The organism is Streptomyces sp. NPDC107581, assembly GCF_055657175.1.
Window position 1 is genome coordinate 498,727 of the sequence record NZ_JBVKBH010000003.1, and the last position, 57,253, is coordinate 555,979.

The 57,253-nt window shown below is 71.7% G+C and carries 46 protein-coding genes and 2 tRNA genes (1 of these 48 cut by a window edge); 24 read left to right on the forward strand and 24 right to left on the reverse strand.

Features of this window, described 5'->3' with window-relative positions; all coding sequences use genetic code 11:
- Positions 1-607: the beginning of a valine--tRNA ligase gene (locus ACZ7P3_RS08970; RefSeq protein ID WP_472080021.1), read on the reverse strand. 2,018 nt of this gene lie to the left of the window's left edge; only the first 607 of its 2,625 coding nucleotides appear in the window; it begins with the start codon at positions 605-607; its stop codon lies beyond the left edge, outside the window.
- Positions 608-744: 137 nt separating this feature from the next.
- On the opposite strand from ACZ7P3_RS08970, the gene ACZ7P3_RS08975 reads away from it, so the two are divergent.
- A complete protein-coding gene (locus tag ACZ7P3_RS08975) occupies positions 745-1,731 on the forward strand; it encodes a hypothetical protein (protein ID WP_472080022.1) in 987 nt (328 codons plus the stop codon).
- Positions 1,732-1,872: 141 nt separating this feature from the next.
- Here the strand turns inward: ACZ7P3_RS08975 and clpX are convergent, their stop codons facing one another.
- The 5 genes from clpX to ACZ7P3_RS09000 all read right to left on the reverse strand — a co-directional run bounded on the left by clpX (position 1,873) and on the right by ACZ7P3_RS09000 (position 6,797).
- Positions 1,873-3,159: an ATP-dependent Clp protease ATP-binding subunit ClpX gene (gene clpX, locus ACZ7P3_RS08980; RefSeq protein ID WP_472080023.1), complete on the reverse strand. Its 1,287-nt coding sequence runs from the start codon at positions 3,157-3,159 to the stop codon at positions 1,873-1,875.
- A gap of 170 nt (positions 3,160-3,329) precedes the next feature.
- A complete protein-coding gene (locus tag ACZ7P3_RS08985) occupies positions 3,330-3,995 on the reverse strand; it encodes an ATP-dependent Clp protease proteolytic subunit (protein ID WP_472080024.1) in 666 nt (221 codons plus the stop codon).
- A 70-nt stretch (positions 3,996-4,065) separates the two neighbouring features.
- Positions 4,066-4,671 carry an ATP-dependent Clp protease proteolytic subunit gene (locus tag ACZ7P3_RS08990; RefSeq protein WP_472080318.1) on the reverse strand — a complete coding sequence of 202 codons (606 nt, stop codon included), beginning with the start codon at positions 4,669-4,671 and terminating at the stop codon, positions 4,066-4,068.
- A gap of 475 nt (positions 4,672-5,146) precedes the next feature.
- Positions 5,147-6,541, reverse strand: coding sequence for a trigger factor (gene tig, locus ACZ7P3_RS08995; RefSeq protein ID WP_472080025.1), 1,395 nt, complete (start codon positions 6,539-6,541; stop codon positions 5,147-5,149).
- Positions 6,542-6,720: 179 nt separating this feature from the next.
- A tRNA-Pro gene (locus tag ACZ7P3_RS09000) sits at positions 6,721-6,797 on the reverse strand.
- A gap of 162 nt (positions 6,798-6,959) precedes the next feature.
- Here ACZ7P3_RS09000 and ACZ7P3_RS09005 point away from each other — a divergent pair.
- Positions 6,960-7,030: transfer RNA gene (locus ACZ7P3_RS09005), tRNA-Gly, on the forward strand.
- Between the two features lie 272 nt (positions 7,031-7,302).
- On the opposite strand, the gene ACZ7P3_RS09010 is transcribed toward ACZ7P3_RS09005, so the two are convergent.
- A complete protein-coding gene (locus ACZ7P3_RS09010; protein ID WP_472080026.1) occupies positions 7,303-9,459 on the reverse strand; it encodes a protein kinase domain-containing protein in 2,157 nt (718 codons plus the stop codon).
- 57 nt (positions 9,460-9,516) lie between these two features.
- Positions 9,517-9,711: a hypothetical protein gene (locus ACZ7P3_RS09015; RefSeq protein WP_472080027.1), complete on the reverse strand. Its 195-nt coding sequence runs from the start codon at positions 9,709-9,711 to the stop codon at positions 9,517-9,519.
- A gap of 439 nt (positions 9,712-10,150) precedes the next feature.
- Between ACZ7P3_RS09015 and ACZ7P3_RS09020 the strand changes: the two genes are divergently transcribed.
- Positions 10,151-11,344: an acyltransferase family protein gene (locus ACZ7P3_RS09020; RefSeq protein ID WP_472080028.1), complete on the forward strand. Its 1,194-nt coding sequence runs from the start codon at positions 10,151-10,153 to the stop codon at positions 11,342-11,344.
- A gap of 1 nt (position 11,345) precedes the next feature.
- On the opposite strand, the gene ACZ7P3_RS09025 is transcribed toward ACZ7P3_RS09020, so the two are convergent.
- Together ACZ7P3_RS09025 and ACZ7P3_RS09030 are read right to left on the reverse strand one after the other, a co-directional pair.
- Complete coding sequence (locus tag ACZ7P3_RS09025; RefSeq protein WP_472080029.1) at positions 11,346-11,801, reverse strand: HD domain-containing protein; 456 nt, start codon at positions 11,799-11,801, stop codon at positions 11,346-11,348.
- A 195-nt stretch (positions 11,802-11,996) separates the two neighbouring features.
- On the reverse strand, positions 11,997-13,169 hold the full coding sequence (locus ACZ7P3_RS09030; protein ID WP_472080030.1) for a SpoIIE family protein phosphatase: 1,173 nt from the start codon (positions 13,167-13,169) through the stop codon (positions 11,997-11,999).
- A 175-nt stretch (positions 13,170-13,344) separates the two neighbouring features.
- On the opposite strand from ACZ7P3_RS09030, the gene ACZ7P3_RS09035 reads away from it, so the two are divergent.
- A complete protein-coding gene (locus ACZ7P3_RS09035) occupies positions 13,345-14,586 on the forward strand; it encodes a GNAT family N-acetyltransferase (RefSeq protein ID WP_472080031.1) in 1,242 nt (413 codons plus the stop codon).
- A gap of 16 nt (positions 14,587-14,602) precedes the next feature.
- On the opposite strand, the gene ACZ7P3_RS09040 is transcribed toward ACZ7P3_RS09035, so the two are convergent.
- Together ACZ7P3_RS09040 and ACZ7P3_RS09045 are read right to left on the reverse strand one after the other, a co-directional pair.
- A complete protein-coding gene (locus ACZ7P3_RS09040) occupies positions 14,603-15,412 on the reverse strand; it encodes an Fpg/Nei family DNA glycosylase (RefSeq protein ID WP_472080032.1) in 810 nt (269 codons plus the stop codon).
- A 425-nt stretch (positions 15,413-15,837) separates the two neighbouring features.
- Positions 15,838-16,323 carry a ribose-5-phosphate isomerase gene (locus ACZ7P3_RS09045; RefSeq protein WP_472080033.1) on the reverse strand — a complete coding sequence of 162 codons (486 nt, stop codon included), beginning with the start codon at positions 16,321-16,323 and terminating at the stop codon, positions 15,838-15,840.
- Positions 16,324-16,570: 247 nt separating this feature from the next.
- Here ACZ7P3_RS09045 and ACZ7P3_RS09050 point away from each other — a divergent pair, with 247 nt between their 5' ends.
- Positions 16,571-17,998, forward strand: a complete 1,428-nt coding sequence (locus ACZ7P3_RS09050) for an amino acid permease (RefSeq protein ID WP_472080034.1) — start codon at positions 16,571-16,573, stop codon at positions 17,996-17,998.
- Between the two features lie 28 nt (positions 17,999-18,026).
- On the opposite strand, the gene ACZ7P3_RS09055 is transcribed toward ACZ7P3_RS09050, so the two are convergent.
- A complete protein-coding gene (locus ACZ7P3_RS09055) occupies positions 18,027-19,922 on the reverse strand; it encodes a serine/threonine-protein kinase (RefSeq protein ID WP_472080035.1) in 1,896 nt (631 codons plus the stop codon).
- Positions 19,923-20,080: 158 nt separating this feature from the next.
- Between ACZ7P3_RS09055 and ACZ7P3_RS09060 the strand changes: the two genes are divergently transcribed.
- Positions 20,081-20,803: an LPXTG cell wall anchor domain-containing protein gene (locus ACZ7P3_RS09060; protein WP_472080036.1), complete on the forward strand. Its 723-nt coding sequence runs from the start codon at positions 20,081-20,083 to the stop codon at positions 20,801-20,803.
- A 238-nt stretch (positions 20,804-21,041) separates the two neighbouring features.
- Here ACZ7P3_RS09060 and ACZ7P3_RS09065 read toward each other — a convergent pair whose 3' ends face one another.
- The gene (locus ACZ7P3_RS09065) at positions 21,042-21,623 is read right to left on the reverse strand and encodes a biotin transporter BioY (RefSeq protein ID WP_472080037.1); all 582 of its coding nucleotides are present in this window, start codon (positions 21,621-21,623) and stop codon (positions 21,042-21,044) included.
- Between the two features lie 442 nt (positions 21,624-22,065).
- On the opposite strand from ACZ7P3_RS09065, the gene ACZ7P3_RS09070 reads away from it, so the two are divergent.
- From ACZ7P3_RS09070 to ACZ7P3_RS09115, 10 genes are all read left to right on the forward strand, one after another.
- Positions 22,066-23,337: an ROK family protein gene (locus tag ACZ7P3_RS09070; protein ID WP_472080038.1), complete on the forward strand. Its 1,272-nt coding sequence runs from the start codon at positions 22,066-22,068 to the stop codon at positions 23,335-23,337.
- A 219-nt stretch (positions 23,338-23,556) separates the two neighbouring features.
- On the forward strand, positions 23,557-24,600 hold the full coding sequence (locus ACZ7P3_RS09075; RefSeq protein WP_472080039.1) for an ABC transporter substrate-binding protein: 1,044 nt from the start codon (positions 23,557-23,559) through the stop codon (positions 24,598-24,600).
- Entirely contained in the window at positions 24,597-25,445 is an 849-nt protein-coding gene (locus ACZ7P3_RS09080) for an ABC transporter permease (RefSeq protein ID WP_472080040.1), read from the forward strand. Before ACZ7P3_RS09075 ends, ACZ7P3_RS09080 begins: the two co-directional genes overlap by 4 nt.
- Positions 25,421-26,155 carry an ABC transporter ATP-binding protein gene (locus ACZ7P3_RS09085; protein WP_472080041.1) on the forward strand — a complete coding sequence of 245 codons (735 nt, stop codon included), beginning with the start codon at positions 25,421-25,423 and terminating at the stop codon, positions 26,153-26,155. The genes ACZ7P3_RS09080 and ACZ7P3_RS09085 overlap by 25 nt, the downstream gene beginning before the upstream one ends.
- Complete coding sequence (locus tag ACZ7P3_RS09090; RefSeq protein WP_472080042.1) at positions 26,152-27,483, forward strand: LLM class flavin-dependent oxidoreductase; 1,332 nt, start codon at positions 26,152-26,154, stop codon at positions 27,481-27,483. Before ACZ7P3_RS09085 ends, ACZ7P3_RS09090 begins: the two co-directional genes overlap by 4 nt.
- A gap of 14 nt (positions 27,484-27,497) precedes the next feature.
- Positions 27,498-28,397, forward strand: a complete 900-nt coding sequence (locus tag ACZ7P3_RS09095; RefSeq protein WP_472080043.1) for a TauD/TfdA dioxygenase family protein — start codon at positions 27,498-27,500, stop codon at positions 28,395-28,397.
- A 121-nt stretch (positions 28,398-28,518) separates the two neighbouring features.
- Positions 28,519-29,907: an amino acid permease gene (locus ACZ7P3_RS09100; protein WP_472080044.1), complete on the forward strand. Its 1,389-nt coding sequence runs from the start codon at positions 28,519-28,521 to the stop codon at positions 29,905-29,907.
- Positions 29,908-30,216: 309 nt separating this feature from the next.
- Positions 30,217-32,400 carry an MMPL family transporter gene (locus ACZ7P3_RS09105; RefSeq protein ID WP_472080045.1) on the forward strand — a complete coding sequence of 728 codons (2,184 nt, stop codon included), beginning with the start codon at positions 30,217-30,219 and terminating at the stop codon, positions 32,398-32,400.
- A 5-nt stretch (positions 32,401-32,405) separates the two neighbouring features.
- Positions 32,406-33,590 carry a sensor histidine kinase gene (locus ACZ7P3_RS09110; protein ID WP_472080046.1) on the forward strand — a complete coding sequence of 395 codons (1,185 nt, stop codon included), beginning with the start codon at positions 32,406-32,408 and terminating at the stop codon, positions 33,588-33,590.
- A complete protein-coding gene (locus ACZ7P3_RS09115; protein WP_472080047.1) occupies positions 33,587-34,225 on the forward strand; it encodes a response regulator in 639 nt (212 codons plus the stop codon). The genes ACZ7P3_RS09110 and ACZ7P3_RS09115 overlap by 4 nt, the downstream gene beginning before the upstream one ends.
- Before the next feature lie 4 nt (positions 34,226-34,229).
- Here ACZ7P3_RS09115 and ACZ7P3_RS09120 read toward each other — a convergent pair whose 3' ends face one another.
- Both ACZ7P3_RS09120 and ACZ7P3_RS09125 read right to left on the reverse strand, forming a co-directional pair.
- Complete coding sequence (locus ACZ7P3_RS09120; protein WP_472080048.1) at positions 34,230-34,838, reverse strand: histidine phosphatase family protein; 609 nt, start codon at positions 34,836-34,838, stop codon at positions 34,230-34,232.
- Entirely contained in the window at positions 34,835-36,277 is a 1,443-nt protein-coding gene (locus tag ACZ7P3_RS09125) for an FGGY-family carbohydrate kinase (RefSeq protein ID WP_472080049.1), read from the reverse strand. The genes ACZ7P3_RS09120 and ACZ7P3_RS09125 overlap by 4 nt, the downstream gene beginning before the upstream one ends.
- A 316-nt stretch (positions 36,278-36,593) precedes the next feature.
- On the opposite strand from ACZ7P3_RS09125, the gene ACZ7P3_RS09130 reads away from it, so the two are divergent.
- From ACZ7P3_RS09130 to ACZ7P3_RS09140, 3 genes are all read left to right on the forward strand, one after another.
- Positions 36,594-37,352, forward strand: coding sequence for a DeoR/GlpR family DNA-binding transcription regulator (locus ACZ7P3_RS09130; RefSeq protein ID WP_472080319.1), 759 nt, complete (start codon positions 36,594-36,596; stop codon positions 37,350-37,352).
- A gap of 126 nt (positions 37,353-37,478) precedes the next feature.
- Positions 37,479-38,513, forward strand: coding sequence for a 2-hydroxyacid dehydrogenase (locus tag ACZ7P3_RS09135; RefSeq protein WP_472080050.1), 1,035 nt, complete (start codon positions 37,479-37,481; stop codon positions 38,511-38,513).
- A gap of 22 nt (positions 38,514-38,535) precedes the next feature.
- Positions 38,536-39,963 (forward strand): FGGY family carbohydrate kinase, encoded by a 1,428-nt coding sequence (locus ACZ7P3_RS09140; RefSeq protein ID WP_472080051.1) that lies wholly within the window; start codon positions 38,536-38,538, stop codon positions 39,961-39,963.
- A 19-nt stretch (positions 39,964-39,982) separates the two neighbouring features.
- Here the strand turns inward: ACZ7P3_RS09140 and ACZ7P3_RS09145 are convergent, their stop codons facing one another.
- The gene (locus ACZ7P3_RS09145) at positions 39,983-40,648 is read right to left on the reverse strand and encodes a mycothiol-dependent nitroreductase Rv2466c family protein (RefSeq protein ID WP_472080052.1); all 666 of its coding nucleotides are present in this window, start codon (positions 40,646-40,648) and stop codon (positions 39,983-39,985) included.
- Between the two features lie 139 nt (positions 40,649-40,787).
- On the opposite strand from ACZ7P3_RS09145, the gene pepN reads away from it, so the two are divergent.
- The 3 genes from pepN (at position 40,788) to ACZ7P3_RS09160 (ending at position 45,601) form a co-directional block, all read left to right on the forward strand.
- Positions 40,788-43,367, forward strand: a complete 2,580-nt coding sequence (gene pepN, locus ACZ7P3_RS09150) for an aminopeptidase N (protein WP_472080053.1) — start codon at positions 40,788-40,790, stop codon at positions 43,365-43,367.
- A 207-nt stretch (positions 43,368-43,574) separates the two neighbouring features.
- The gene (locus tag ACZ7P3_RS09155) at positions 43,575-44,612 is read left to right on the forward strand and encodes a hypothetical protein (RefSeq protein WP_472080054.1); all 1,038 of its coding nucleotides are present in this window, start codon (positions 43,575-43,577) and stop codon (positions 44,610-44,612) included.
- 176 nt (positions 44,613-44,788) lie between these two features.
- On the forward strand, positions 44,789-45,601 hold the full coding sequence (locus tag ACZ7P3_RS09160; protein ID WP_472080055.1) for an SGNH/GDSL hydrolase family protein: 813 nt from the start codon (positions 44,789-44,791) through the stop codon (positions 45,599-45,601).
- 47 nt (positions 45,602-45,648) lie between these two features.
- Here the strand turns inward: ACZ7P3_RS09160 and ACZ7P3_RS09165 are convergent, their stop codons facing one another.
- From ACZ7P3_RS09165 to ACZ7P3_RS09195, 7 genes are all read right to left on the reverse strand, one after another.
- Positions 45,649-46,476, reverse strand: a complete 828-nt coding sequence (locus ACZ7P3_RS09165; protein ID WP_472080056.1) for a hypothetical protein — start codon at positions 46,474-46,476, stop codon at positions 45,649-45,651.
- 138 nt (positions 46,477-46,614) lie between these two features.
- On the reverse strand, positions 46,615-47,808 hold the full coding sequence (locus tag ACZ7P3_RS09170) for a glycosyltransferase (protein WP_472080320.1): 1,194 nt from the start codon (positions 47,806-47,808) through the stop codon (positions 46,615-46,617).
- 141 nt (positions 47,809-47,949) lie between these two features.
- Entirely contained in the window at positions 47,950-49,098 is a 1,149-nt protein-coding gene (locus ACZ7P3_RS09175) for a serine hydrolase domain-containing protein (RefSeq protein WP_472080057.1), read from the reverse strand.
- A gap of 94 nt (positions 49,099-49,192) precedes the next feature.
- Positions 49,193-50,944, reverse strand: coding sequence for a TIGR03767 family metallophosphoesterase (locus ACZ7P3_RS09180; RefSeq protein WP_472080058.1), 1,752 nt, complete (start codon positions 50,942-50,944; stop codon positions 49,193-49,195).
- Positions 50,945-51,144: 200 nt separating this feature from the next.
- The gene (locus ACZ7P3_RS09185; protein WP_472080322.1) at positions 51,145-51,615 is read right to left on the reverse strand and encodes an NUDIX hydrolase; all 471 of its coding nucleotides are present in this window, start codon (positions 51,613-51,615) and stop codon (positions 51,145-51,147) included.
- Positions 51,616-51,642: 27 nt separating this feature from the next.
- Positions 51,643-52,560, reverse strand: a complete 918-nt coding sequence (locus ACZ7P3_RS09190) for a pyridoxamine 5'-phosphate oxidase family protein (protein ID WP_472080059.1) — start codon at positions 52,558-52,560, stop codon at positions 51,643-51,645.
- A 2-nt stretch (positions 52,561-52,562) separates the two neighbouring features.
- The gene (locus ACZ7P3_RS09195) at positions 52,563-53,024 is read right to left on the reverse strand and encodes a VOC family protein (protein ID WP_472080060.1); all 462 of its coding nucleotides are present in this window, start codon (positions 53,022-53,024) and stop codon (positions 52,563-52,565) included.
- Positions 53,025-53,157: 133 nt separating this feature from the next.
- Between ACZ7P3_RS09195 and ACZ7P3_RS09200 the strand changes: the two genes are divergently transcribed.
- Both ACZ7P3_RS09200 and ACZ7P3_RS09205 read left to right on the forward strand, forming a co-directional pair.
- Positions 53,158-53,700: a CGNR zinc finger domain-containing protein gene (locus ACZ7P3_RS09200; protein ID WP_472080061.1), complete on the forward strand. Its 543-nt coding sequence runs from the start codon at positions 53,158-53,160 to the stop codon at positions 53,698-53,700.
- 157 nt (positions 53,701-53,857) lie between these two features.
- Positions 53,858-57,163, forward strand: a complete 3,306-nt coding sequence (locus ACZ7P3_RS09205; protein WP_472080062.1) for a S8 family serine peptidase — start codon at positions 53,858-53,860, stop codon at positions 57,161-57,163.
- The last annotated feature ends 90 nt before the right edge of the window (positions 57,164-57,253 follow it).

Below are 57,253 nucleotides of genomic sequence, written 5' to 3' on the forward strand. Positions count from 1 at the left end.
CGACCTCGATGTCCGAGATCGCCGTCAGGCAGCGGGGGCACCAGTTGATGATGCGCTCGGCGCGGTAGATCAGCTCGTCGTCGTAGAGCCGCTTGAAGATGGTCTGGACGGCCTGCGACAGGCCCTCGTCCATGGTGAAGCGCTCACGCGACCAGGCGACGCCGTCGCCCAGGCGCCGCATCTGCCCGCTGATCTGGCCGCCGGACTCGGCCTTCCACTGCCAGACGCGCTCGACGAAGGCCTCGCGGCCCAGGTCGTGCCGGGACTTGCCCTCCTTGCCCAGCTCGCGCTCGACGACGTTCTGCGTGGCGATGCCGGCGTGGTCCATGCCCGGCTGCCACAGCGTCTCGTAGCCCTGCATGCGCTTACGGCGGGTCAGGGCGTCGATGAGGGTGTGCTCGAAGGCATGGCCCAGGTGCAGGCTGCCGGTGACGTTCGGCGGCGGGATGACGACGGTGAACGGAGGCTTGTCGCTCTTCTCGTCCGCCTCGAAGTAACCCCGCTCCACCCAGCGCTCGTACAGCGGCCCCTCTACATCGGCCGGCGCGTACTGGGTCGGCAGTTCGGAGTCGGGCGCGGGTGGCTGCTGATGAGCGTTCTCGGTCACGAGGGTCAGTTTAGAGGTGTCACGGGGTGGTCCCGAAACGCGTTTGTTCTGTAACGGTGAGACCCCCGGTGCCTTGTGGTTCCGGGGCCTGGGCCAGGATGTCAGGAACACATAAGCGTCCAAGGGGGATCCCAGAAATGAGCAACAACCAGCCGGGCCCATACGGCCAGCCGGGCCCCTACGGCCAGCCGGGGCAGCCTGGTCCCTACGGCCAGCAGGGCCCCTACGGCCAGCAGCCGCAGGCTCCCCAGCCCGGCTACGGCTACCCCCAGCAGGCCCCTGCGGCCCCGCCGCAGCCCGGGTACGGCTACCCGCAGCAGGGCGCGCCGCAGCAGCCGGGCCCGTACGGGCAGCAGCCGAACCCCTACGGCCAGCAGCAGCCTTACGGCCAGCAGCCCTACGGCGTGCCGCAGCCGCCGGCTCCGGGCGGCGGCAAGAAGAAGACCGGGCTGATCATCGGCGCGGTGGCGGTCGTGGCGGCGATCGCGGTCGGCGCGGCTTTCCTGCTCAAGGGCAACAGCGGCGGTGACGTCGCGGACGACGGCCCGCACAAGCTGATCACCCCGGCCGCCGTGATCAACGACGAGTACAAGAAGAACGGCAGCTCCGACGACGACGCCATGACGGACAGCGATGTGTCGGCCGCCCGGAAGGCCGGCGTCAAGAACGCCAAGTCGGTGGGCGCGGAATACCAGTCCGGCGACAAGAGCAGCCCGCTCACCATGAAGATGCTGAAGTTCGGCGGCGTCTACGGCCAGATCGACGACCCGACGGCCGTCGTCGACGCGATGTTCGCCCACATGAAGGAGGAGTCCCAGAAGGACCAGAGCAGCGACGACACCAAGGGCACGCTGGTCGGCAGCCCCGAGAAGCAGGAGCCGGCCGACCTCGACGGCGCCGTCATGAAGTGCCAGTCCGTGAAGCTGGACATGAGTGGATCGGACGCCAGTTCCGCGGGCCCGAAGCAGATGATCATGCCGGTGTGCATCTGGGGCGACCACAGCACCATCGGCGTGACCATCAACGCCGACCTGGCCAGCGCCATGGCGGGCAAGGGCATGTCCCTCGGCGACGCCGCGGAGATCACCGCCAAGCTCCGCAAGGACGTGCGCGTCAAGGCGTAGCACCTCCCGCACCCGGACGGAGCCCTGGCCGGTCGACGGCCGGGGCCCTTCTGTTGCGGCCCCAGGACAGACGAAGGGGCGCCCGGACTCACCGGGCGCCCCTCTGTCGTGTCGGAACGCTTCTGCGTCGGTTCGGACCGCCTACGCGGTCTTCTGCTCCCCCGAACCCCGCCCCCGCGCGTCACGCGGGATCAGGGTCGGGTTGACGTTGGAGTGGACCACGTCGGCCGTGATGACGACGCGGGCGACATCCTTGCGGGACGGGACCTCGTACATCACGGACATGAGGACTTCCTCCATGATGGCGCGCAGGCCGCGGGCGCCGGTCTGGCGGAGGATGGCCTGGTCGGCGATGGCCTCCAGGGCCTCGCGCTCGAAGTCCAGTTCCACGCCGTCGAGTTCGAAGAGGCGCTGGTACTGCTTGACGAGCGCGTTGCGGGGTTCCACCAGGATCTGGAGCAGGGCCTCCCGGTCCAGGTTGTGGACCGACGTGATCACCGGGAGGCGGCCGATGAACTCCGGGATCATGCCGAACTTGACCAGGTCCTCCGGCATGACGTCCTCGAAGACGTCCTTGGACTCCAGCTCGCGCTTGGAGCGGATCGTGGCGCCGAAGCCGATGCCCTTCGCGCCCGCCCGGGACTCGATGATCTTCTCCAGGCCCGCGAAGGCACCGCCCACGATGAACAGGACGTTCGTCGTGTCGATCTGGATGAACTCCTGGTGGGGGTGCTTGCGGCCGCCCTGGGGCGGGACCGAGGCCGTGGTGCCCTCCAGGATCTTCAGCAGGGCCTGCTGCACGCCCTCGCCCGAGACGTCCCGGGTGATGGAAGGGTTTTCACTCTTCCGCGCGACCTTGTCGATCTCGTCGATGTAGATGATCCCGGTCTCGGCCTTCTTGACGTCGTAGTCGGCCGCCTGGATCAGCTTCAGGAGGATGTTCTCGACGTCCTCGCCGACATAGCCCGCCTCCGTGAGCGCCGTCGCGTCGGCGATCGCGAACGGCACGTTCAGCATGCGGGCCAGGGTCTGTGCGAGCAGGGTCTTGCCGGAGCCCGTGGGGCCGAGGAGCAGGATGTTGGACTTCGCCAACTCGATGGCGTCGTCGCGGCCTTGGGCGCCGCCGTTCTCACCCGCCTGGACCCGCTTGTAGTGGTTGTACACCGCGACGGAGAGGGCCTTCTTGGCGGGCTCCTGGCCCACCACGTAGCCCTCCAGGAACTCGTAGATCTCGCGGGGCTTCGGGAGCTCCTCCCAGCGCACCTCGCTCGTCTCGGCGAGCTCCTCCTCGATGATCTCGTTGCAGAGATCGATGCACTCGTCGCAGATGTACACACCGGGCCCTGCGATGAGCTTCTTGACCTGCTTCTGGCTCTTGCCGCAGAACGAGCACTTGAGCAGATCGCCGCCGTCACCGATGCGTGCCACGGTGTGCTTCCCCTTCGCCTGGGAGACGCCCGGACGCTTTCGAGTCCAGCGGCTCCTGGTGCTGCCTTATGTCCGACGGTACCTTGCCGGGCCCTGTGTTCGGGTCCCCCTTGGCAGGGTTCACTTTGACGTGCACCCTGCCAAGGGGGCCCGAGAGATGCCGCTCAGGGTCAGCGGACCGATTCGTTGTTCATCTTCCGGGTGGAGATGATCTGGTCGACGATGCCGTACTCGAGCGCTTCCTCGGCCGTGAGGATCTTGTCGCGCTCGATGTCCTCGCGGACCTTCTCGATCGGCCGGTTGGAGTGCTTGGCCAGCATGGACTCCAGCTGGTCCCGCATCCGGGTGAACTCGTTGGCGATGATCTCCAGGTCGGAGAGCTGGCCGCGGCCGGTGGAGCCGGCCGGCTGGTGGATCAGCACGCGCGAGTTCGGCAGCGCCATGCGCTTACCGGGCGTACCGGCGGCGAGCAGGATGGCCGCGGCGGAGGCCGCCTGGCCCATGCACACCGTCTGGATGTCGGGCTTCACGAACTGCATCGTGTCGTAGATCGCCGTGAGGGCGGTCATGTCGCCGCCGGGGCTGTTGATGTAGATCGAGATGTCCCGGTCGGGGTCCATCGACTCCAGGCACAGCAGCTGTGCCATGACGTCGTTGGCGGAGGCGTCGTCGATCTGGACGCCCAGGAAGATCACGCGCTCCTCGAAGAGCTTCGCGTACGGGTCGTACTCGCGGATGCCCTGGGAGGTGCGCTCGACGAAGCGCGGGATGACGTAGCGGCTGTCGGGCCGGGGCCCTTCGTACAGGCCGCTGGCGGCGCCGGGGAAGTTGCTCATGAGGGTGTTCACCGTCCTGGTGGCGTTCTGGGAGCTGGGGTCGTGGCGGTGCCTGGCGTGGCCGGGCCGGTCAGGCACCGGTGCCGCCGCCTCCCGGAACACCCGAGGCGTGCGTGATGATCTCGTCAATGAGACCGTACTCCTTGGCCTCTTCCGGGGTGAACCAGCGGTCGCGGTCGCCGTCACGCACGATCGTCTCGACGGTCTGGCCGGAGTGCAGCGCGGTCAGCTCGGACATGGTCTTCTTCGTACGCAGCAGGTACTGGGCCTGGATCTTGATGTCCGAGACCGTACCGCCCAGACCCGCGGAGCCCTGGTGCATCATGATGTCGGTGTGCGGCAGGGCGAAGCGCTTGCCGGCGGTGCCGCCGGTGAGCAGGAACTGCCCCATCGAGGCCGCCATGCCCATACCGATCGTGACCACGTCGTTCGGGATGTACTGCATGGTGTCGTAGATCGCCATGCCGGCCGTCACCGAGCCACCTGGGCTGTTGATGTAGAGGAAGATGTCCTTGTCCGGGTCGGCGGCAAGGAGCAGCAGCTGAGCGGTGATCTTGTTGGCGATGTCGTCGTCGACCTGCTGGCCGAGGAAGATGATCCGCTCGCCGAGCAGCCGGTTGTAGACCTGGTCACCGAGGCCACCACCGATGGAAGGCTCGCCGGCGGCGGAGGGCATCAGATTCGTCACGTATCCACCTGCTCGTCTTACGACGGCGCCGGGCCGTCTCACGTGTTCCCTGCGGGGTCCTGCCGGGGGGCTTCAGGAGACTCCCCTGCCCCCGTATTCATGGACCCTAACGCGCGGGTCCCTTCGGGGAATCCCGGAGAAGCGGGTGTTCGCCGGGGGCGTAGAGGCTCCGCCCGGCGACCGGATCGCTTCGCGGGGGTGGTGCGGCCGCAGTCGGGGCACGGGCGCGCGGGGGCCTGTCACGGCCCGCGGCGGAGCCGCATGCCGACAGGGCCCGGCGCCCCTGGGGCCGGGACCCGCCCCCGGTGCCCCCCGTACGGCACTCGGTGCCACCGGTACGACACTCAGTGGCCGGGTACGACACCCGACAGCCCCGAGACGACACCCGACGGTCCCCGGTACGACGAACGGGCCCCGGGGCAGTCCCCAGGGCCCGTCTACGTCGTCAGAGACGCCGTGGGACTCAGCCCTCGGCCTTCTCCTCGTCCGCGGTCTCGACGGCGCCCTCGACGGCCTCCACGGTCTCCGTGGCGGCCTCGGCCTCGTCCTCGTCGTCCAGGTCGACGACCTCGCCGTTGGTGTCCTTCACCGTGGCGGCCTCGACCACGACGGCCAGGGCCTTGCCGCGGGCGACCTCGCCGACGAGCAGCGGCACCTGGCCACCCTCGACGACGGCCTGGGCGAACTGGTCGGGGGACATGCCGGAGGAGGCCGCACGCCGCATGAGGTGCTCGGTGAGCTCCTCCTGGTTGACGTTGAGGTTCTCCTTCTTGACCAGCTCGTCGAGGACGAACTGGGTCTTGATGCCCTTGACCGCGGCCTCGCGGGTCTCGGTCTCGAACTCCTCGGCGGTCTTGCCCTGGATCTCCAGGTACTTCGCGAGGTCGAGGCCCATCTGGCCGAGCTGGTGGTGCTCCAGGTTGTGCTTGCGGGTGTTGATCTCGTCCTCGAGCAGCTTCTCGGGGACCGGGACCTCGACCAGCTCGAGGAGCTTCTCCAGGACACGCTCCTGGGCCTGGGTGGCCTGGTCGTACTGCTTCATGTTGGCCAGGCGCTTGCGGCTGTCGGCCTTCAGCTCGTCCAGGGTGTCGAACTCGGAGGCGAGCTGCGCGAACTCGTCGTCCAGCTCGGGCAGTTCACGGGCGGCGACCTGGGTGACCTTGACGGTGACCTCGGCCTCCTTGCCCGCGGCGGAGCCGCCCTTCAGCTCGGAGGCGAAGGTGGCCTCGCCACCGGCCTCCAGGCCCTTGACGGCGTCGTCGATGCCGTCGAGCAGCTCGCCGGAGCCGATCGTGTAGGAGACACCGCTGGCGACGCCGTCCTCGAGGACCTCGCCGTCGACCTTGGCCTCCAGGTCGAGGGTGACCACGTCACCGTCCTCGGCGGCGCGCTCGACCGGGGAGGTGGAGGCGAAGCGCTCGCGCAGCTGCTCGACCGACTTCTCGATGTCCTCGTCGGTGACGTCGACGGCGTCGACCTCGACCTCGATGCCGGAGTAGTCCGGGATCTCCAGGGCCGGGCGGACGTCGACCTCGGCGGTGAAGTTCAGCGTCTCGCCGTCCTTCAGCTCCGTGATGTCGACGTCGGGCTGGCCCAGCGGGCTCAGCTCGGCCTCGTTGACCGCCTCGGTGTAGAACTTCGGGAGCGCGTCGTTGACGGCCTCCTCCAGCACCGCACCGCGGCCGAACCGCTGGTCGATGACGCGGGCCGGGATCTTGCCCTTGCGGAAGCCCTTCACCGTGACCTGCTGGTTGATCTTCTTGTACGCCGCGTCGAGGCTGTCCTTGAGCTCCTCGAAGGGCACCTCGACAGTGAGCCGAACCCGGGTCGGGTTCAGGGTCTCCACGGCGCTCTTCACGGTTCGGTCTCCTTGTGGCTGACTTCTTGGTTTCTGCCGGAGCCAGACTGGTCCGGCGGATTTCGCCGCCCGGGAGAGTTCGTAGGCCTAGTGGGCCGGGACACACGGGCGCGCAGCTTGCATAGTAACCGCAGCCGCTCAGCGCCCCAAAAGGCGATCATCACGGTGACGTGAGCCGGTGGTCGGGGTGGCGGGATTTGAACCCACGGCCTTCCGCTCCCAAAGCGGACGCGCTACCAAGCTGCGCCACACCCCGTCTGGTGCGACACGTAGGGTACATGCCCGGGCCGGATCCGTCGGCCGCTTTCCCCGGCGCCGCGCGCGTGACATCTCCGCAGCCCAACACGTTGGCTTCCGTGGCGGGCGACCCGCTACGATGCTCTGCAGTGCCGCGGTCACCGACCTGTGGCGCGTTGTTGCGGGCGTAGCTCAATGGTAGAGCCCTAGTCTTCCAAACTAGCTACGCGGGTTCGATTCCCGTCGCCCGCTCTGTACGACTCAGGGCCAGGTCAGAGGAGCAATCCTCTGACCTGGCCCTGATTGTTTCCGCGGGCTGCCGAGGGGCCGTACGGGTCCATGGGATCGATGCGTTGCCGAGCGAACCCGGGTGCCGGTGCACAGCATGATGCGCGTCCCCGGGTGGGGTGAGCCGTAGATCACGCGGCAGCGGGCGGCGGGCGTGCACCGTGTCTCCCCTGTACCCGATCGGGTGGCGAGCGGCGGGGAACGTCGCAGAGCGGCCCCGGGCCGCTCGGGTCGGCTCACAGGTTTCGGATGTTCACCGTGTAGACGGAGCGGAGGCCGTAGGGCACGTAGAGGGCGTCGCCGACGCGGACCAGGGGGGCGCCGGCCGGGCCGGTGGAGTCGGCGGTGCCTCCGTCGTCGCGGCCCGGGAGGGTGGCCATGACCTTGCCGGTGTGCGGGTCGAGGGCGGCCAGGCGGCCGGTCGGGGAGGCCAGGTAGAGGCGCCCGGCCGCGGCGGTCGGCGGGCCGGGCTGCTCGACGGTGGAGTTGGTCCGCCACAGCAGCCGGCCGGTGCGCGGCGAGAAGGCGTGGACACTGCCGCTGGTGAAGGTGAAGTAGACGGTCCCGCCCTCCAGGTGGATGCCGTTCATGGCGGACTCGGCGTGGGACAGCTTCACGGCCGTCACGACGTGCGAGGAGATGTCGAGCAGGGTCAGGGTGTGCAGCGTGCGGGTGCCGTCGGACAGCACGAGGTGGCCGTCGCTCTCGCCGAGGACGCTGAGCGCGCCCTTGGCCGACACCGTCCAGCGGGGCCGGCCGGTGGCCGCGTCGAGCAGGGAGATGCTGGTGCGGGTGACGTCGTAGCCCTTGCCGAAGGATCCGCACAGGAGATACGCGCGCCCCGCGGCGCCGCTCAGCAGGCAGGCGCCCTTCTGGTTCACGTTCGAGTACCGCAGGGGGTGCTTCCAGCGGACCTTGCCGTCGGAGGCGCCGAGCAGGGCGTACGACTCGCCCCTGTCGCCGTAGACGCTGATGACCCCCTGCGCGGTGGCGACGGCGTTGTCCCCGTCGCCACCGGCGGCCGTGTCGCCGTCGCCGGTGACCGTCTTCCACAGCACCTTGCCGGTGTCGGACCGGACCGCCTGGACCGAGTAGCGGGTCAGGGACGTCCGTGTGTCGCCGTCGGGCGTGTGGTCGTCGGCACCCCAGACGTAGACGCCTCCGGCGCGGGTGCCGATGACCGTGCCGCCGGTGCCGCCGCCGTTGTCGCTGGGCGTGGGGTCGAGCGGGTAGGCCCAGGTGTTGCGGCCGTCGGCCAGAGCGAAGCGGGTGGCCATGAGGCTGTCGCCGGCGCAGACCAGGGAGGTGCCGGCGGCGGCACAGCGGCTGAAGGCGCCGGTGGGGGCCACGGAGTCCGCGTCGCCGGCGGTGGGGTTCTTCGACTGCCGGTGCCAGGCGTGCCAGCCGGCCGGAAGGTCGCCGGGGGCACCGCCGCCGCCGGAGACGGCGACCGCGGTGCCGACGAGTGCGGCCAGGACGGCGGCGACGGCCCCGGCGACCATCCACCCTCTGCGGCGGCGCCCGCGCGGCCGGACCGGCTCGGCGGCATCCGGCGACTCGGGGCGCTGCCTCGGCGCGGGCAGCCGGCCCTCGCGGAGCAGGGTCAGGAGTTCGCCGGGGGCAGGGCGGGACTTGGGGTGCTTTTCCAGGCAGAGGCGGACGAAGGGGAGCAGATCATCGGGAAGCCCGTCGAGTTCGGGTTCGCCCTCGACGACCTTCGTCGCCGTCTCCCAGGGGTTCGCGCTGTCGAAGGGGCCGTGCCGGGTGGCCGCGTACACCAGGACCGCGCCGAGGGAGAAGACATCGGCGGCGGGGCCGACGTCGTGCGGAGAGGTGAACTGCTCGGGGGACATGAAGGGCGGGGTGCCCATCACGCGGCCCGTCTGCGTGAGGGCGTCGGCCGGGGCGGAGTCGGCGGCCCGGGAGATGCCGAAGTCGATGACCCGGGGGCCGTCCTCGGCCAGCATCACATTGGCCGGTTTCAGGTCCCGGTGAACCACGCCCGCGCGGTGGATGTCGCGCAGGGCCTCGGCGAGGCCGGCGGCGAGTTCACGCAGTCGGCGGGGCGGCAGCGGGCCGTGCCGGCGGACATGGGTGCCGAGGTCCTCGCCGGGTATGTAGAGCGTGGCCATCCAGGGGTGCGGCGCGTCGGCGTCAGCGTCCACCATGGGTGCCGTGAAGGCGCCGCTGACCCGACGGGCGGCTGCCACCTCGCGGCTGAAGCGGGTGCGGAACTCGTCGTCGTCGGCGTACTGGCCGTGCACGACCTTCAGAGCGAGCCGACGGCCGGAGTCCGAGCGGGCGAGATAGACCACACCCATACCACCGCTGCCGAGGCGGTCCTCGATCCGGTATCCGCCCACTTCGGCCGGGTCCGAGTCGCGCAACGCCATCCCCGTACGTCTCCCCGCTGTTTCAGTTGTCCAACTCCGCCGGCCCGCCCCGCCGGGTCAGAAGTTGATCTGGTTGATGGTCTCGGCTATCGAGTTCAGGAACCGGTTGATGGACGGCGCCATACCGGTCGAGGCAAGGAAGAAACCGAAGAGCACGGCGACGATGGCCGGGCCGGTCTTGATGTTGCCCCCTCTGATCAGCACGACAAGGATGATCGCCAACATCAGCACCACGGACAGTGAAATGGCCACAACTGATCACACCCTCGGTCGGTCCGCTCTCCCGGCCCGGAGGTACCCCGCGCACCCCCGCCCGGAACCATCGTGCCACCAACCCGCCCGCAGCATGCGGCTCGTGACGCAACGTTGAACAAGCGCCCGAAGCGGGCGACGGGCCGCACAGTAATTCGACAGGGCACCCGCGCACTCCGCCACAGGGAATTGAGCGACTTGGTTTCCATGCCCACACATCTTGTGCGCAGGTAATTCGAATTGATGACACAGAGGTGACGTATGCCCCAATTAGTCGGGATGAATGGGGACATCAAGGGTGAACGGCGGGCTTTGATGTGCCCACGGTCACGTGGACAGGGGTGGCAAGTCAGGTAAATCAGCGGGTATCCGAAGGTGATAACCAGGAATGACCACGGGGGTTTTACGAAATCCCGCAGTCGACGCTAGGGTGCCTGAGATGTTTGACGCCGCCTCGTCCTCCGGCCAGAACCGCAGCCCGCTCCCCCCGGCACAGTCGCCGGCGGACGGAGTGCCCGGCCCGCGTACCCCGACGAGTGCGCAGGGGCGGCAGCCGGCGCAGGACAGACCGGGCAAACAGCGCGACTCCTTCTTCGACAACGCCAAGTACCTGGCGATCGTGCTGGTCGCGATGGGGCACTCCTGGGAGCCGTTGAAGGGCGACAGCCGGATCCTGGAGGGCTTGTACACGGTCGTGTACACCTTCCACATGCCGGCGTTCATCATCATCTCCGGCTTCTTCTCGCGCAGTTTCGACATGCGCCCGGACCGGCTCAAGCGGCTGATCACCGGTGTCGCCGTGCCGTACGTCGTCTTCGAGACCGCGTACCCGCTCTTCAAGAACGCCGTCGTGGGCTCCCACGAGGAGATCAGCCTCCTCGATCCCTGGTATCTGACCTGGTTCCTGGTGGCCCTCTTCGTCTGGCGGCTCACCACCCCCGTCTGGAAACTGGTGCGCCGGCCGCTCCCGGTCGCCATCGGCATCGCCATGCTGGCCTCCGTCACCCCGAGCATCGGTGACGATCTCGACCTCCAGCGCGTCCTGCAGTTCCTCCCCTACTTCGTGCTCGGCCTGTGCATGAAGCCCGAGCACTTCCGGCTGGTGCGGCGCCGCTCGGTGCGGATCGCCTCGGTGCCGGTGTTCGCCGCCGCCCTCGCGATCGGCTGGTGGGCCGTGCCGCGCATGAACACCGCGTGGTTCTACCACCGCGACTCCGCGCAGGAGCTGGGCGCCCCGTGGTGGTGCGGCCCGGTGATGGTCCTCGCGATGCTGGGCTGCTCGCTGCTGCTGACCGCCTGTTTCTTCGCCTGGGTGCCGAGCCGCCGGATGTGGTTCACGGCCCTGGGCGCGGGCACGCTGTACGGCTATCTGCTGCACGGCTTCCTGGTGAAGTTCGCCGACTACCGGGGCTGGTTCGACCACGCCTGGCTGCACCGTCCGCTCGGCGAGATCGTGGTGACCCTCCTCGCGGCCGCCGCCGTCACACTGCTGTGCACCCCGCCGGTGCAGCGGGTGTTCCGCTTCGCCATGGAGCCGAAGATGGAATGGGCCTTCAGGCAGGACGCGGGCGAACTGGCCCGCGAGCGCCAGAAGAAGGAACGGGAGCGGGAGCGCGAGAAGGTCGGCGCCTGACTCACTCCTGTTCAAGACCGAGAAGTGCGCGCATCCGCGTGTACTTCTCGGTCAGCCGCTTCCGGGTCGGCCCGTCGAGGACGGCGAGGCGGCCCGGGTCGGCGTTGTGGGCCAGGTCGGCCTCCTTCACCAGCAGTGCGCCCGGAGTGGCGAGGATCCGGCGCGCGTACGCCTCCGGCTCCTCCCCCGGCCTCTTGGTGAGGGCACGCACGACGGCCTTGGTGCGCGGGGTCAGGGCGGCGGCCGTCAGCCACTCCTCCGACAGCGCGTCGTCCTCGACGGCGTCGTGCAGCCAGGCCGCCGCGATCTGCTCGGCGTCCCCGCCGCGGGCCCGTACGCCCTCGGCGACGGCGGCGAGGTGCTCGGCGTAGGGCCGTCCCGCCTTGTCGGTCTGGCCTGCGTGGGCCCTGCGGGCGAGTTCCTCGACATCTGCCGGGGTGAGGTACGTCTCGGTCACCCGGCCAGTTTCTCCCGACGCGGCGCCGCCCCGGGGCCGGGGTGGCTGTCCGCCCGCACGGTCAGCGCGCCGGGGGGTGTACGCCGGGCTGGCTGAGCAGGCCGGGATGCCTGTCCGCCAGGTCGGCCGAGCGGGCGGGGACGGCTGTCCGCCAGGTCGGCCGAGCGAGCCGGGACGGCTGTCCGCCGGGCCGGCTCAGTGGGCGGGTGCCGATGCCTCCCGGCAGATCAGCAGCAGGGCACGGTCGTCGTTGACGTCCTTCGCGACCGCCTCGATGAGGTGCCAGGCGGCGCCGTGGAAGCCGCCGGCGACATACCGGTCGGCCTCGCCGGTGAGCCGGTCGATGCCCTCGACGATGTCCCGCTCGGAGGTCTCCACCAGACCGTCCGTGAACAGCATCACCACGTCACCCGGCCGCAGCGAGCCCTTCACGGGGTCGAACTGGGCGCCGTCGTAGACACCCAGCAGCGGGCCTTCGGCGGCCTTCTCCTCCCAGCGGCCGCTGCCGGCGCTCAGCTGCAGCCCCGGCGGGTGGCCCGCGGAGTACAGCTCGTAGTCCCCGGAGTCCAGGTCCAGGACCAGATGGATGGAGGTGGCGAAGCCCTCGTCCCAGTCCTGGCGGAGCAGGTAGCCGTTGGCGGCCGGGAGGAAGGCGTGCGGAGGGAGGGAGCCCAGCAGGCCCCCGAACGCCCCCGACAGCAGCAGCGCACGCGATGCGGCGTCCATGCCCTTGCCGGAGACGTCCGTGAGGACGACCTCCAGGGTGCGGCCGCCGTTCGTCCGGGCGGCGACGACGAAGTCACCGGAGAAGGACTGGCCGCCGGCCGGGCGCAGCGCCATCTCGTGGTGCCAGCCCTGCGGCAGCTTCGGCAGCTTGCTCTGCACCCGGATGCGCTCGCGCAGGTCGAAGAGCATGGTGCCGCCGCGCCGCCAGGGCACACCGACCCGGCTGCGGAACTGCGCGGTCAGCAGCCCGAAGAATCCGCACGCGGCGACCACGAGGACCACGCCCGGGGTGACCCGCGAGGGCCCCTCCGTGTACGGGCCGAGCCGCACCGACTCCACGATCAGCGCGGTGGCAGCCGTCGCGTACAGGCCGAGCAGGCTCGCCGGGCGCAGCAGCAGGCCGCCCGCGACGATCGGCAGCACCAGGGTGGCCGGGGAGCACCACACCGAGTTGGCGAGGGTCATGGCGGCGAGGACGGGGATGGTGATCAGCAGCCCGGCGAGCGCGATCCAGTCCGAGCCGTCGCCGCGGAAGTAGTCCACGGCGCTTCTGCGCAGGCCGACGCGGGCCCGGTGCCACTGCATCTTCCACCGGGCCGTGAACGTATCGGCCTTCGAGCGCCGCTCTCGTCCTGCTGCCATTAGTTCGGGACCCTATCCATCGGACCAGCCGCTTGGCACGGGAGGTCCCACTTGTCCCCCGTGAGAGGCGCAACTTCGCGGTTCGACTTCACAGTGAACGGCACGGAGGGCCGTCGTGCCGCCGCCCGGGAGAAATTCGCTGGCTCGTCCTGCAATGCCCTGATAGGCATGACTCATGGGGACTGACCGCGCCACCGAGTTGAAGGTACTGCGCCCGGACGAATGGGACGGGTGGTGGGACCACCTGATCCGCGCCTTCGGCGCCGGTCCGACGTCGGCCGAAGAGCGCGAACTGGACAGATCGGTCACCGAGTTCGACCGCTCGCTGGCCGCCTGGGACGGGGACACCGTCGTCGGGACGGCAGGGGCGTTCAGCTTCCGGATGACCGTGCCCGGCGGGGCCCTGGTGCCCGCCGCCGGCATCACCATGGTGAGCGTGGCGGCCACGCACCGCCGGCGCGGGGTGCTGACCTCGATGATGCGGCGCCAGCTGGACGACGTGCGCGCCCTGGGCGAGCCGCTGGCGGCGCTGACCGCCTCCGAGCCCGCGATCTACGGCCGCTTCGGGTACGGGCCCGCGACCTTCCAGCTGCAGGCCGAGATCGACACGAGCCGGGTGACGCTGGCCCTGCCCGCCGGCGCCGACGACGTACGGCTGCGGTACGCGAAGCCGGCCGACGTCCTCGCCGCGTGCGAGGCGGTGTACGCGGCGCTGGTGCCGCTGCGGCCCGGAATGCTGGCCCGGCAGCCCGGCTGGGAGCGGGTGGGGCTGCTCGATCCGGAGAGCGAGCGGGACGGGGCGTCCGCGCTGCAGTGCGTGGTCGCCGAGCGGGACGGCGAGGTCACCGGGTACGCCCGCTTCCGTACCAAGCTCGGCTGGGGGGCCGGCGGGCACGACGGCACGGTGACGCTGGAGGCCCTCGCCGCGCTGGATCCGGCGACCGATGCGGCGCTGTGGCGCTTCCTGTTCGGCATCGACCTGATGACGACCCTGAGCGTACGGGGACGGCCGCTCGACGACGCCTGGCAGTACCTGGTCTCCGACATCCGGCGCTGCCGGACGCAACTGCGGGACTCCTGCCACCTGCGTCTCGTCGACGTCGGTACGGCGCTGGCGGCACGCACCTACCAGACGCCGGTGGACGTCGTGTTCGAGGTCGAGGACGCCTTCTGCCCGTGGAACGCGGGGCGTTGGCGGCTGACCGGCGACGCGAAGGGCGCGTCCTGCGAGCGCACCACCGACCGGGCCGACCTCGCGCTGTCCGTACGGGAGCTGGGGGCGGCCTACCTCGGCGGTGTGACCCTGCTGTCGCTGGCGGCGGCCGGGCGGGTACGGGAGCTGCGGCAGGGGGCGCTGGCGGAGGCGTCGGTCGCGTTCGGCTCACCGGTGCAGCCGTGGCTGCCGCACGGCTTCTAGACGTGCCGGACGCCGGTCAGGGCCGCTGGCAGGCGGGGCACCAGAAGAGGTTGCGGGCGGCGAGGTCGGCGGTGCGGATCTCGGTGTCGCAGATGTGGCAGGGCTGGGCGGCCCGGCGGTAGACGTACACCTCGCCGCCGTGGTCGTCCACGCGGGGCGGGCGGCCCATGGCCTCGGGGGTGTGCTCGGGCCGGACCGTGTCGATGCGGTTGGTGCGGACGCCCTCGCGCATGAGCGTGACGAGGTCGGCCCAGAGGGCGTCCCATTCGGCCGGGGTGATGTCCCGGCCCGCGCGGTACGGGTCGATGCCGTGCCGGAAGAGGACCTCGGCGCGGTAGACGTTGCCGACACCGGCGATGACCTTCTGGTCCATGAGAAGCGCGGCGATCGTCGTACGGCTGCGGCGGACGCGGGCGTAGGCGGCCGCCGGGTCGGCGTCCTCGCGCAGGGGGTCGGGGCCGAGGCGGTCGTGTATCGCGCGCTTCTCGGCGTCCGTGATGAGCGCGCAGGTCGTGGGGCCGCGCAGGTCGACGTACGCGGTGTCGTTCGCGAGGCGGAGGCGGACGGTGCCGGTGGGCGGGGGTGCGGGGACCGGGCCGAAGCCGACCTTGCCGAAGAGGCCGAGGTGGATGTGGATCCAGTCGCCGTCGCGGAACCGGAGGAAGAGGTGTTTGCCGTGGGCCTCGGTGCGGGTCAGGGGGGCGCCGTTCAGCAGCTCGGCCGCGTCCGAGAACTTGCCCTGGGGACTGGTCACCCGTGGGGCGGTGCCGAGGAAGCGCCCGGCGCAGTCCTGCGCCAGCCGGTGGATCGTGTGCCCTTCTGGCAAGGCCGAGCTGTCCTTTCCTACCGCGCCGCCCACCCACCCGCCTCGGCCGACCGGGAAGCCGACCGACCGGATCACCCCTGAGGGGGCGGACACCCCAGGGACACGAATGAGGGACGGATACCCGGGGGGCGTATATCCGAAGGGCGCGTGCCCAGGGGGCGCATGTCCGAAGGGTGCACAACCCGAGCGGCACGTGAACACCACGTCCCCGACCCCGAGAGCACCCACCAGCACTCAGCGTAGCCCCGCCCGAACCGCCCGGCCCCGCCGCACACCGGCCCCTGCCGACCCTCGCCGGCCCACACCGACCCCTGCCCGCCCTTGCCGACCCACCGCGGGCGGAGGGCGGACGGGTGGGCCGGGCCGGGTCGGATCGGATCGGATCTAGTCGGGCCAGGTCGGATCGGGCCGGGTCGGCGGTCGGGCTACTGCTGGGGGTGGTGGGCCGGGATGGGGGGCAGGTCGCCGGTGGTCTCGTACGCCGCCAGCATGTCGATGCGGCGGATGTGACGCTCGTCACCGGAGAACGGTGTGCCCAGGAAGACCTCGACGAACTTGGTCGCCTCCTCCTGGCTGTGCATGCGCGCACCCACCGCCACCACGTTGGCGTTGTTGTGCTGACGGCCGAGCTGGGCCGTCTCCTCGCTCCAGGCCAGCGCCGCCCGCACCCCCTTCACCTTGTTCGCGGCGATCTGCTCCCCGTTGCCGGAGCCGCCGATCACGATGCCGAGCGCGTCGGGGTCCCCCGCCGCCTTCTCCGCGGCACGCAGGCAGAAGGGCGGGTAGTCGTCCTGGGCGTCGTAGATGTGCGGCCCGCAGTCGACGGGCTCGTGCCCCGCCGCCTTGAGCCATTCGACGAGGTGGTTCTTGAGTTCGTAGCCCGCATGGTCGGAGCCGAGGTACACGCGCATGGGACGAGTGTGACACGCCCCATTCAGGGCAGCAGCTCCGGGTGTCGGCGCCGAAAAATGTGAGCCAGACCATTGAAGCTCAAGGAAACCTCAAGTAACAATCCGGATTCGGAGGTTCCCGAATCTGTTCGCCTCCGATTCACTGGACCGGCTCGTACACCGCTCGTGCGACGCCCCGTACTCAGCCCCATAACGGCACCCCCGCTCGTACGGGAATCGCCCCACCGGCGCAAAGGAAATCCGTCCCATGACCCCTGGTTCCGGACTTCAAGCAGGACTCAAGAACCGTCACCTCTCGATGATCGCCATCGGTGGAGTGATCGGTGCCGGACTCTTCGTCGGCTCCAGCTCGGGCATCGCCACCGCGGGCCCCGGCATCCTGTTGTCCTACGCCCTCGTCGGCACCCTCGTCGTCCTCGTGATGCGCATGCTCGGCGAGATGTCCGCCGCCAATCCGACCTCCGGGTCCTTCTCCGCGCATGCCGACCGCGCTCTCGGCCGCTGGGCCGGTTTCTCCATCGGCTGGCTGTACTGGTTCTTCTGGGTCGTCGTGCTCGCCGTCGAGGCGACCGCCGGCGCCAAGATCCTGGAAGGCTGGATGCCCGGCGTCCCGCAGTGGGGCTGGGCCCTCATCGTGATGACCGTCCTGACCGCGACCAACCTGGTCTCGGTCGGCTCCTACGGCGAGTTCGAGTTCTGGTTCGCCGGCATCAAGGTCGTGGCGATCGGCGCGTTCATCGTCGTCGGCCTGCTGGCCATCTTCGGCGTGCTGCCCGGCGTGCACACCGACAAGGCGACCTTCTCCAACCTGACCTCCCACGGCGGTTTCCTGCCGCACGGTCCCGGCGCCATCCTCACCGGTGTGCTGCTGGTGGTCTTCTCCTTCATGGGCAGCGAGATCGCGACCCTGGCGGCCGGCGAGTCGGAGAACCCGCAGCGCGCGGTGACGAAGTCGACCAACAGCATCATCTGGCGCATCGGCGTCTTCTACCTGGGCTCGATCCTGGTCGTCGTCGCCCTGCTGCCGTGGAACGACGCCTCGATCGCGAAGGACGGCTCGTACGTCGCCGCCCTGAACTCCCTCGGCATCGCGCACGCCGGCGAGATCATGAACTTCATCGTGCTCACCTCGGTGCTGTCCTGCCTCAACTCGGGTCTGTACACGGCCTCCCGCATGGCCTTCTCGCTGGGCCAGCGCGGTGACGCCCCGAAGGCGTTCGCCCGCACCACCTCCCGGGGCGTGCCGATGACGGCCATCCTCGCGTCCGTCGTCTTCGGCTTCGTGGCGGTCTTCTTCAACTACGAGTACCCGAAGACGATCTTCCTCTTCCTCGTGAACTCCTCCGGTGCGGTCGCCCTGTTCGTGTGGCTGGCCATCTGCGCCTCGCAGCTGCGCATGCGGAAGATCATCCAGCGTGAGGCACCGGAGAAGCTCGTCGTGAAGATGTGGCTGTACCCGTACCTGACCTGGGCGACCATCGGTCTGATCGTGTTCGTCCTCGGCTACATGCTGACCGACACCAAGGGCGAGAGCAGCGGCCGTACGACCGTGCTGCTGTCCCTGCTGGTCGCGGCGGTCGTGCTGGTGATCGCCTTCGTGAAGCAGAAGGTGACAGCGGGCCGTGCGACCGAGGCGCCCGCGGTCGAGGTGAACGACAAGGTCCCCACGGCCTGATCCGCACGCCTCTTCCCTCCTCTTCGGCTCACAGCACGGTGAAGGTCTCCTTCACCGTGCTGTACGTCTTCAGGGCCTGCGGTTCGATGTCCGGCCGGTACCAGGTGTTGATCTGGTACGACGTCCCGTCCGCGTCGAAGCCGAGCAGGCGGGCGTGCCAGGGCGTGCCCTTGAGGGTGAAGGTGTACTCCCAGACGACCGCCGGGTGCCCTTGGAAGGTGGTCTCGGCCAGCCGGATCTTGACGTAGTCCCGGCCCTGGCGGGCGTCCTGTTCCGAGCGTCGCCAGGTGTCCATGAGGTCGCCCCGGGCCAGCGAGGACTTGCCCACGAGTTCCTGCCGGCCGTCGGGCGAGGTGTAGTGGACCTCGGCGGCCGTCTTCACGTCCCGCCGCCACCCCTTGGGCGGCACCCAGGCGAAGCCGCCCGCCTCGGTCCGGGCACCCGCGGGCAGGGTGCGCGGCCGGGAGCTCCCGTCGACGGACGGGGAGGCGCCCGTGGGCGAGGACCCGGCGGACGAGGACCGGCTGGGCGAGGACCGGCTGGGCGAGGCGTCGGTGGACGGGGACCCGGCGGACGAGGACCCGGTGGGCGACGTGTCGGTGGTGGCGGTGGCGGTCCCGGCACCGGCGGCCCCCTGCCGGCCGCCCCCGCCCGAGGTGGCGAGGAGCACGGCGACCACGACGGCCACGGCGACGACCCCGAGCGCCGCCGGCAGCACGGTGCGACGGCGCACACCGGAGGGCACCGGCACGACCGTTCCGAAGGAGGTGACGCGACGCCGCTCGGTCACCGCCCGGGCACGCGTGGCCGGTGGGCCCGGGGCCGGCGCGCCGCATCCGTCCGGTCCGGCTGGTGTCTCCGTCAAGCCGGCCCCTTCCGAACCGACCCACTCCGAACCGGCCCTCTCCGCCCCGTCCCCCGCCGCCCCGGTCCCTTCCGAAACGACCCCCTCCGCCCCGGCCCCTTCCGAACCGGCCCCCTCCGCCCTGGCCCCCTCCGGACCGGTCCTCTCCCACGTCGCTGCCCCCGCGCTCAGGACCGTCGGTGTGGGCGCCGGGTACGCCACCTGCCGCAGGGCCCGTTCCACCTCCGCGAGGGCGGGGCGGGATGACGGGTCCTTCCTCAGCAGGGCCGCGAGGAGGGAGTGCAACGGGCCTGCGGCCGACGGGAGTTGGGGTTCCTCGTAGAGCACGGCGTGCAGCGTCGCCAGGGTGGTGTCGCGGGAGAACGGGGAGTGGCCGGCCAGGGCCGCGCAGAGGGTCGCGCCCAGGGACCACAGGTCGGACGGCGGTCCCTGCCGGCGCCCCGAGATGCGCTCGGGTGCCATGTAGTCGGGGGAGCCGACGAGCATGCCGACCATGGTGAGAGCCTTGGCATCCTGGATCGCGGCGATGCCGAAGTCCGTGAGGACCACCCGGCGCGCCCCGCCTTCCCCGCCGGCCCCGCCCACCCCGTCCTCGACCAGGACGTTGCCCGGTTTGATGTCCCGGTGCAGCACGCCCCCGGCGTGCACCTGGCCGAGGGCCGCCGCCAGGCCCAGTCCGATGCGTGCCGTCTCCCGCGGGCGGAGCGGCCCCTCTTCCGTCATCATCCGCTCCAGTGAGCGCCCGGGCACCAACTCCATGACGATCCACAGGCGTTCACCCTCGTCCACCACGTCGTAGACGCGCACGACGTTGGGGTGGTCGATCCGGGCGGTCGCCCGGCCCTCGCGCAGGGTGCGTTCGCGGCGGGTGCGGATGTCCTCCGCGTCCGAGCCGTCTATGCGTATTTCCTTCACCGCGACCAGCCGGTCGAGTATTTCGTCGACGGCCCGCCACACGCGCCCCATTCCCCCCTGCCCGATGCTTTCGACCAGCCGATAGCGCGCGTTCACCAGCAGTCCCGGAATCCCGCCGGTCCTCGCGCCTCCCGTTTCTCCCATATTCCCCGGCAATGCGCCGCACCCCCCTCAACGACCGCCTCTGCCGAAACAGGACGTCACACTTCAGGCCGTACCAGCATAGTGCGGGGAAATCTTGTGGTACCTCTTCAAGTACTGCGAATTCAGGCGCAGTCCAGGGGGTCGCAAGGGGGGCGAACATGAGTTCTCGTCACAGGTTGGGCATCACGGGATCGCTGGTCACGGCATCTTTCTCGGTCGTGCTGATCCTTTCCTGTCCGGCCGTCGCCGATGACCAGGGACCGGGCAGCGACAAGGGAGGAAAGGCGGTCGACCAGGCACCGGCGGGCGTGCAGCTGCGCACACTGCTGCCGGAGAAGATCTCGGTCGACAACAGTTCGAAGAAAACGGCACTCACCGCCACCGTGAAGAACGAGGGGACCAAGGACAGCGGCGGTATCAGGCTTTTGGTGGTCGGATTCGACGCACTGAAGGTCACGGGCGTTCAGGGTTGCTCGGCGATCGCCGAAAAGGATCTGCCGAAGGGTTCGAACAGCGGTTTCAGTTGCCCGGTCGGTTCGCTTGCGGCCGGGCAGTCCAAGTCGTATGCGGTCCAGGCCACGTACGACCTGACCAACGCCGGCAAGATCTGTCTTCCCGTGCAGACCACGGACGGGAAGAAGACGTTCTGGCAGCAGGGCCCGGTGCCCTTCGGGACCAGCAATCCGTCCCCGAACGCCCCGGCCACCCCGCTGCTGCTCGGCACCGACAACAAGCCGGCCGCGCCGGGCGGCGACGAGCTGCCGAAGACGGGTGTGGGGCGTGAGGTGCTGCCCCTGGGCGCCGCCGGCACCGCACTGATCGCGATCGGCGCCGCCGGGGTGTGGTGGTCACAGCGCAGGCGGGAGCAGGAGGCCGCCTGACCGGAAGGGGTGAACCGAAGGCCGGAGCCGAGAGGCCTCGACTGAAGGGCTGAAGGGCTGAAGAACTGAGGGGCTGCAGGGCCGTAGGACTACAAGGCCGTAGAACTGCAAGGCCGTAGAACTGCAAGGCCGTAGAACTGCAAGGCCGTAGGGCTGTACGCCCCCGAAACGCGGAAGAGGTTCGCCGGGCTCAAGGAGCGGTGCGACCCGGCGAACCTCTTCCGCAGGAGCTGCGGCGTCAGCGCTTGCTGACGAACTTCCAGGCGGTGGGCAGCACGCCCATCGCCAGGGCGGCCTTCAGGGCGTCGCCGATGAGGAACGGGGTGAGGCCGGCGGCGATCGCCTGGGAGGCGGACAGGTGGGCGGCCAGGGCCAGGTAGGGGACGCCGACGGCGTAGATGAGGGCCTCGCCGAGGAGCATCGTGCCCGCCATGCGCAGCGCGGAGCGGTCGGCGCCGCGGCGGGCGAGCGCGCCCACGGCCGCGGAGGCGAGCAGCATGCCGAGGATGTAGCCGAAGGAGACGGTGCCCGCGCCGGAGGTGCCGCCCGCGAACCACGGCAGGCCGGCCACACCGGCGAGCGCGTACAGGGCGAGCGAGAGGAAGCCGCGGCGGGCGCCGAGCGCGGTGCCGACGAGCAGCGCGGCGAAGGTCTGGCCGGTCACCGGAACGGGAGAGCCGGGCACCGGGACCGACAGCTGGGCCGCGAGACCGGTGAGCGCGGCACCGCCGAGCACGAGGGCGGCGTCGCGCACGCGCGACGCGGGAAGCAGGTCGGCGAGGACGGCGCCGGGGCGAGCGGTGACGGTGGCGGTGCTCATGGGGACTCCGCGGGTGGTGAGGGCAGGGGAAACACCGTGACGCTATACCGGTGTCCGCGTGCCGATCACCGTCAGCGCTCGACAAAGGCGGGAACCGGCCCTTGGTGGGCTCCGCACAAAGGGTGTGGGTTACACCTGGTACGGCGTGATACCGGTCACTGAGGTGGGCCGGTCCGCCGTGGGCAGGGGCCGGGTCGGCTCGTCTGTAGGGTTTCACCAAAGGCCCGGTGACCGTCTCGCCCGTCGGTCGCCGTCTGGGCAGCGCGGGGGCGTTTTGCTAGCTTCGAACGCATGGTTGCCCAGGCCCGGTACTTCACGTCGCGTCGCTATGTCGACCTGCGACGCCAGGGCACGGCCACCTGTCGCCGCCCGGGGTAGGGCGGCCCCCGGGGCGCCTCTCCCTTCCGAGACGTGTCGGCCCCGTTCCCGAGGACGGTTCTCCATGCCCCGTACCGCGGCATCCGCCTTTGCCCCTTCCGTTCCCCTCGCCTCCCCCGCTCCCCTCGCCTCCCCCGTTCCCGTTGCCTCTCCCGTTCCGCGCGCCTCCCCCGTTCCGCGTGCCGCCGACCGCGACCGGCGGCGCACCAACGCCAGCGTCGTGCTGCGGTCCGTGCTGGAGCACGGGCCGGTGGCGCGCAGCACCATCGCCCGGCTGACCGGGCTGTCGCCCGCGTCGGTGACCGAGCACTGTGCCCGGCTGGCCGGGCTCGGGCTGGTCCGTGAGGAGGCGGCGCCCCGCCGTTCGAACGGGGTCGGCCGGCCGCATGTGCCCATGGACCTCGACAGCGAGCGGTTCGTGGTGGGCGGGGTGCACGTGGCCGTGCCGTACACCACGGTCGCGCTGCTGGACCTGAGGGGGCGGGTGGTGGCGGCGCGGCAGTTGCGGCACGAGCGGACCGATCCGGGCCCGGTGCTGGCCCGGGCCGCCGAGGGGCTGGCGGCGCTGCTCGCACGGGCGCCGGGGCGCCGGCCGCTGGGGGTCGGGGTCGCCGTCGGCGGCTGGGTGGACCGGGAGACGGGCACCGTGGTCGAGCACGAACTGCTGGGCTGGCGCGAGGTGCCGGTGCGGGAGCTGCTCCGGGTCCGCACCGGGCTGCCGGTCCATGTGGACGGTCACGCGCGGGCGTTGGTCAACGGCGAGCGGCTGTTCGGACGGGCCCGGGGAAGCCGCAGCGTGCTGCACCTGTTCGTCGGCAACGTGGTCGACGCGGCCTTCGCCACCCATGACGAGGTGCACCACGGCCCCCGTTCGCAGGCCGGTGCGATCGCCCATCTTCCGGTGCCGGGCGGCACCGAGCCGTGCGGCTGCGGGAGAACCGGCTGCCTCCAGGTGGAGCTGAGCGAGCGGACGCTGTGCCGGCGGGCCCGGGCGGCGGGGGTGACCGGCTCGGCCGATCCGATGCAGGTGGTGGCCGCGGCGGCGGCGGGGGACGTGGTGGCCCGGCGGCTGCTGGTGGAGCGGGCCCGGACGACCGGGCGGGCGGCCGGGCTGCTGCTCGATGTGCTCAACCCGGAGACGGTCGTCGTCACCGAGGTCGGTGTCATCCATTTCGAGGACTGTCTGGCCGCGCTGCGGGAAGCGGCCGGAAAGCACCGGTCCGCTGCCGTGCTGCCGACGAGTTTCCCGGATTCCGTGCTGGCGGTGGCGGGTGGATCCGTGGTGCTGGACGCTCTGTTCCGGGACCCGTTGAGCACATCACCTGAGGCTATTTAATTCAGAAACTCGGAATGTTGACAGGGGTCGCTCATGGCCGGGAACATCCTGGTCATGAGCCCTCTCGCAAGCTGTCGCACCCTCTGTTGCTGACACATTGCCGCGCATGAAGCGCGTGTTTCCACTGCGTGAGTCCCCTTGCTCCGGTCTGCCTTCCCGGAATTCTTCCCGCCTCGCCGCGCGAGGTCTTTCCTCTCTTTTTCTCCCGGGAGTCCTCCCATGCACCGTCGTGTCTTTCTCACCTCTTTGCTGGGCGCGTCCGCCACCGTGGCGGGCCTCAGCGGCTGCGCGGGCGCCAGCGCCGCCGCCGACACCGAGGGCGCCTCCACCGAGCCGCCGGCCGCCGAGGTCCCGGCCGGGACCAGCCTGAAGATCGCCTCCTACCAGGACGTGCAGCAGCTGCAGTTCAGGCTGGCGAAGCTGCCCGCGCTGCCGTTCAAGGTCTCCAGCTGGGTGAACATCGGGGCCGGCCCGGATGTCATCAACGCCTTCCGCGCCCGGTCCCTGGACCTCGCCGACAACGCGGGCATACCGCCGATCCAGGCCCACTACCAGGGCTTTGCCGCGAAGATCGTGGCGCTCGGGATCACCCGCAGGCCCACCTACCTCTTCGCCACCAAGCCCGGCAGCGACATCCGCACGGCCCGGGACTTCAAGGGCAGGAGGCTCGCGTTCTCGCAGGGCCAGGCGCAGGGCGTCGTCCTGCTGCGGGCGCTGAAGCGGGCGGGCCTGGCGTACGACGAGGTGACGCTGGTCCCGCTGACCAGCAACCAGTTCCTGACCGCCCTGCAGTCCGGACAGGTCGACGTCGCCCCGCTCGCCAACAGCCAGGCGCCCGCCTACCTCCAGCAGTACGCGGGCAAGGGCGCCCGCACCGTCGCCACCGACGTCGTCGACCTGCTGAACCTGCTGTGGGCGCCGCAGTCCGTGCTCAACGACCCGGCGAAGGCGGCCGCGATCGCCGCGTACATCCCACAGTGGGCCAGAGGCCAGGTGTGGCAGTACGAGCACCCGGACGTGTGGAACGAGGAGTTCTACGTGAAGACCCAGAACCTGACCCTGGAGCAGGCCCGGGGCATCACCCGGCTGGCCAACAAGCCGCTCTTCCCGCCCCGCTGGGACGAGGCGGTCCGGTGGGAGCAGGAGACCGCCGATCTGCTCGCCGAGGGCGGCTTCGTGAAGAAGTCCGATGTCTCCTCGCTGTTCGACCACCGCTTCGAGTCCCTCGCCGCCGAGGCCGTACCGGCGGAGTACCGGAGGTGAGCGCGGTGACCACGACGACGACCGCCGTCGCGGCGACGGCCGCCGGGGAGCTCTCCGAGGTCCGCAGGCGCCGCCGTCTCTCCCCCGGCCGCCGGCTGCCCGCCGCCCGGCTGGCCGGGCCGCTGGTGCTGCTCGCCCTGTGGGCCGCCGCCTCGGCCGCCGGACGGCTCGACCCGGGTGCCGTCCCGGCGCCCTGGACCGTGCTGCGGGAGGGGGTCCGGCTGTGGACCGACGGCACGCTGCCCACCGATGTGCTGACCTCGCTGGAACGGGCCGCGTACGGCTTCGCGATCGGTCTGACCGCCGGGGTCGCCCTCGCGCTCGTCTCCGGGCTCAGCCGGGCCGGGGAGGCGCTGATCGACGGGACCGTCCAGCTCAACCGGGCGATCCCGACCCTCGGTCTGATCCCGCTGTTCATCCTCTGGCTGGGCATCGGCGAGACCTTCAAGATCGCCATCATCGCGATCGTGGTCTACGTCCCGGTCTACCTGAACACCCACGCCGCGCTGTCCGGCATCGACAGCCGGTACGTCGAACTCGCCGAGGTGCAGGGCCTGTCGCGGTTCGCCTTCGTCCGGCAGATCGTGATTCCCGGGGCGCTGCCCGGGTTCTTCGTGGGACTCCGGCTCGGTGTCACCGGCTCCTGGCTGGGTCTGGTGGTCCTGGAGCAGATCAACGCCACCAGCGGCCTGGGCTACCTGATGTTCCAGGCGCAGAACTACGGCCGCACGGACATCATCCTGGTCGGCCTGCTGATCTACGGCGTCTTCGGCCTGGTCTCCGACAGCGTGGTCCGACTGATCGAACGGAGGGTGCTGTCGTGGCGCCGCACACTGAGCAGCTGACCCGTCCGGCGGTCCGGCTGCGGGGGCTGACCCGGTCGTTCGGGGGCCGTACGGTCCTGGACGGCATCGGCCTCGATCTGCCCGCCGGCCAGTTCACGGCCCTGCTGGGGCACAGCGGCTCGGGCAAGAGCACCCTGCTCAGGGCCGTCGCGGGCCTCGACCACGGGGTCGCGGGCAGCGGGCGGCTCACCGCGCCCGAGCGGGTGTCCGTGGTCTTCCAGGACTCCCGGCTGCTGCCCTGGCGCAGGGTGCTGGACAACGTGACCCTCGGTCTGGACGGCAGGGACGCCGAGGGGCGCGGCCGGGCCGCGCTGGCGGAGGTCGGCCTGGGCGGCCGTGAGCGGGCCTGGCCGGGCGAGCTGTCCGGCGGCGAGGCGCAGCGTGCGGCGCTGGCCCGCTCCCTGGTGCGCGAGCCCGAACTCCTGCTGGCCGACGAGCCGTTCGGGGCGCTGGACGCGCTCACCCGGATCCGGATGCACCACCTGCTGCGCGAGCTGTGGGAGCGTCACCGGCCCTCGGTGCTGCTCGTCACCCACGACGTGGACGAGGCGATCGTGCTCGCCGACCGGGTCCTCGTCCTGGACCGGGGCCGTATCGGCCTCGATCTGACCATCGACCGGCCCCATCCGCGCTCCTACCGGGAGCCGGTGCTGAGCGAATACCGCGAGCGGCTGCTGGCCGCCCTCGGTGTGACGGAGGACCACGCATGACCCGCCGGCTCCACCTCAACGCGTTCCTGATGAACACCGGCCACCACGAGGCCTCGTGGCGGCTGCCGGAGAGCGACCCGTACGCACATGTCGACCTCGCGCACTACGTCGGGCTGGCACGGATCGCCGAACGCGGCACCTTCGACTCCCTCTTCCTCGCCGACGGCCCCCAGCTGTGGAGCAACCTGGCCCAGCGCCCGGCCGGCGCGCTGGAGCCGCTCACCCTGCTGACCGCGCTGGCGACCGCCACCGAGCACATCGGCCTGATCGCCACCGCCTCCACCTCCTACAACTCCCCCTACAACCTGGCCCGCAGGTTCGCCTCGCTGGACATCATCAGCGGCGGCCGGGCGGGCTGGAACATCGTCACGACCGCGGGCAGGGAGGCCGCCCGCAACTTCGGACTGGACGCCGAGCCCGCGCACGCCGAGCGGTACGCCCGCGCCGCCGAGTTCCTCGACGTGGCCCTCAAGCTGTGGGACAGCTGGGAGGACGACGCCATCGTCGCCGACAAGGCGGCCGGGGTCTGGGGCGACGACGCCAAGATCCATCCGCCCCGGCACCGGGGCAGGTACTTCGGCGTCGAGGGCGCGCTCAATGTGCCGCGCACGCCCCAGGGGTACCCCCTCCTCGTGCAGGCGGGCTCCTCCGAGGACGGCAGGCGGTTCGCCGCCCGGTACGCGGAAGCGGTGTTCACCGCCCAGCAGACCCTCGCCGGCGCCCAGGCCTTCTACGCCGACCTCAAGTCCCGTACCGCACGGGAGGGGCGGGACCCCGAGCACATCAAGGTGCTGCCGGGCATCGTCCCGGTGATCGGCTCCACGGAGGCCGAGGCGCGGGCGGCCGAACGGGTCCTGGAGGACCACATCGTGTACGACCACGGACTGGCCCGGCTGGAGAACCTGCTCCAGCTGGCGCCCGGCGTCCTGGAGCTGGACGCGCAGCTGCCCGCCGGCCTGCCGCCGGAGTCGGCCGTCGAGGGCGCCAAGAGCCGCTACACGCTCGTCGTGGAGCTGGCCCGCAGCGAGCGGCTGACCGTGCGGCAGCTGATCGGGCGGCTCGGCGGCGGACGCGGGCACCTCACCTTCGCCGGGACGCCCGAGCAGGTCGCCGGCCAGATCGAGACCTGGTTCAGCCGGGGTGCCGCCGACGGCTTCAACATCATGCCGGCCGTGCTGCCCTCCGGTCTGGAGGCGTTCGTCGAGCACGTCGTACCGATCCTGCGCGCCCGCGGCCTGCTGCGCACCGCCTACGGCCCGCGCCGGACCCTGCGGGAGCGCTACGGCCTGCCCCGCCCCGCCAACCAGCACAGCACAGCCCTCGTCTGAAAGGAACAGCGACCATGTCCCTGGAGATCACCAAGGTCACCGCACGCATCGGCGCCCGGGTGTCCGGCGTCGACATCACCCGGCCGCTCGCCCCGGAGCAGGTCGCCGGGGTCCGGGAGGCCCTGAACGTCCACAAGGCGCTCGTCTTCGACACCGGTGCCGCCGGAGGGCTCGACGACGCGGGCCAGCAGGCCTTCGCCCGCCACTTCGGCGACCTCACCACCGCCCACCCGACGGTCGGCGCCGTCGAGGGCGCCCCGAACGTGCTGCCCGTGGACAGCGAGCGGGGCCGCGCCAACCACTGGCACACCGATGTCACCTTCGTCCTCAACCCGCCGCAGGCCAGCACCCTGCGCAGCATCACCGTCCCGCCGTACGGCGGCGAGACGCTGATCGCCAACGCGGCGGCCGCCTACCGCGATCTGCCCGAGCCGCTGCGGCGCCTGGCCGACACCCTGTGGGCGGAGCACACCAACGACTACGACTACGCGGTGCCCGAGGAGGAGGTCGACGAGGAGAAGGCCGCCCAGCGCGCGCAGTTCACCTCGGTCAAGTACCGCACGGCCCACCCCGTGGTCCGCGTGCATCCGCTGACCGGTGAGCGCGGGCTGTTCATCGGCGGGTTCGCGCAGCGGATCGCCGGCCTGTCGGTGGGCGAGTCCCGCAGGATCCTGGACCTGCTCCAGGCCTATGTCACCCGCCCGGAGAACGTCCTGCGCTGGCGCTGGTCGCCGGACCAGCTGGTCCTCTTCGACAACCGCATCACCCAGCACTACGCCATCGACAACTACGACGGGCTGCCGCGCCGGCTGCACCGGGTGACCGTGGCCGGTGACGTGCCGGCCGGCATCGAGGGCAAGGAGAGCTACTCGATCGAGGGCGACGCCTCGCACTACACGCCCGTGGCGGCGTAACCGCGATTTCACCCTGTGTACAGTCGGTGTCCGGATACTGGGCGGCCCCTTCGCGCGAGCGGACGGGCCGCCCAGACTGTGGGCGTTTTTGCCCGCCTATTGCACAGGACGAGCCGCGCCCATGCCCAGCACCACAGTCGAGACGCCTCCCCAGCAGGAGAACGCCTCCCTCTCCCACGGTCTCAAGCAGCGCCACCTGTCGATGATCGCGCTCGGCGGGGTGATCGGCGCGGGCCTGTTCGTCGGCTCCGGCGCCGGTATCGCCGCGGCCGGACCGTCCATCGTGATCGCCTACACCCTCTCCGGCCTCCTGGTGATGCTGGTGATGCGGATGCTCGGCGAGATGTCGGCCGCCCACCCCTCCTCGGGCTCCTTCTCCGCGCACGCCGAGCGGGCGATGGGCCCCTGGGCGGGCTTCACGGCGGGCTGGTCCTTCTGGGTCCTGCTGTGCACGGCCGTCGGCCTGGAGGGCATCGGTGCGGCACACATCGTCACCGGCTGGCTGCCCGGCACGCCCGAGTGGGCCTGGGTGGCGCTGTTCATGGCCGTGTTCTGCGGAGCGAACCTCGCCGCCGTGAAGAACTTCGGCGAGTTCGAGTTCTGGTTCGCCGCGCTGAAGGTCGGTGCGATCTCCCTGTTCCTGATCCTGGGCGTGCTGGCCGTCGCCGGCGTCCTGCCCGGCACCGACTCCCCGGGCGCCTCGAACCTCACCGGCCAGGGAGGCTTCCTCCCGAACGGCAGCGAGGGCCTGGTCATCGGCCTGCTGGCCTCGGTCTTCGCCTACGGCGGGCTGGAGACGGTCACGATCGCGGCGGCGGAGTCGGAGGACCCGGTCAAGGGCGTGGCGAGCGCGGTGCGCACCGCGATGTGGCGGATCGCCCTGTTCTACATCGGCTCGATGGCGGTCATCGTGACGCTGGTCCCGTGGGACGACAAGGCGGTCGTGACGGACGGACCGTACGTCGCCGCCCTGAAGCAGATCGGCATTCCCGGCGCCGATCAGCTGATGAACGTGGTGATCCTGGTCGCCCTGCTCTCCGCGATGAACGCCAACATCTACGGCTCCTCGCGCATCGCCTACTCGCTGGTGGCGCGCGGGCAGGGCCCGAAGGTGCTGGCGAAGGTCTCCGGCGGGGTGCCGCGTGTCGCCGTCCTCACCTCCTGCGTGCTGGGCTTCGGCTGCGTGCTGCTCAGCTACTGGCGGCCGGACGACGTCTTCAAGTGGCTGCTGAACATGATCGGCGCCGTGATCCTCGTCGTCTGGATCTTCATCGCGGTCTCCCAGCTGCTGCTGCGCCGCCGCACGGAGCGGGAGACGCCGCAGAAGCTGGTGGTGCGGATGTGGGCGTTCCCGTTCCTCACCTGGGTCGCGCTGGCGGCCATGGCGGCGATCTTCGTCCTCATGGCGCGGGAGCCGGACACCCGCGTCCAGCTCTACTCGACGGGCGGGATGACGCTGGCGCTGGCCGCCGTGGGCTACGCCTGGCAGCGGGTGCGCGGCAGGTCCTGACCCCGCCCTCCCTTCCGGACGCCTCACGAAAGACCCCCGCGGTGCACCCGCGGGGGTCTTTTTGTTGCTAGCGTGTAGTTGCAACCTGGTTGCAATAAGAGGGGCGTACTGCTGTCCGCCCCTCCCCCGGTCGTCCTGCCTCGTGATCGTCTTCTCACCCTTCACGTCGGCAGGCGGATGAGAGGAAACCCCCGCGAGGACGTGACTCGCGGGGGTTTTCCCCCTCCCCGGGGTCAACCGATCGGTCGACGGCAGATTCCACCGAGCACCCGTGTCCCGCAACCGCCCTGCTCAGCAAGGCTTTCGGGCATGACATCACCTACCGTGCGCATCGCGAGCCTGAGCGCCAGACACCCCTGGCGGGCGCTCCTCGGCTGGCTGCTGTTCGTGGCGCTGTGCCTCGCCGTGGGCAGCGCCGTCGGCACCCACAAGGCCACGACCGCCGACTTCCGGGTCGGCGAGGCGGGCCGGGCCGAGGCACTGGCCGCCGAGGGCCATCTGGAGCGCAGGCCCACCGAACAGATCCTGTTCTCCGCCCGGTCGGGCGCGCTCGACACCGGGGCCGCCGGCCCGGCCGTACGGGACCTCACCACTCGGATGAAACGGCTGCCCGAAGTCGCCGGGGTGGCCGCGCCGGTCCGGTCGGCGGACGGGCGGGTGCTGCTGGTGGAGGTGGCGATCAAGGGCGAGGAGCTGGATGCCGACAACAAGGTCGCGGCGCTCGTCGCACAGACCGAGGCCGTGCAGCGGGAGCACCCCGCGCTGCTCGTGCAGGAGACCGGAGGTCCCTCCACCAGCAAGGGGGTCGACCAGCAGCGGGACGACGACCTGGCCCTGTCCGAGAAGATCACCCTGCCGGTCACCCTGGTCACGCTACTGATCGCCTTCGGCTCGCTCACCATGGCCGCCGTACCGCTGCTGCTCGCGCTGTCGTCGATCGCGTCCGCCATCGGGCTGGCGATGATCGTCTCCCACGTCAGCCCGGACGCCGGGGTCGGCACCAACGTGATCCTGATGATCGGCCTCGCCGTCGGCGTCGACTACACGCTCTTCCATCTCAAACGGGAGCGGGAGGAACGGGCCCGCAGCGGCGGCCGGCTGAGCAGCGAGGCGCTGGTCGAGCTGGCGGCGGCCACCTCCGGGCGGGCGGTCGTGGTCTCCGGGCTCGCGGTCGTCGCCTCCACGGCCACCCTGTACCTGGCCTCGGACGTCATCTTCTCCTCGCTCGCCACCGGCACCATCGTGGTCGTCCTGACCGCGGTGGTCAGCTCCCTGACCGCACTGCCCGCCCTGCTGACCCTGCTGGGCCGGCGGGCCGAACGCCGGGCCGTGCGACGGGCCCGGCGCGGCAGGCCCGCCCGCCGTGTCCCCGACGGCGCCGGCGGCCGGTTCTGGCCCGCGCTGCTGCGGCCCGCGACCCGGCGCCCGGCGGCCACGCTCGTCCTCTCGCTGCTCGCCCTGCTCGCTCTCGCGCTGCCGCTGTCCGGGCTGAAGATCACGGAGATGAGCCGGGACACCCACTCCCGGGCCATCCCGGCGATGCGCGTCTACGACCGCCTCAACGCGGAGTTCCCCGAGCGGCGGGTCACCCACCAGGTCGTCGTACGGGCCGCGGCCTCGCGCTCCGCCGATGTCACCGGGGAACTGCGCGCCCTGGCCCGCCGGACCGCCGCCGACCCGCTGTTCACCGGTGCCGGCCGCATCCGCACCTCCGCCGACCACCGGACCAGCACCCTGGAGCTGCGGGTGCCCCACCTGGGCAACTCCCCGCAGGCGTACGCCTCCCTGGACCATCTGCGGCACACCTATCTGCCCGCCACCGTCGGCAAGGTCGCCGGCGCGCAGTACGGCGTGACCGGCGACGTGGCCCGCTACACCGACTATCCGGCCCACCAGGACGCCAGACTCCCCCTCGTGCTGGGTGCGTTGCTGCTGGTGACGTTCCTGATGACGCTGTACGCGTTCCGCTCGGTCGTGCTCGGTCTGCTCGGTGTCGCCCTGAACCTGCTGTCGGCGGCGGCCGCGCTCGGACTGCTCGTGCTGGTCTTCCAGCACACCTGGGCCCAGGGGCTGCTGGACTTCCGCTCCACGGGGTCGATCGGCTCCCGCGTGCCGCTGTTCCTCTTCGTGATCCTCTTCGGTCTGTCGATGGACTACCAGGTGTTCGCGGTCAGCCGGATCCGGGAGGCGGTGCTCGCCGGCACGCCCACCCGGCAGGCCGTCGTCGACGGCATCCGGCGGTCGGCGGGCGTGGTGACCAGCGCGGCCGTGATCATGACGACGGTCTTCGTCAGCTTCGTCTTCCTCCACATCATCGAGATGAAGCAGATCGGTTTCGTGCTCGCCGCGGCCGTCCTGCTGGACGCCTTCGTGGTGCGCGTACTGATCCTGCCGGCGGCCCTGCTGCTGCTCGGCGAGCGCACCTGGTGGCCGGTGCGCCCGGTCCGGACCGCCGCCGCCGGCCCGAACCCCGCCCTGGTGGACGTAGGTTGACGGACATGACCGCATCATCCGCTCCGACCGCCGACGCCCTGTGGGCGACCTCACTGCGCCGCTGGAACGCGGTGTGCTGGGTCCTGTTCGCCGCGATGGCGGTCGGGATCACGGCGCTGAGCCACGGCGCCGACCGGTACGCGGCCCTCGCCCTGCTGGGCAGCGTGGCCCTGTGCTTCGCCGTGCTGGACCGCCGCCCCGCCCATCCCCTCGTACATCCGCACGGGTACCTCGCGGTGCTGGTGCTCGCCCTCGCCGGACTCGCCTACCTGGGGACCAGTTACGCGGCCCTGTTCATGGTGACGCTGCCGCACTACTGGATGTTCGGCCGCACCCCCAGGATCTCCCTCGCCTTCCTGGGCCTTGCCACCGCCGGAACGCTGCTGGGGGGCTGGCTGCGGCAGGGCTGGTCCGGCAAGTTCTTCGGCGAGACGGCCGTGGGCACGCTGATCGTGGTCGCGGTCGGCGTACTGATCGGGCTGTGGGCCCGTGCGGTGGTCGAGCAGAGCAGCGAACGCGCGCGGCTGATCGGAGAGCTGGAGCGCACCCAGGCCGAGCTGGCCGAGGCGCATCTGCGCCAGGGCGCGGCGGAGGAGCGCGAGCGGATGGCGCGGGAGATCCACGACACGCTCGCACAGGGTTTCGCGTCCATCGTGGTCCTGGCGGAGGCCGCCCGGGCCGGTCTCGTCACCGATCCCGGGCGCAGCGCCCGGCAGCTCGTGTCGATCGAGTCGACCGCCCGGGAGAACCTGGCCGAGGCCAGGGAGCTGGTCGGCCCGGGCCGGCAGCCGGGCGGTGCGCACCCCGGCTCGGTGGCGCAGACCCTGCAGCGGATCGTGGACCGGTTCGCCGAGGACACCGGGCTGAGCATGGCCGCCGAACTGGCCGACCTGGACTGCGACCAGCAGACCCGGATCGCGCTGCTGCGCTGCACCCAGGAGTCCCTGGCCAATGTGCGCAAGCACGCCGGTGCCTCGACGGTCGGGGTGGTGCTGGCCCGGCGCCCGCACGCCGTGGAACTGGAGATCACGGACGACGGCACCGGATTCGTGGTCGAGGCCTCCGCGGGCTTCGGCCTGGACGGGATGCGCAAGCGGCTCGCCGAGCTGGGCGGGCGGCTCACGGTGACCAGCTCGGTGGGGGACGGCACCAGGATCCTCGCGGTGATCCCGGTGGGAGGAGCGGCATGACCGGCAACGGGCTCCGGATCGTCGTGGTGGACGACCACACCGTGATGCGGGCCGGGGTGATCGCCCTGCTGGACGGGGAGGCGGACATCGAGGTCGTCGGCGAGGCGGGCGACGGCCGCGCCGCCCTGGACCTGGTCGCCCGCCGGGATCCGGACGTGGCCCTGGTCGACCTGCGCATGCCGGTGCTGGACGGGGTCTCGACGACCGCAGAGATCGTCGCCCGGCACCCGCGCACCCGCGTGCTGATCCTCACCACGTACGACACCGACGCCGACATCGAGCGCGGGGTCGAGGCCGGTGCCATCGGCTATCTGCTCAAGGACACCACCCGGGAGCAGCTGGCCGACGCGATCCGCTCGGCCGCACGCGGCGAGACCGTGCTCGCGCCCCGGGTGGCGGAGAAGCTGGTCGCCCGGATGCGGCGCCCCGTCCACGATCCGCTCACCGCCCGTGAGACCGATGTGCTGACCGCGGTGGCCGACGGGCTCACCAACGCCGAGATCGGCCGTCGCCTCGTCATCTCCGAGGCCACCGTCAAGACGCATCTGCTGCGCCTGTTCGCCAAGCTGGACGTCAACGACCGGACGCGGGCGGTGGTCGTGGCGATGGAGCGGGGACTGCTGCCGCACCCGTGACAGGTCACTCGCAGGGGATGTTGAGCGACAGCAGCGCGGTGCTCTCCCGCGTGATGCGGAGCTCGCTGACGGCCGCGTTGCGCAGTCGCGGGAAGACCCGGCGGTACTCGGCCGGCGGGATGTGCAGGAGGGAGCACAGCACCAGCCGGAGCAGGGTGTTGTGGGCGACGACGAGGACCCGCTGACCGCAATGGGCTGCGGCGATCCGGTGCAGGGCGGCCGTGCCCCGGGCCGCTGCGGCGCGTGGGTCCTCGGCGCCGGGGAAGGGATGCGCCACCGGGTCGTCCCGGAAGGCCCGCGCCGCCTCGGGGTCCTCGGCCCCGAACTCGGCGAGGGTACGGCCCTCCACCACCCCGAAGTCGCATTCGCGCAGGTCGCCTTCGCGCTGCGGGGTGAGGCCGAGGGCACGGCAGGCGGGTTCGGCGGTGGCCACGGCGCGGGACAGGGGCGAGGTCCACACCGCGTCCACCGGGTGCAGGGCGGCCCAGCGGCCGAGTGCCTCGGCCTGGGCGTGCCCGGCGGCGGTGAGAGCGACGTCGCTCACCCCGGCGTACCGGTTCTCGGCGTGCCAGACGGTCTGGCCGTGGCGGGCCAGCAGCAGGGTCGTACTCATGGGCCTGGAGTATCCCGGTCCAGACGGGCCCGCGCATGCGCCGCCACCGCAGCCGGCAGCCACCCCCGGGACTCCAGCTCCCCCACCAGGCGGGCGTACGGCTCGGCGAAGCGGGCCGTGCGGTCCGGGCGCGGGTCGATGGTCGTCCCGGTGCGGACCATGCCGTCGGCCGCGTCCGCGAGCGTGGGCGCGGCGCCGGTGCCGTATGCGGCCAGTGCGGCCATGCCCAGCGCGGGTTCGGTCTCCCGTGGCACCCGGGCCGGGCGGCCGAGGACGTCGGCGCGGAGCTGGTTCCAGTACGCGCTGCGGGCCGCGCCCCCGGTGAAGGCGAGGGAGCCGTCCAGGGGGGCGCCGAGGTGGTGCAGGTAGTCCAGGCAGAGGCGTTCGGTGAAGGCCACGCCCTGCAGGAGGGCCGCCCACAGGTCGGCGTCCGAGGCCGGGTCGCCGAGGAGGAGGGCGGTGGCCTGCGGGGCCCGGAAGGGGAAGCGTTCGCCGGGAGAGACGAGGGGGTAGGCGACCGCGCCGGACGGCTCGTGGGCGGCGGCGCGGGCATCCAGCACGGCCGGGTCGGCGCCCGCGAAGCGGGCGGTGAGGACCCCGGCGCCGACGCTGGAGGCACCGCCGGGCAGCCATGTGCCGTCCGGTGCACGGTGGTTGTAGACCACGCCGGCCGGGTCGCGCACCGGCTCGGCGGCGGCCCCCTTCAGGACGAGGGTCGTGCCCAGCACCGAGTTCCAGGCACCCTCGCGCAAGGCCCCGGAGGCGATCTGCGCCGCGCAGCCGTCCGTCATGCCCGCGACGACCGGGGTGCCGGCCGGGATGCCGGTGGCCTCGGCGGCCGGCGGGCAGACCTCGCCGAGCCGGCTGCCGGGGCGCACGACGTCCGGGAGGGTGCCCGCGGGGAGTCCGGTGATGTCGGGCCAGCGGTCGCGCTCCACGTCGTACGCCGTCTTCAGGGCGTGGCTGGAGTCGGCGGGGACGGGCCTGCCGACGAGGTGCGCGTTGATCAGGTCGGGCTGGTGCGCCGCCCGGCCGGGGCCGTGCCGGTCGACGAGCCAGCGCACCTTCGGCAGCGCCCAGGTGTCCTGCACCGCAAGGCCCGCCGAGCGCAGCCGTCCCGCCTCGGCCGCCGCCCGGCCGTCGTCGTACATCAGCGCGGGCCCCGTCGGGCGCCCGGCGCGGTCCGTGAGCAGCACGGTCCCGGAGGTGCCGCACACCGCGACCCCGCCCACGCCGGACCTGGCTCCCGCGAGCGCGGCCCGGCAGGCCGCGCACACCGCCTCCCACCACTCGTGCGGGTCCTGCTCGTGCCGCGCTCCCTCCCGGCGCCCGCGCCCGAGCGGCGCCGAGCCGCTGCCGAGCACGGTGCCGTCGGCCGTCACGAGCAGTGCGCGCACCCCTTGCGTACCGAGATCGATCCCGAGCCACGCCGACCCCATCCGGACCTCCCGTACATCGCGACCGGCTCTGTGAAGTTCCCACGCTCTTCTGAGATTTCCCTCTGTTTTCCCCGTGCACAAGGGATTGACGGCCATCCGCTGCCGTTACACCCTCTGTTGTCGGGTCGACTCGCACGGTCGGCCCGAACCGGCTCGGCCGCCCTACCGACGGAGGTCACGGGTGCCCCCTCCCGCGCGCGACCGCGCAGGCTCCCCCGACGGCCGGCCGGCCCGCGCGCCCGGGCCGGCGGACCGGGACACGACGAGCGACAGCGGCACGCACCTCCCGCAGGGGCCCGTGGCCCGGCAGGCCGCCGTGGCCGAACTCGTCCTGGCCGCGGGCTCGGCCACCGCGGCCGAGCTGGCCGAGCGCTTCGGGGTGAGTCTGATGACCGTCCACCGGGACCTGGACGAACTCGAACGGCAGGGCATCGTGCGGAAGTTCCGGGGCGGGGTGACCGCGCAGCCCTCCGGGGTCTTCGAGTCGAACGTGCAGTACCGGCTGAAGACCATGCGTGCACAGAAGGCCGCGCTCGCCGCGCGGGCGCTGAAGTCGGTGGAGCCCGGCATGGCGGTCCTGCTGGACGACTCCACCTCGGCCCTGGAGCTGGCCCGTCTGCTCCGCGTCGGCGAGATCACCCCGCTCACCGTGGTCACCAACTTCCTGGAGGCGATCAACCTCCTCGCCGGCCGGCAGGGCATCCGCCTGATGGCCCTGGGCGGCGACTACGACCGGCTGCACTCCTCCTTCCTCGGGGTGTCCTGCGTGGAGGCGGTCCAGCAGCTGCGGGTGGACGTGTGCTTCGCCTCCACGTCGGGCGTGCACGGCGGCTACGCCTACCACCAGGAGCAGCACATCGTCTCGGTGAAACGGGCGATGCTCGATGCGGCCGCCCGCACCGTGCTGCTGGCCGACCACACCAAGCTGGGCCGGGTCGCGCTGCACCGGGTGGCGCCGCTGTCCCGGTTCGACCTGCTGCTCGTGGACGACGGGGCGTCCCCGGAGGCGCTGCGTGACCTGGACGAGCACAAGGTGCGTTATGAGGTGTGCGGCCTGGATCCGGAGGGAGGGTGACGACCGTGCGGGAGCCGTCCGGGCCGCGCAGCGGCCGGAGCCGCCGCGCGCGCACGCCGCACCGCACGCGCGGGTGACGGCCGGATCCGCCCATGTCCTCGACGCCCAGACGGGAGACTCCCTTCGATGACTTCCATGAGCCGGCCGCGTGTCGTGGCCGCCGGAGACCGCTTCGTCCTGCCGTCGCTGATCACCGAGGCGGTCGGCCGTGAGCTGCGGGGCGCGTGTGACGTAGCAGAGTTGATGCTCGGCTGGCCGCTGGAACCCTTCGGGCCGGTCGCCGAGGTGAGCGAGGCCAGCGACGCCGAGGACGAGCTGATCGGCGCGCTCGCGGACGCACAGGTGCTGGTCACCCAGATGGGCCCGGTCACCGAACGCGTCCTCGGCGCCTGCCCGGCGCTGCGGCTGGTCGTGGTCTGCCGGGGCGGGCCGGTCAACGTCAATCTGGAGGCGGCGGGGCGGCACGACGTCCGCGTGTGCTTCGCGCCGGGGCGCAACGCCGCCGCCACCGCCGAGTTCACCGTCGGCCTGCTCCTGGCGGCCCTGCGCCGCATCCCCCAGGCACACGAGCTGCTGGCCCGCGAAGGGAGCTGGGCCGGGTCGGCGTACTACACGTACGAGCACAGCGGTCTGGAGCTGGAGGACCTGCCGGTCGGCCTGGTCGGCTACGGCGCGGTGGGCAGCCGGGTGGCGCGGGCACTGTGCGCCTTCGGGGCGCGGGTGATGGTGTACGACCCGTATGTGCGCGGGGAGGTGCACGGGCTGCGCGTGTCCTCGCTGGACGAACTGCTGGGCCGTTCGCGGGTGATCACCCTGCACGCCCGGCTGACCGCCGAGACGCGCGGTCTGATCGGTGCCCGTGAGCTGGCTCTGCTGCCGCCCGGCGCGGTGGTGGTCAACGCGGCCCGGGGCCCGCTGCTGGACGAGGACGCGCTGTGCGACGCGCTGGAGGGCGGGCGGATCGCGGCGGCGGCGCTGGACACCTACGCACGCGAGCCGCTCCCCGCGGACTCCCGGCTGCCCGGGCTCGCCGACCGCGTCGTCCTCACCCCGCATCTGGGCGGGGCCAGCCGGGCGGTGGCGGAGAAGGCCGCGCGGATCGCCGCGGCCGAGGTGGGGCGCTGGGTGCGCGGGGAGCCGCTCGCGCACTGTCTGACCTGAACTTCCCTACCCAGGGGGTGTGATGTACGTCGGGATCGATGTGGGCACGTCCATGGTGAAGGCGGCCGCCTTCGACACCGCGGGCCGCGAACTGGCCGTCGAGGCACGGCCGGTGGGGCTCGATCTGCGGGACGGGGCCGTGGAGCAGGACATGGAGGAGGTGTACGCGGCCGTCCTCGCCGTCCTGGAGGCGGTGACCGCGCGGGTGCCGGAGCCGGTGGAGCTGGCCGGCCTGACCGGGCAGGGCGACGGGGTGTGGCTGGTGGACGCGGCGGGGCGGCCCGTACGGGCCGCCCTCTCGTGGATGGACGGCCGGGCCCACGGCCTGGTGGACCAGTGGCTGGAGGACGGCACCTTCGAGACCGTCTTCCGGCGCACCGGCAACGCCGTGTTCCCCGGCTGTCCGGGCCCGCTGCTGGCCTGGCTGGACCGGAACGAGCCGAAGTCGCTGGACGCCGCCGCTGCGGCCGTCTACTGCAAGGACATGGTCTTCCAGCGGCTGACCGGCGGGGCGTCGGCGGTGACGGACGTGTCGGACGCGTCGATGCCGTTCCTGGACCCGCGCACCCGGTCGTACGACAACGGGGTCGTGGAGCTGCTCGGGCTGACCCACCGGCGGGGGCTGCTCCCCCCGGTGGCCGATCCGGTGGCGACGGCCGAGGCGCGCGGTGCGGGTCTGCCGTCCGGCACCCGGCTGGCGAACGGCCCGTACGACCTGCCCGCCTGTGCGCTCGGCGCGGGGGTCGGCGCGCCCGGGGACGGCCTGCTGATCGTCGGCACCTGCCTGGCCGCCCTGGTCGCCACCACCGGCCTGGACCTCGGCGGTGAACCGGCCGGCCTGTACATCTCCACCGACCGGCCCGGCCACTGGCTGCGGGCGATGCCCGCGATGGTCGGTACGGCGGCCCTGGACTGGGTGCTGCGCACCACGGGCGTGCGGCACCCGGAGGTCGACGCCCTGCTGGCCGCCACCCCGCCCGGCGCGCACGGGGTGCGCGTGCTGCCGTACTTCGCGCCCTCCGGTGAGCGGGCCCCCTTCGTGGAGCCGCGGCTGCGTGCCGAACTGACCGGTGTCTGCCTGGAGTCGACGCCCGCGGACCTGATCCGTGCGACGTGCGAGGGCATCGGCTACGCGGCCCGGCACTGTCTGGCCGCGGCGGGTCTGACCGGTTCGCTCGCGGTGTGCGGCGGCGGCACCCGCAGCCCCGCCTGGATGCGGCTGCTGGCGGACGTCCTGGGCCGTCCGCTGCGGGTGGTCGAGGGCGAGGTGGGCGCGCGGGGCGCGGTGCTGGCGGCGGCCGAGCGGTACGGCGTCGCCCTGGACGCGGCGGCCTGGACCGAGCCGACGCTGGTGGTGGAGCCGGACGCGGCGCGGGCGGCGTACTACGCGAAGGGGTATGCGGAGCACCTGGAACGGCTGGCGCAGGCACGGGAACGGGCCCGGCGCTGACCGGGCCCGTTCGGGCGGCTCACAGGTTGCTGAAGTCCGGGCCCTTGGTCCGGGTCCGCTTGATCTCGTAGAAGCCCGGGACGGAGGCGACGGCGAGGGTGCCGTCCCACAGGCGGGCCGCCTCCTCGCCCTTCGGGGCGGGGGTGACGACCGGGCCGAAGAAGGCGATCTGCTCGCCGTCGGCACCCGGCACCGCGATGACCGGGGTGCCGACGTCCTGGCCGACCTTGTCGATGCCCTCCTTGTGGGAGGCGCGCAGTTCCGCGTCGTAGGTCTCCTTGTCGATGAACTCGATCAGGCCGGCGGGCAGGTCCGCGTCGGCGAGGGCGGCGGCGATGCTGTCGCGGTTCACCCCGAGGCCCTCGTTGTGGAAGCGGGTGCCGAGGGCGGTGTAGAGCCTGCCGACGGCCTCGTCGCCGTGCAGCTGCTGGGCCGCGGTCACCACCCGCACCGGCCCCCAGGTCCTGCCGCCCGGCCGCATGTTCTCGGCGTACTCCGCCGGCAGCTCGTCCAGCCTGTCCTCGTTGAGCACCGCCAGGCTCATCACGTGCCAGCGGACCTCGATGTCGCGGACCTTCTCCACCTCCAGCACCCAGCGGGAAGTCATCCAGGCCCAGGGGCACACCGGGTCGAACCAGAAGTCCACGGGGGTCTTGCCGGAGGGGGTGGTCTCGGTCTCGGACATGTCTCTCCTCAGCGAAACGTGCTTTTGAAGACTCAACAACGTGCCTCGCGGCTCCATTCCCTGCTGCCCCGCGTCAGGGGCACATGGCAGGATCGGTCCTGTTCAGCCGTTTCCAAGCGTTCACGAGGGAGTGCCGCCCGTGCCCGGTGAGAATCTGACCCGCGACGAGGCCCGGGAGCGGGCCGCCCTGCTGTCCGTGGACGGGTACGAGGTGGCGCTGGACCTGCGGTCCGCCGTCGGCGACGGGGGCGGGGAGCCGCGCACGTTCCGCTCGGTGACCACCATCAGGTTCCGCTGCAACGAGCCGGGTGCGTCGAGCTTCGCGGACCTGATCGCGCCGAGCGTGACCTCCGTCACACTCAACGGGAAGGACCTGGACCCCGGTGAGGTCTTCGACGGATCCCGGATCGCCCTGGAGGACCTGGCCGCGGAGAACGAGCTGATGGTCGACGCCCGGTGCGCCTACTCCCGCACCGGTGAGGGCATGCACCGCTTCGTGGACCCCGAGGACGACGAGGTCTACCTCTACACGCAGTACGAGCCGGCCGACGCCCGCCGCGTCTTCGCGAACTTCGAGCAGCCGGACCTCAAGGCCCCGTACCGCTTCGAGGTGCAGGCGCCCGAGGGCTGGACGGTGTGGAGCAACGGGGCGGGCGAACTCGCCGACGGCGTGTGGCGGTTCGCCGAGACCAAGCCGATCTCGACGTACATCACCTGCGTGGTGGCGGGCCCGTACCACTGTGTGACCGACTCCTACGAGCGGACCTTCGAGGACGGCACGAAGCTGGAGATCCCGCTCGGCGCCCTGTGCCGCAAGGGCCTCGCGCCCTACTTCGACGCCGACGACGTCTTCCTGGTCACCAAGCAGGGCCTGGACTTCTTCCACGAGCACTTCGACTACCCGTACCCGTTCGGGAAGTACGACCAGGCGTTCGTGCCCGAGTACAACCTGGGCGCGATGGAGAACCCCGGTCTGGTGACCTTCCGCGAGGAGTACATCTTCCGCGGGAAGGTGACGCAGGCGTCGTACGAGGGCCGGGCGAACGTCGTCCTGCACGAGATGGCGCACATGTGGTTCGGCGACCTGGTCACCATGGAGTGGTGGGACGACCTGTGGCTGAAGGAGTCCTTCGCGGACTTCATGGGCACGTTCGCGAACGTCGGCGCGACCCGCTTCGGCAACGCCTGGATCACCTTCGCCAACCGCCGCAAGGCCTGGGCCTACCGTGCGGACCAGCTCCCCTCCACGCATCCGATCACGGCCGACATCCGTGACCTGCAGGACGCGAAGCTGAACTTCGACGGCATCACGTACGCCAAGGGCGCCTCCGTGCTCAAGCAGCTGGTGGCCTACGTCGGCGAGGACGCGTTCCTGGAGGGCGCCCGCCGCTACTTCAAGCGCAACGCGTACGGCAACACGCGCCTGGGCGACCTGCTGTCGGTGCTGGCGGAGACCAGCGGCCGGGACATGACGGCGTGGGCGCACTCCTGGCTGCAGACGGCCGGGGTGAACTCGCTGACCCCGCAGGTGCTGCTGGACGCCGAGGGCCGGGTCGCCGAGCTGGCGGTGGTGCAGGAGGCGCCGGAGTCGCACCCCGAGGAGCGCCCGCACCGGGTCGCGGTGGGCCTGTACCGCCGTACGCCCGAGGGGGCGCTGGAGCGGTACGCGCGGGTGGCGACGGACGTCGAGGGTCCGCGCACGGTCGTCGCGGAGCTGGCCGGGGCCGAGGCCCCGGAGCTGGTGCTGGTCAACGACGACGACCTGACCTACTGCAAGATCCGCTTCGACGAGACCTCGCTGGCCACCCTGCGCGAGCACCTGGGTGCGCTGACCGACCCGCTGGCCCGCGCGCTGTGCTGGTCGGCACTGTGGAACCTGACCCGGGACGCACTGCTGCCGGCACGGGACTTCGTGGACCTGGTGCTGCGGTTCGCGGGCCGCGAGTCCGAGATCGGCGTGCTGCAGATGCTGCACGCGTGGGCGGAGTCGGCGCTGGTGCACTACGCGGCGCCCGAGTGGCGGACGACGGGCGAGGGGCTGCTCGCCGAGGGTGCGCTGCGGGAGCTGCGGGCGGCCGGGGCGGGCAGCGAGCACCAGCTGGCCTGGGCGCGCTTCTTCGCCGCGGTCGCCTCCTCCGAGGCCGATCTCGCGCTGCTGCAGGACCTGCTGGCCGGCACCGAGACGGTCGAGGGTCTGGAGATGGACCAGGAGCTGCGCTGGGCGTTCCTGGGGCCGCTGGCGGCGCACGGAGCGGCCGACGAGAGCGCCCTCGCGGCCGAACTGGCCCGTGACGACACGGCGTCCGGCAAGCGGCACCAGGTCCGCTGCCTGGCGGCGCGCCCGTCGGCGGCGGTCAAGGCGCAGGCCTGGGCGCAGGTGGTGGAGTCCGACACCCTGTCCAACGCCCTGGTGGAGGCGACGATCGCAGGCTTCGACCAGTCCTCGCAGCGGGAGCTGACGGCTCCGTACGCAGCGAAGTACTTCGCGGTGATCGAGCGGGTGTGGCAGGAGCGGTCGATCCAGATCGGCATGGATGTCGTGCGCGGCCTGTTCCCCTCCTTCCAGGACCGGCAGGAGACGCTGGACGCGACGGACGCGTGGCTGGAGTCCCATGCCGAGGCGGCTCCGGCGCTGCGGCGGCTCGTGCTGGAGGCGCGGGACGACCTGGCGCGGTCGCTGCGCGGACAGGCGTGCGACGCGGCGGCGGCCGGAGCCTGAGCCTTGGCCTGAGGTCGCCGCCCCGGTGACCGTTACGGAATTCAGGCAATAGGAGCCGTAACCCCTGGTCCGCACCCGATTGGACCAGGGGTTTTCGCTGCCTACTCGACACCCGAACACCCGTCCTTTAGTACCAGCTTGTCCGCATTTATCGACAGGCGTGTAACAACGGTTAAAAGCGGCACAAGGCGCGGGAACTTCGAGGCCATGACGCACAACACCCCGCTCTCCCCCCGCCCCCTCCGCCACCTCTCCGAGGTCCGCCGCCGCGTCCTGACGGCGGCTCAGCTCCGCTCCCACGGCGTGACGTCCGCCGAACTGACCGAGCAGTGCCGCCCCGGCGGCCCCTGGCAGCAGCTGCTGCCGAACGTGGTCCTGCTCCACCCCGGCCCGCCGACGGGCGAGGAGCGGCTGCACGGCGCGCTGCTGTACGCGGCGCGCGAGTCGGCGCCGGGAGTCCCGTCCCAGCCCACCGCCGAGGACCCGCACCGCCCGGTGTACGCGGACGCGGTGATCACCGGGCTGGCCGCCCTGACCCTGCACGGCTTCTCGTCGACCCCGCCGCTGCCGTCCCTGGACCACGTCGACGTGCTGGTCCCGCGCATGCGCCGGCTGCGCTCGGCGGGGTACGTGCGGGTCCTGCGCACCCCGTCCCTGCCGACGCCCCGCGCGGTGACCGGACTTCCGGTGGCGCCGGTGCCGCGCGCGCTGGCGGACGCGGTGGCGGAGCTGACGGACGCGGGCGCGGTACGGCGCCTGCTGACCGAGGCGGTGCGCGCCGGGCACTGCGAACCGGCCGCGGTGGTACGGGAGTTGACCGCCGCGAAGCTGCTGAACCGGCCGCACGTGGTCGACGCCGTGGACTCGCTGATCGCCGAGGGCCGGGCGATCGCGGAGAACCGGCTCTACCGGATGGTCGGCGAGTACGGTCTGCCCGACCCGGTCTGGAACGTGGACCTGCGCCTGCCCGGCGGCCCCCATCTGGGCGGCGTGGACGCCTACTGGCCGGAGCAGGCGGTGGCGGTGGAACTGGACACGCGGGCGCCGCGCCAGGACGAGGACGCGCTGTGGTCGGAATACGCGCGCAAGCGGGAGCACCTGGAACGCCTGGGGATCACGGTCGTGTACCTCACCCCCAGGAAGCTCAGGGAGTCCCTGGAGCAACAGGCGGCGGTGGTCCGTACGGCGCTGATGGCGTCCGGCGACCGCGATCCGGCCGCCTACGTCGTGGTGCTGCCCCGGTAGTGACGGACCGGGGGAGCATCAGGAGGGGAGAGGAGGGGCCACCGGGCCGGACACCGGTGGCCCCTCCTCGTGCGTGCCGCCGTCCGTCCACTTCTGCTGGGCCGCCCGGGTGAGGGCTCACCCGGGCGGACGAGCGCAGCGGGCGGGGCCGGGCGGCCCGCGATAGACGGGGACACATGAGACAGTCCCGAATAGCGGCAGGCGCCTCCTCCCTCCTCCTCGCGGCCGCCTGCGCCTTCGCCGACCCCGCGACGGCACAAGTGGCGGCACCCCGGGCCATGGCCGCCGGCTACGCGGCCCTCGGCGACTCCTACTCCTCCGGTGCCGGGGCCGGCGACTATCTGCCCTCCGACAAGGACTGCAAGCGCAGCACCCGCGCGTACCCCGCCCTGTGGGCCGAGGCCCACGCGCCGTCGTCCTTCACCTTCGCCGCCTGCAACGGCGCCGGGACGAACGACGTCCTGAAGAGCCAGCTCGGCGGGCTCGGCCCGCACACCGGCCTGGTCACCCTCACCGTCGGGGGCAGCGACGTCGGCTTCGCCACCACGATGGCGACCTGCGCGCTGGGCGGCACCACCCGCTGTCTGTCCGCCGTCACCAGCGCGCGCGGCACCATGGACGCGTCCCTGCCGGCCGACCTCGACCGCCTCTACACGGCCATCCGGGACAGAGCGCCCGCCGCCCGCGTCGTGGTGCTCGGCTATCCGCACCTGTACCGGCTCAAGGGCTCCTGCGCGCTGGGCCTCGCGGACCCGGAGCGTGCCGCCGTCAACGACGCCGTGGACCACCTCAACGCCGTGATCGCCCGGCGCGCCGCCGCCCACGGGTTCACCTTCGCCGATGTCACCGCCGCCTTCGCCGGCCACGAGATCTGCTCCGCCAGCCCCTGGCTGCACAGCGTCGACGTGCTGGCGATCACCGAGTCGTACCACCCGACGGCACCGGGGCAGTCCCTCGGCTACCTTCCGGTCCTCAACCGCGTGTCCTGAGCCCCGCGGCGCCACCGCGGCGCTCCTGCGGCGCTCATACGGCGCCCCTACGGCGAGACGGAGGGTGAGCCGGACGGCGAGGTGGACGGCGGGGCGGACGACGGGGGGTAGCTGGGATGCAGCCCGGCGGGCAGCGGAGCCAGCGGCCCGCACAGTGCGGTCGGGAAGCGGGGCTCCTTGCGCCGCACGTCCTGGCAGCCGCCGCGCACGCTCTCGAGGAACGGCACCCACCCGGACTTCTCCGCCCGGAAGAACCAGCGGTCGCCCAGCGCCGACGAGCAGGCGGGATCCGATGTGTCGTCGCAGGCCGGTCCCGTGCGCCAGGAGAAGTCCAGCACCAGCCACTTACCGTCGCACCGCTGCGCGTCCCGGTACGTGTGCTCGGGCGCATCCGCGGCCATCAGGGCCTGGTCGTAGGAGGCCGGGGTACAGCCGGTGGCCGGCGGGCGGCAGCCGAGCCGGCCGCACAGCCGCAGCGCGGGCGGCTTCGCACCGTCGAGGGTGAAGTGCGTGTCGTGGTCGACGATCAGGTCCTGCCGGCCCAGCGGCCCGGGCAGCCGCACCCGCGCGGTGGCCGGCTTCTCCCGGGTGCACCCGGAGCGCCTGTCCCCCGACGGCGAGGTGAAGGTGATCTGCACCCACACCGCGCCGTTCACCTGGTCGGTGACCACGGCCTTGAGCTGCTTCACACAGGCGCGCGCACCGCTGGGCACCCGTGTGTCGAGGCTGAGCGTGCGGCCGTCGGCCCCGAGCCGGGCGCCGGTGACGCCGGAGGGCTCGGCCGTGGTCCAGGGCAGCGCCGGGGCCCCGTCCGTCGCGCCGACCACCTGTTTCCCGCAGGCCCCGAGGAACAGCACGGCAACCGCCCAGAGCACGGCCGCGGCGCCCCGTCTTCCGCCCGATCGCAAGAGCACTCGATCTCCCCCACCGCATCGATGCCGCCCCAGGACCGGTGCGGGGCGCCGGCGGTCACCGTACCGAAGGGTGCCGCCGGCGCCCCGCCTCGGGCACCGCTACAGCGGCTCGGGCAGCGTCGGCAGGCGCGAGGCCCGCAGATGGACGCCGTCGAGCAGCGCGGCGTACGCGGCGATCATGCGGGTACGGCTGAAGCGTTCGCGGCTCGCCTCCAGCGCCGGGGCGAGGCCGGCGCGGGCGGCGACCGCCGCCGTCCAGGCCTGGGCGATGGCCTCCGGGTCCTGCGGGGTCACGAAGCCGTGCCCCCGTACGATCTCCGCGCTGTCGCCCACGTCCGTGGTCACCGGGACCGCGCCGCACATCATGCCCTCGATCAGGCACAGCGGCGCCGCCTCCCCGGAGGCGGAGGTCAGGGCGACGACGTCGGACCCGGCGTAGACGGTCTCCATGTCGCGGCGCACACCCAGGAGGCGAATCCTTTCCGCGAGGTGCCGGTCCGCACCGAACGCGATCTCGATGTCGGCCCACAGGGCCGGGTTCGTGTCGTTCATGCCCGCGCCGCACATCAGGACGTGCCCCTCGGGCCGGCGGGCGAGGAAGGCACGGGCGGCCCGCAGCAGGAGCGGGACGTTCTTCATCGTGGCGTAGCGGGCCGCGAAGACGATCACCGGTGCCTGGGCCGGGATGCCCAGGCCGGCGCGGAACGCCAGCCGGGCCGCCGGGTCCGGGCGGAAGCGGAGCAGGTCCACCCCGTTGGGAATGACGTGCAGCACGTCGTCGGGGATGCCGGCCGCCGCGTACGCCGCCCGGGTCGACTCGGCGCAGCACACGCACGCCACCACCGTGCCGTCGGCGATGGCGGCCTTCAGCTCGTCCAGGGCGGGGCCCTGGTTCTCGGGGTCGGAGCGGTGCAGGCCGACCACGACCGGGCGGCGCGGCAGGCCGGCCTGGTTCAGGAGAGCGAGCGGCTGCTCCTTGAGGGAGAGGATCACATCGGCCGCCGCCATGGACCGTGCCGTTTCGGCCAGCTCCGGTCCGCTGAAAACGGACGCCGCGACCGATCCGTCCACCAGGCCCGCGCTGCGGCCCAGTGACGTGACCCGCACGCCGCCGGCCGTGAGCGACCGGTAGCAGGGGTCGTCCTCCATCCGCTGCCGGGTGGCCTCGCGGTGGACCTCTCCATGGATGCTGAGTACCTGGTGGGACTGGCCGCCCTCGGCCAGTCCCAGTACGACGTCGCTGTGCACGATCCGGGCCCCTCCGGAGAAGAAACCCTCGTAGACCGACAACACATGCAGTCCGTGCCTCACGCGCACACGACCACCCGCCTTGCACATAAATCGAGCCATCCCCGTGAACACCGGGTTAGCCGATATGAGGCGGTACGGACATTACGTACGAGTTAACGCAGAACTACGCGCATGAAACGTTGCCTAACAAAATTCCTTTTCGATCACGGCGTTCGTGTCCCCGGCCCAGTCCCCGTTGAAATTCAGCGCCAGCGCATGGCGGCCGTCCGCCGTCGTCACCGCCGCGGACGAGGAGCCGTGGATGCCTCCGTCATGCCCCCAGACCTGAACACCGCAGGTCAGCTTGGTGTTCATGAGCCCGAGTCCATAGCCGACGTTCGGGGCGCCGTCGATCTTCACGGTGGTCTTCATTTCCTTCAGCTGCTCGGGCGGAAGGAGCTTTCCGCGCAGCAGGGCGCTGTAGAAGCGGTCGAGGTCCGCGGAATCCGAGATCATTTCGCCGGCCGAGGAGGCGATGGAGGGATTGAGGTCCGTGACGTCGTACGTCGGGCCCGTCGCCCCCTGCGCGAGCTTCGAGTAGGCACGGCTGCCGGGGTGCGGGACCGTGACCCGGGTGCCGGGGAGGGAGGTGGCCGTGAGGTGCAGGGGGTCGATGATGCGGCGGGTGATCTCCGAGGCGTAGGAGTGCCCCGTGACCTTTTCGATCACCATGCCGGCCACGACGTAGTTGGTGTTGGAGTAGTTCCAGGACGTGCCCGGCGCGAAGTCCGGCTTGTGCTTCATCGCGATCGCCACCAGGTCGCGCGGGGTGAGCGTGTCGTAGCGGTGCCGGAAGAAGCCCTCCTTGTGGAAGTAGTCGGCGCCGAAGTCCTGGTCGGCCGTGTAGTTGTAGATGCCGCTGGTGTGGTTGAGGAGCTGGCGGACGGTGATGCTGCGGCCGTCGTGGCCGTGGCCCCGCACCACCCCGGGCAGCCACCGGTCCACCGTGTCGTCCAGGGACAGCCGGCCCTCCGCCTCCAGCTGGAGCAGGACGGTGGAGACGAAGGTCTTGGTGATGCTGCCGACCCGGTAGCGGTCGGCAGCCGAGCGGGGTCCGCCCGTGCGCAGGTCGCCCACTCCGGCGGTCGTGGACCAGGTCCCGTGGGCGTCCTTCGCGGTGGCGGTCACCCCGGGCACGCCGGCCCGGACCGCCTCCTCGATCGCGCGGCGGGTGGCCGCGTGGCCGTCGGACGCGTGGCCGCTCCCGGCGGAGCCGGCCGCGACGGCCGGACCCGCCAGGGCCGCCGTGAGGAGCAGGGTGGTGGCGCCCACCAGGGTCGTACGTACGCGCATGTCTTTCCCCCAACTGTGCCGTTCGGTCCGGTCGCGGGGACTGACTGGTGGTGATGCGCGAAGGTTGCTTCCTTGTAGCCCGGTTGAGTGACTTTCAGCTCTTTTTCAGCACCAGCTCGGTGTTCCGGTCGGCCGCGCTGCCCGCGAGGGTCTTGTTGGCGCCGGGGGCGTTGTAGGACAGCTCGCGGTAGAGCGCGGCGAGGCCGGTCTGGGAGAGGTCGGCGTAGTCGGTGCGGTGCGGGGCGGCCGACTCGATCAGGGTGGTGAAGACGGAGAGCGTGCCGTCCTTGTTGTCCACCAGCTCGATGACGCGGGCGAGCTGGGGGTAGTCGACGTGCGAGGCGGTGGAGATCTCCCAGAAGGAGCGGCCGCCGGAGGCCTTGTGCGGGGTGATGACGTTCTTGTGGATGTGCCCGTTCACCCAGGCCAGCAAGTTGCTGTGGGAGGCGAGGAGCGAGATCACCTCGGCGCCGTCGTGGCGCCGCTCCCCCGGGCGGGCCGGGTCGGGGCGGGTGTTGTTCATCGTCTTGCTGGTGTGGTGGCTGAAGACGACGGCGTAGGAGTCCTTGTTGTCCTTGAGCGTCTTGTCCAGCCACTTCAGCTGGGCGGTGCCGATGGACCCGTCGTAGTGGCCGCCGGCGTCGGTGGTGTCGAGGCTGATGCCGATGACGTCGTCGGAGATGCGGAAGGCGTAGTACTGGGTGCCCGCGTCCAGGTTGGCCGAGGAGTAGCCGTGGCCGACCGGGCCGTGGCCCTGGTGGGCGGGGTCCAGGTGGGCCTTCAGATAGTCCGCGGAGGTGTACGGGGCGCGCTTCTCGTCCGGGGTGACCGAGTGCATCGAGCGGGCGTGCGCCTTGAGGAAGTCGCGGTAGCCGACACCCTTGGGGTCCTTGGCGTTCTTGATGGCGTCCTGGAGCTTCTTGGCGTCGGCGGCGGAGACGTTCAGCAGCTTCTTGCCGCCGATGGCCGCCTCGACGAGGTAGCGGTCGGCGTGGGAGCCGTAGCAGCCGAGCGGGAGCGCGTCGTGGTTGCCGACGGTGGAGTACCAGGGCAGGTTGAGGCCGGGGCTCTTCACCTCGCGGACGGCGGCGGCCAGGAAGCCCTTCAGGTGCGGGAAGCCGAGCGCCTTGTCGCCGTCGCGGACGGTGGAGTCGGGCTGCCAGTACAGCTTGAGGCCGCTGTTCTGCACCCCTTCGTAGTGCCGGGGGTCCCCGGTGTTGGGGCTGATCCGGCCGCCGCTCATCACCTTCATGAACCACTCCAGTTCGGAGTGGGCGTTGTTGTCGGTGTTGTCGCCGGTGGTCATGACGAAGTGCAGCGGGGCGCCGGTGACGGGGGCGCCCCGCAGCGCGTTGACCCGCTCGACGAGTGAGATGGCGCCGGGCACGGTCAGCGCCTCGTGCGGGCGCCAGGCGTGCGGGTCGGTGGAGCGCAGGAACTCCAGGCGCAGCGGGTGCTGGACGTCCATCAGATGCAGGTCGGTGAACTGCACGAACGCGGCGAGGGTGGTGCGGCGGCCCGCGCGGCCGGACTTGGCGGCGGCCAGCTCGCTGCGCACGACCCGCTTCCAGCCGGGTCCGTCGCCCAGGCGGCGGTAGCCGGAGCTGTTGCGGGGGGCGGCGACCGAGGCGAGGGTGGTGCCCTTGGTGTAGGGGGCGAGCGGGGCCGCGCCGGAGACCTTGCGCGAGGCGGCGACGGGAGCCTCGGTGCGGGACGCGGCCTCGCTGTCGGTGGGGCGAAGGGCGTAGCCGACGCCCGCGGAGAGCGAGACCGCTCCGGCGGCGGCGAGGACGGTACGGCGGTGGACCCCCAGAGCGGAGGTGGCGACAGAGCGTATGCGCGACATGGCGCGATCTCCCCGAGTGCGAACGCGTCGGCAGGTGGTCGCGGGCCGTCGCAGGCGCGAACGCCCCGCTCGCTCTGGATGGTTGGCAGCGGGGATGACCTGCGCGTGAACGCGGCGGCAACGCGCAGCGCCGATCACCGTACGTGGATCTCGGGGTAGGGGTGCGGCCATGGAGTGGATTGCGGATGGCCCGAGGACGGCTACTCCTCGTTCATCTCCTGGGGTAGGGGACGGGCTCCGGGCTCCGGATGTCCGGCCGCGGGGCGCTCGCGCCACAGCCGCAGCGCGGTGTCGACGAGCGACACCCGGACCAGTCCGGGAACGGCGTCCAGGTCCTGCCAGGCCGCGAAGTCGGTGGAGCCGCCGATCTCGTGGCGGAGTTCGCCGCCGACGACCTCACCCGCGTAGACGATCCGCACGCCGTGGTGGTCGGTGCGGCGGCGCAGCCGCCCGCTGCGGAGGACATGGCGCGAGGAGTCCACGCCGAGCAGGGCGGTGACCCGGATGCGGTAGCCGGTCTCCTCGGTCACTTCGCGGCGCACGGTGTCGTAGGGGTCCTCGCCGTGCTCCATGCCGCCGCCCGGCAGGACCCACTCGGGGGTGCCGTCGGGACTCGGGGAACGGGCGAGCAGGATCTGTCCGTCGCGGATGCACACGGCGTAGGCCGCCACCCTCAGTTTCCGTCGCATGGACGGACGTTAGCGGCTGTCCTCCGGGTTGGCGGGCGAATATTCCGGCGCCGACCAGCGCAGGGGAAGGGCCTCGGCGGTCTCCAGCACCTCCGTGACGGCGAAGCGGACCGTCCGTCCGCCGTCGGGGGCGAACTCGGTGTGCGCTTCGCCGGTGAGCTGGAGGGCGGTACCGGTCGTCCAGTCCAGGAAGAGCAGTCCGGCGCGCGGGTCGGTGCGCAGGTTGCCGAGAGTGAGGAACATGGCGTTGCCGGGGTAGTCGGGCCAGGTCAGTTCGCGGGGTGAGGCGACGCGGACGAAGCCGGGGCTGCCGCCGCGGTGGCTGACGTCGGCCCCGGCGGCGTGCACGGTGGCCAGGAAGAAGGTGTCGGCCGCGGCGATGAACCCGGCCTGTTCCGCCCGCAGCCGGTCGGCCCGCCGGGGTGCCCGGGGTGTGCGGCTCTCGATCCGCTCGTAGGACTCCCGGCGCCGGATGTACTTGGGGCAGTTGGAGAACACCTGGTCCGCCGTGACGGCGAAGCCCCGGGCCGTGGGCCGGAGCCGGCCGTTGAGGCGCATACGGCGGCGGGTGCGCGGGTCGAGGGCGATGGAGCCGACGAGGGTGCCCGGTGTGGCCAGGGCCGCCGCGAGCGGATCGGCCGGGGGCCGCCCTCCCGCACGGCCGGAAGCGCGGGCGGCACCCACGTCGACGGACATCTGCCGGGGCCCGGTGGCCCGCACGAACCCGGGCCGGCCCGTGAGCGGCGAGGCCCACACCCGGCCGGTGCCGGGATCCGCCGCCCCCACGACCAGCAGGGGCTGGATGCCCAGGAAGGCCGCCGCGACCGGTGTGATGTCCTGGCCGAGGGAGCGGCCGACGTGGTCGGCGCGCTCCCGCACCCCTACCCGGTCCTGCAGGGCGCGCGAGCCCGCGTGATAGCCGCTCATGACTAGAAGAAGCCGCAGGTCGGAGCCGAGGCGTGCGGGGCGGGGGCATCCTCGGCGCCCAGGGGCGCGGAGATCTCCAGGCGGGTGCCGTCCGGGTCGTGGAAGAAGATCCCGCCCGAGGCCGCCCCCTCCCCGTGGGCCACCACGCCCTCGTGGTGGAACTCCACCCCGGCGCCGCGCAGCGCCGTCTCGTACTCCCGGACCCGGTCCGCCGAGTCGGCCGCGAAGGCCAGGTGGTGCAGTCCGGCCCGGCCGCCGTCGTACGCCTCCTGCGCCTGCTGCCAGAGGGTGAGCAGCGGCTCGGCGCCGTCACCCGCGCCGTCACCCGCGCCGAGGAAGGCGTACCGGCGGTCGTCCTCCTTGCCCTCGGCGAGCAGCGCGAAGCCCAGGACGTCCCGGTAGAAGGCGAGCGAGCGGTCGAGGTCGGTGACGTTCAGGCCGGTGTGGCCGGTGCGCAGGGTCATGGCTCTCCTCTTGGGGGCTGCTCGGGCTGTTCCCGTCGGACAATCTAACCGTCATAGAAGACGTTAGAGGGTTAGATGGAGAGGAGTCAACCGGTCACGTACTCTTGAGCGGTTAGCCGAGAAGGAGTGCACCATGTCCACCGCCCGCGATCCCCGCCCGCTCACCGGCGAGCCCCTCGCGCTCGACCTGCTCAACACCCGGTGGAACCAGGAGGGCGTCACCCGGGACCTGCTCGCCGACACCGGCGGGCTGGCCGTGTGGCTGGCCTCCAACGGGCTCGACGACACCCACGCGGGCGACGAGGACGCGCTGCGCCATCTGCTCCGGGCACGCGAGGCGCTCGGCACCGCGGTGGACGGGTCACCGACGGACGGGGCGCCGCTCGTCGACGCCGTCCTGGCGCACGGGCGCATCCGGGCCCGGCTGACCGCCGAGGGGGCGGCCGAGGAGCCGGAGTTCGCCGACCCGTCCTGGGGTCCGGCCTGGCTGGCCGCCCGCAACTACCTGGAACTGCTCGCCCGGGCCCCGGACCGGATCCGCTCCTGCGCCCACGACACCTGTGTCCTGCACTTCTTCGACACGTCCAGGAACGGCACCCGCCGCTGGTGCTCGATGGCCGCCTGCGGCAACCGCGCCAAGGCGTCCCGCCATTACGCCCGCTCCAAGGACAACTGACTAAATCCGCAAGCATTCACGCCTTAGCCGGTCAAAACGCATCGCGGGTTTTCCCCATACATCGATATCGATTCGGTCAACGGTCCCCAAAATTCACTCCCTTGGGTGAAGCTGTGCCCTCGTCCGGCACTGCACTCTTCACCTACTAGGGACGCCGATGACCCTCACCCCCGACCGTGACCCGATACCCGGCCCGAGACGCCTGGCCCGCACAGCCGTGGCCGTGGGCGTGGTGGCCGCCCTCTCCGCGGCCGGGCCGGTACCCCTGGCCCTCGCCGCGGACACACCGCCGGCCGCGGCGACCGGCTCCGGCGTCAAGTCGGCCCAGCACAAGCTGGGTTCGGACGACGCCGATCTGCTCGCCGAGGCCAAGGCGGACGGCGACAAGAACGTCACGATGATGATCGCGACCGCACCGGGGCAGACCGAGCAGGTCGCCAGGGAACTGGACGCGGTCAGGGGCGGCTCGGTGGGCCGGACCTACGACGGGCTCGGCTATGTGCGGGCCACCGTCCCCACCAAGGCGGCGGACTCGGCCATCGCCGCCGCAGCGAAGCTCTCCTCGGTGCACGCGATCGACCTGCGCCAGGAGATCCGGCTGGACGACCCGGCGCCGAACGCCACGACCGCCGCCAAGCCGTCCTCGGCGAAGGGCGCTCAGCGCGGGCCCGGCAAGAACACCCCCGCCGAGAACCCGTACAACCCGTCCTTCGAGACCGGCGCCGTCGACTTCGTCAAGGACCACCCGAAGGCGGACGGCCGGGGCATCACCATCGGCATCCTCGACTCCGGCGTCGACCTCGGCCACCCGGCGCTGCAGAAGACCACCACCGGCGAGCGCAAGATCGTCGACTGGGTCACCTCGACCGACCCGATCGCGGACGGCGACGCCACCTGGCGCCCCATGGTCACCGCGGTCTCCGGCCCGAGCTTCGGCTACGGCGGCCAGACCTGGACCGCGCCCGCCGGCTCCTTCGAGATCAGCACCTTCAAGGAGTCCGCCACCACCGGCGGCGACGAGAAGGGCGACCTCAACCGGGACGGCGACACCACCGACAGCTGGGGCGTCCTGTACGACCCGGCGGCCGGCACGGTCACGCTGGACCTGAACAACAACCACGACTTCACCGACGACACGCCGATGAAGCCGTACAAGGACGGCTACCAGATCGGCTACTTCGGCACCGACGACCCGAAGACCGATGTCGTGGAGCGCGTCCCGTTCGTCGTGCAGATCCGCAAGGACGTGCCGATGGACCCCTACGGCGGTGACTGGGTCGGCAAGAAGGCCGACTTCGTCAACATCGGCGTCATCGAGTCCGAGCACGGCACGCACGTGGCCGGCATCACCGCCGCCAACGGCCTGTTCGGCGGGAAGATGAACGGCGCGGCCCCGGGCGCGAAGATCGTCTCCTCCCGTGCCTGCACCTGGACCGGCGGCTGCACCAACGTCGCGCTCACCGAGGGCATGATCGACCTGGTCGCGAACCGGGGCGTCGACATCGTCAACATGTCGATCGGCGGCCTGCCGGCGCTCAACGACGGCAACAACGCGCGCGCCGAGCTGTACACCCGGCTCATCGACACCTACGGCGTCCAGCTGGTCATCTCCGCGGGCAACGAGGGCCCCGGCGCCAACACCATCGGCGACCCCGGCCTCGCGGACAAGGTGATCTCGGTCGGCGCGGGCATCTCCAGGGAGACCTGGGCCGCCAATTACGGCTCGCAGGTGGACAAGAAGTACGCGCTGATGCCCTTCTCCTCGCGCGGCCCGCGTGAGGACGGCGGCTTCACGCCGACCCTGGTCGCGCCCGGCGCCGCGATCAACTCCACCCAGACCTGGCTGCCGGGCTCCCCGGTCGCCGAGGCGGGCTACACCCTGCCGGCCGGCTACTCGATGCTCCAGGGCACCTCGATGGCGTCCCCGCAGGCCACGGGCGCGAGCGCGCTGCTGCTGAGCGCGGCCAAGCAGAAGGGCATCGACCTGACGCCCGCCACCCTGCGCACGGCACTGACCTCGACGGCCGACCACATCAAGGGTGCGCAGGCCTACGAGGAGGGCGCGGGCCGCATCAACATCGTGGACGCGTGGGACGCGATCCGCGACGACGCGACCGCGCACGACTACACCGTGAGCGCCCCCGTCGACACCGCGCTCGGCCAGGCGCTCAAGACCCCGGGCCGCGGCACCGGCCTGTACGACCGCGAGGGCGGTCTGAAGGCCGGACAGAAGAAGTGGTACGACGTCACCATCACCCGCACCTCCGGACCGGACAAGGCGCTCCGGCACGAGCTGCACTTCGAGAACAACGCCGGCAGGACCTTCCGCATCCTCGGCGACGACGTGGTGCGGCTGCCGCTGAACCAGCCGGTGACCGTCAAGGTCCAGGCGGCGCCCCGGTCGGCCGGCATCAAGAGCGCGATCCTGGAGGTCGACGACCCGACGACCGAGGGTGTCGACAAGCAGATCCTCACCACGGTCGTGGTCTCCGCCCCCGTCGGCTACACCTACTCCACGCCGGGTTCGGTGCAGCGCAACAGCACCCGGTCGTACTTCCTGACCGTGCCCCAGGGCGCCAAGTCCCTGGAGGTCGCGCTCGGCGGGCTGAAGGACAAGAGCCAGACCCGGTTCATCGCGATCCACCCGTACGGCACCCCGGTCGACAACACCGGCACCCCGTACTGCTACGTCAACTACCTGGACGGCAACGGCTGCAAGCCCGACGTGCGGTCCTACGCCGACCCGCAGCCCGGCGTCTGGGAGGTCGAGGTCGAGGCACGCCGTACCTCGCCGCTGCTCGACAACCCCTACACGCTGGACGTCTCCGTCCTCGGCGCGGCCTTCGACCCGGAGACCGTGACCGTGCCCGAGGCCAAGGTGGGCACCCCGGCCGCCGCGTCCTGGAAGGTGACCAACACGTACGCGGCCCTCGACGGCAAGCTGGCCGGCGGCCCGCTCGGCTCCGCCAAGACGGCCCGTCCGTCGATCAAGGAGGGCGAGACGCAGACCACCACGGTGGAGGTCCCGGCCGGCACCAAGTCCCTGGACGTGGCCATCGGCAAGGTCTCCGACGCCGCCGCCGACCTCGACCTGACCGTGTACGACGCGAGCGGCAAGCAGGTCGCGCAGTCCGCGGACGGCGACTCGGAGGAGGCCGTCTCCGTACCGTCCCCGGCCGCCGGCACCTACACCGTCAAGGTCGTGGGCTACTCGGTCCCCTCGGGCTCGACCGACTACGACTACCGGGACGTGTTCTTCTCGTCCACGCTCGGCACCGTCACGGTCGACGGCTCGGCCCCGGTCAAGCTCGGCACGGGCGACTCGGCCACGGTGACCGGCCAGGTCACGGCCGCCGCCGAGGCCCCGGCGGGCCGCGAGTTCTTCGGGCAGGTCCAGCTGGTGAACGCGCGCGGCACGGTCGCGGGCACCGGCAGCGTGAAGATCGAGAAGGTCACGCCCTGACGCGGTGACCTCGGGTGACGGGTGAGGGGCGGGTGTCCGGACGGACACCCGCCCCTCACTGCTTTCCGGTCGGCGCCTCCGCCCCTCCTT

Bases quoted from the DNA above. Each gene is read 5' to 3' on its own strand.
- ACZ7P3_RS08975 (WP_472080022.1), top strand. From the start codon at position 745: ATGAGCAACAACCAGCCGGGCCCATACGGCCAGCCGGGCCCCTACGGC.
- ACZ7P3_RS08985 (WP_472080024.1), bottom strand. From the start codon at position 3,995: ATGAGCAACTTCCCCGGCGCCGCCAGCGGCCTGTACGAAGGGCCCCGG.
- ACZ7P3_RS08990 (WP_472080318.1), bottom strand. From the start codon at position 4,671: ATGCCCTCCGCCGCCGGCGAGCCTTCCATCGGTGGTGGCCTCGGTGAC.
- ACZ7P3_RS09010 (WP_472080026.1), bottom strand. From the start codon at position 9,459: ATGGCGTTGCGCGACTCGGACCCGGCCGAAGTGGGCGGATACCGGATC.
- ACZ7P3_RS09020 (WP_472080028.1), top strand. From the start codon at position 10,151: ATGTTTGACGCCGCCTCGTCCTCCGGCCAGAACCGCAGCCCGCTCCCC.
- ACZ7P3_RS09030 (WP_472080030.1), bottom strand. From the start codon at position 13,169: ATGGCAGCAGGACGAGAGCGGCGCTCGAAGGCCGATACGTTCACGGCC.
- ACZ7P3_RS09035 (WP_472080031.1), top strand. From the start codon at position 13,345: ATGGGGACTGACCGCGCCACCGAGTTGAAGGTACTGCGCCCGGACGAA.
- ACZ7P3_RS09045 (WP_472080033.1), bottom strand. From the start codon at position 16,323: ATGCGCGTGTACCTCGGCTCCGACCATGCGGGCTACGAACTCAAGAAC.
- ACZ7P3_RS09050 (WP_472080034.1), top strand. From the start codon at position 16,571: ATGACCCCTGGTTCCGGACTTCAAGCAGGACTCAAGAACCGTCACCTC.
- ACZ7P3_RS09055 (WP_472080035.1), bottom strand. From the start codon at position 19,922: ATGGGAGAAACGGGAGGCGCGAGGACCGGCGGGATTCCGGGACTGCTG.
- ACZ7P3_RS09060 (WP_472080036.1), top strand. From the start codon at position 20,081: ATGAGTTCTCGTCACAGGTTGGGCATCACGGGATCGCTGGTCACGGCA.
- ACZ7P3_RS09065 (WP_472080037.1), bottom strand. From the start codon at position 21,623: ATGAGCACCGCCACCGTCACCGCTCGCCCCGGCGCCGTCCTCGCCGAC.
- ACZ7P3_RS09070 (WP_472080038.1), top strand. From the start codon at position 22,066: ATGCCCCGTACCGCGGCATCCGCCTTTGCCCCTTCCGTTCCCCTCGCC.
- ACZ7P3_RS09075 (WP_472080039.1), top strand. From the start codon at position 23,557: ATGCACCGTCGTGTCTTTCTCACCTCTTTGCTGGGCGCGTCCGCCACC.
- ACZ7P3_RS09090 (WP_472080042.1), top strand. From the start codon at position 26,152: ATGACCCGCCGGCTCCACCTCAACGCGTTCCTGATGAACACCGGCCAC.
- ACZ7P3_RS09095 (WP_472080043.1), top strand. From the start codon at position 27,498: ATGTCCCTGGAGATCACCAAGGTCACCGCACGCATCGGCGCCCGGGTG.
- ACZ7P3_RS09100 (WP_472080044.1), top strand. From the start codon at position 28,519: ATGCCCAGCACCACAGTCGAGACGCCTCCCCAGCAGGAGAACGCCTCC.
- ACZ7P3_RS09105 (WP_472080045.1), top strand. From the start codon at position 30,217: ATGACATCACCTACCGTGCGCATCGCGAGCCTGAGCGCCAGACACCCC.
- ACZ7P3_RS09110 (WP_472080046.1), top strand. From the start codon at position 32,406: ATGACCGCATCATCCGCTCCGACCGCCGACGCCCTGTGGGCGACCTCA.
- ACZ7P3_RS09115 (WP_472080047.1), top strand. From the start codon at position 33,587: ATGACCGGCAACGGGCTCCGGATCGTCGTGGTGGACGACCACACCGTG.
- ACZ7P3_RS09120 (WP_472080048.1), bottom strand. From the start codon at position 34,838: ATGAGTACGACCCTGCTGCTGGCCCGCCACGGCCAGACCGTCTGGCAC.
- ACZ7P3_RS09125 (WP_472080049.1), bottom strand. From the start codon at position 36,277: ATGGGGTCGGCGTGGCTCGGGATCGATCTCGGTACGCAAGGGGTGCGC.
- ACZ7P3_RS09135 (WP_472080050.1), top strand. From the start codon at position 37,479: ATGACTTCCATGAGCCGGCCGCGTGTCGTGGCCGCCGGAGACCGCTTC.
- ACZ7P3_RS09140 (WP_472080051.1), top strand. From the start codon at position 38,536: ATGTACGTCGGGATCGATGTGGGCACGTCCATGGTGAAGGCGGCCGCC.
- ACZ7P3_RS09145 (WP_472080052.1), bottom strand. From the start codon at position 40,648: ATGTCCGAGACCGAGACCACCCCCTCCGGCAAGACCCCCGTGGACTTC.
- ACZ7P3_RS09155 (WP_472080054.1), top strand. From the start codon at position 43,575: ATGACGCACAACACCCCGCTCTCCCCCCGCCCCCTCCGCCACCTCTCC.
- ACZ7P3_RS09160 (WP_472080055.1), top strand. From the start codon at position 44,789: ATGAGACAGTCCCGAATAGCGGCAGGCGCCTCCTCCCTCCTCCTCGCG.
- ACZ7P3_RS09175 (WP_472080057.1), bottom strand. From the start codon at position 49,098: ATGCGCGTACGTACGACCCTGGTGGGCGCCACCACCCTGCTCCTCACG.
- ACZ7P3_RS09180 (WP_472080058.1), bottom strand. From the start codon at position 50,944: ATGTCGCGCATACGCTCTGTCGCCACCTCCGCTCTGGGGGTCCACCGC.
- ACZ7P3_RS09190 (WP_472080059.1), bottom strand. From the start codon at position 52,560: ATGAGCGGCTATCACGCGGGCTCGCGCGCCCTGCAGGACCGGGTAGGG.
- ACZ7P3_RS09195 (WP_472080060.1), bottom strand. From the start codon at position 53,024: ATGACCCTGCGCACCGGCCACACCGGCCTGAACGTCACCGACCTCGAC.
- ACZ7P3_RS09200 (WP_472080061.1), top strand. From the start codon at position 53,158: ATGTCCACCGCCCGCGATCCCCGCCCGCTCACCGGCGAGCCCCTCGCG.
- ACZ7P3_RS09205 (WP_472080062.1), top strand. From the start codon at position 53,858: ATGACCCTCACCCCCGACCGTGACCCGATACCCGGCCCGAGACGCCTG.